The sequence below is a fragment of the Halomonas sp. DP8Y7-1 genome (assembly GCF_019801685.1).
Taxonomy (GTDB): domain Bacteria; phylum Pseudomonadota; class Gammaproteobacteria; order Pseudomonadales; family Halomonadaceae; genus Halomonas; species Halomonas litopenaei_A.
In genome coordinates this window covers 1-57,671 of the sequence record NZ_JAHVIN010000001.1, presented here as the reverse complement: position 1 = coordinate 57,671, position 57,671 = coordinate 1, and the positions used below count along the sequence as shown (strand labels likewise).

At 60.8% G+C, this 57,671-nt stretch carries 46 protein-coding genes, 2 tRNA genes and 1 rRNA gene (1 of these 49 running past the window's edge); 22 read left to right on the top strand and 27 right to left on the bottom strand.

All coding sequences use genetic code 11. The features are described from left to right. From KUV41_RS00245 to KUV41_RS00235, 3 genes are all read left to right on the top strand, one after another. A protein-coding gene (locus KUV41_RS00245; protein WP_222483610.1) for an exoribonuclease II crosses the window boundary here: on the top strand, positions 1 to 1,502 show its 3' portion. It extends 439 nt beyond the left edge of the window; only the last 1,502 of its 1,941 coding nucleotides appear in the window; its start codon lies beyond the left edge, outside the window; the stop codon is at positions 1,500 to 1,502. Between the two features lie 207 nt (positions 1,503 to 1,709). Continuing rightward, positions 1,710 to 2,825, top strand: a complete 1,116-nt coding sequence (locus KUV41_RS00240) for a glycosyltransferase (RefSeq protein WP_222483607.1) — start codon at positions 1,710 to 1,712, stop codon at positions 2,823 to 2,825. Continuing rightward, positions 2,818 to 3,900 carry a YbhN family protein gene (locus tag KUV41_RS00235; RefSeq protein ID WP_222483606.1) on the top strand — a complete coding sequence of 361 codons (1,083 nt, stop codon included), beginning with the start codon at positions 2,818 to 2,820 and terminating at the stop codon, positions 3,898 to 3,900. Before KUV41_RS00240 ends, KUV41_RS00235 begins: the two co-directional genes overlap by 8 nt. A 311-nt stretch (positions 3,901 to 4,211) precedes the next feature. Here the strand turns inward: KUV41_RS00235 and sucD are convergent, their stop codons facing one another. The 9 genes from sucD to sdhC all read right to left on the bottom strand — a co-directional run bounded on the left by sucD (position 4,212) and on the right by sdhC (position 15,860). Next, positions 4,212 to 5,084, bottom strand: coding sequence for a succinate--CoA ligase subunit alpha (sucD, locus tag KUV41_RS00230; protein ID WP_206944421.1), 873 nt, complete (start codon positions 5,082 to 5,084; stop codon positions 4,212 to 4,214). Continuing rightward, entirely contained in the window at positions 5,084 to 6,250 is a 1,167-nt protein-coding gene (gene sucC / locus KUV41_RS00225) for an ADP-forming succinate--CoA ligase subunit beta (protein ID WP_206944423.1), read from the bottom strand. The genes sucD and sucC overlap by 1 nt, the downstream gene beginning before the upstream one ends. 184 nt (positions 6,251 to 6,434) lie before the next feature. Next, positions 6,435 to 7,871: a dihydrolipoyl dehydrogenase gene (lpdA, locus tag KUV41_RS00220; RefSeq protein WP_206944425.1), complete on the bottom strand. Its 1,437-nt coding sequence runs from the start codon at positions 7,869 to 7,871 to the stop codon at positions 6,435 to 6,437. 63 nt (positions 7,872 to 7,934) lie between these two features. Further along, complete coding sequence (gene odhB, locus KUV41_RS00215) at positions 7,935 to 9,464, bottom strand: 2-oxoglutarate dehydrogenase complex dihydrolipoyllysine-residue succinyltransferase (protein ID WP_222483601.1); 1,530 nt, start codon at positions 9,462 to 9,464, stop codon at positions 7,935 to 7,937. A 39-nt stretch (positions 9,465 to 9,503) separates the two neighbouring features. Next, positions 9,504 to 12,341 (bottom strand): 2-oxoglutarate dehydrogenase E1 component, encoded by a 2,838-nt coding sequence (locus KUV41_RS00210; RefSeq protein ID WP_206944429.1) that lies wholly within the window; start codon positions 12,339 to 12,341, stop codon positions 9,504 to 9,506. A 300-nt stretch (positions 12,342 to 12,641) separates the two neighbouring features. Further along, positions 12,642 to 13,352: a succinate dehydrogenase iron-sulfur subunit gene (locus tag KUV41_RS00205; protein ID WP_206944431.1), complete on the bottom strand. Its 711-nt coding sequence runs from the start codon at positions 13,350 to 13,352 to the stop codon at positions 12,642 to 12,644. A gap of 12 nt (positions 13,353 to 13,364) precedes the next feature. Then, complete coding sequence (gene sdhA, locus KUV41_RS00200; RefSeq protein WP_222483599.1) at positions 13,365 to 15,137, bottom strand: succinate dehydrogenase flavoprotein subunit; 1,773 nt, start codon at positions 15,135 to 15,137, stop codon at positions 13,365 to 13,367. A 4-nt stretch (positions 15,138 to 15,141) separates the two neighbouring features. Continuing rightward, positions 15,142 to 15,489: a succinate dehydrogenase, hydrophobic membrane anchor protein gene (sdhD, locus tag KUV41_RS00195; protein ID WP_206944437.1), complete on the bottom strand. Its 348-nt coding sequence runs from the start codon at positions 15,487 to 15,489 to the stop codon at positions 15,142 to 15,144. Further along, positions 15,483 to 15,860 carry a succinate dehydrogenase, cytochrome b556 subunit gene (gene sdhC, locus KUV41_RS00190; protein WP_206944439.1) on the bottom strand — a complete coding sequence of 126 codons (378 nt, stop codon included), beginning with the start codon at positions 15,858 to 15,860 and terminating at the stop codon, positions 15,483 to 15,485. The genes sdhD and sdhC overlap by 7 nt, the downstream gene beginning before the upstream one ends. Before the next feature lie 477 nt (positions 15,861 to 16,337). On the opposite strand from sdhC, the gene gltA reads away from it, so the two are divergent. Continuing rightward, positions 16,338 to 17,624, top strand: coding sequence for a citrate synthase (gene gltA / locus KUV41_RS00185; RefSeq protein ID WP_206944441.1), 1,287 nt, complete (start codon positions 16,338 to 16,340; stop codon positions 17,622 to 17,624). Positions 17,625 to 17,779: 155 nt separating this feature from the next. Beyond that, positions 17,780 to 18,673: an NAD(P)-dependent oxidoreductase gene (locus KUV41_RS00180; RefSeq protein ID WP_222164258.1), complete on the top strand. Its 894-nt coding sequence runs from the start codon at positions 17,780 to 17,782 to the stop codon at positions 18,671 to 18,673. Between the two features lie 500 nt (positions 18,674 to 19,173). On the opposite strand, the gene KUV41_RS00175 is transcribed toward KUV41_RS00180, so the two are convergent. The 3 genes from KUV41_RS00175 to gltX all read right to left on the bottom strand — a co-directional run bounded on the left by KUV41_RS00175 (position 19,174) and on the right by gltX (position 21,092). Beyond that, positions 19,174 to 19,249, bottom strand: a tRNA-Glu gene (locus KUV41_RS00175). A gap of 17 nt (positions 19,250 to 19,266) precedes the next feature. Next, positions 19,267 to 19,342 (bottom strand) — tRNA-Ala (locus KUV41_RS00170). Positions 19,343 to 19,604: 262 nt separating this feature from the next. Beyond that, positions 19,605 to 21,092: a glutamate--tRNA ligase gene (gltX, locus tag KUV41_RS00165; protein WP_222483598.1), complete on the bottom strand. Its 1,488-nt coding sequence runs from the start codon at positions 21,090 to 21,092 to the stop codon at positions 19,605 to 19,607. Between the two features lie 269 nt (positions 21,093 to 21,361). Between gltX and KUV41_RS00160 the strand changes: the two genes are divergently transcribed. Both KUV41_RS00160 and KUV41_RS00155 read left to right on the top strand, forming a co-directional pair. Beyond that, positions 21,362 to 22,117 (top strand): SDR family NAD(P)-dependent oxidoreductase, encoded by a 756-nt coding sequence (locus KUV41_RS00160; RefSeq protein ID WP_222483597.1) that lies wholly within the window; start codon positions 21,362 to 21,364, stop codon positions 22,115 to 22,117. Between the two features lie 102 nt (positions 22,118 to 22,219). Further along, entirely contained in the window at positions 22,220 to 22,810 is a 591-nt protein-coding gene (locus KUV41_RS00155) for a helix-turn-helix domain-containing protein (RefSeq protein WP_206944449.1), read from the top strand. Positions 22,811 to 22,988: 178 nt separating this feature from the next. On the opposite strand, the gene KUV41_RS00150 is transcribed toward KUV41_RS00155, so the two are convergent. Beyond that, on the bottom strand, positions 22,989 to 23,612 hold the full coding sequence (locus KUV41_RS00150; RefSeq protein ID WP_224907398.1) for a hypothetical protein: 624 nt from the start codon (positions 23,610 to 23,612) through the stop codon (positions 22,989 to 22,991). 278 nt (positions 23,613 to 23,890) lie between these two features. Between KUV41_RS00150 and KUV41_RS00145 the strand changes: the two genes are divergently transcribed. From KUV41_RS00145 to KUV41_RS00135, 3 genes are all read left to right on the top strand, one after another. Continuing rightward, a complete protein-coding gene (locus KUV41_RS00145; protein ID WP_222483596.1) occupies positions 23,891 to 26,512 on the top strand; it encodes a collagen-like triple helix repeat-containing protein in 2,622 nt (873 codons plus the stop codon). Between the two features lie 281 nt (positions 26,513 to 26,793). Continuing rightward, positions 26,794 to 28,494 carry a ShlB/FhaC/HecB family hemolysin secretion/activation protein gene (locus tag KUV41_RS00140; RefSeq protein ID WP_222483595.1) on the top strand — a complete coding sequence of 567 codons (1,701 nt, stop codon included), beginning with the start codon at positions 26,794 to 26,796 and terminating at the stop codon, positions 28,492 to 28,494. A 423-nt stretch (positions 28,495 to 28,917) separates the two neighbouring features. After that, the gene (locus KUV41_RS00135) at positions 28,918 to 30,399 is read left to right on the top strand and encodes a YfcC family protein (RefSeq protein WP_222483594.1); all 1,482 of its coding nucleotides are present in this window, start codon (positions 28,918 to 28,920) and stop codon (positions 30,397 to 30,399) included. Positions 30,400 to 30,526: 127 nt separating this feature from the next. Here KUV41_RS00135 and KUV41_RS00130 read toward each other — a convergent pair whose 3' ends face one another. The 3 genes from KUV41_RS00130 to KUV41_RS00120 all read right to left on the bottom strand — a co-directional run bounded on the left by KUV41_RS00130 (position 30,527) and on the right by KUV41_RS00120 (position 32,212). Further along, positions 30,527 to 30,862: a zinc ribbon domain-containing protein YjdM gene (locus KUV41_RS00130; protein ID WP_206944459.1), complete on the bottom strand. Its 336-nt coding sequence runs from the start codon at positions 30,860 to 30,862 to the stop codon at positions 30,527 to 30,529. An 80-nt stretch (positions 30,863 to 30,942) separates the two neighbouring features. Beyond that, the gene (locus KUV41_RS00125) at positions 30,943 to 31,635 is read right to left on the bottom strand and encodes a hypothetical protein (protein WP_222483593.1); all 693 of its coding nucleotides are present in this window, start codon (positions 31,633 to 31,635) and stop codon (positions 30,943 to 30,945) included. Positions 31,636 to 31,732: 97 nt separating this feature from the next. Continuing rightward, on the bottom strand, positions 31,733 to 32,212 hold the full coding sequence (locus KUV41_RS00120) for a YbhB/YbcL family Raf kinase inhibitor-like protein (RefSeq protein WP_206944463.1): 480 nt from the start codon (positions 32,210 to 32,212) through the stop codon (positions 31,733 to 31,735). A 204-nt stretch (positions 32,213 to 32,416) separates the two neighbouring features. Between KUV41_RS00120 and KUV41_RS00115 the strand changes: the two genes are divergently transcribed. Then, the gene (locus KUV41_RS00115; RefSeq protein WP_222483592.1) at positions 32,417 to 32,878 is read left to right on the top strand and encodes a flavodoxin family protein; all 462 of its coding nucleotides are present in this window, start codon (positions 32,417 to 32,419) and stop codon (positions 32,876 to 32,878) included. A 121-nt stretch (positions 32,879 to 32,999) separates the two neighbouring features. On the opposite strand, the gene KUV41_RS00110 is transcribed toward KUV41_RS00115, so the two are convergent. Further along, on the bottom strand, positions 33,000 to 33,950 hold the full coding sequence (locus KUV41_RS00110; RefSeq protein ID WP_222483591.1) for a DMT family transporter: 951 nt from the start codon (positions 33,948 to 33,950) through the stop codon (positions 33,000 to 33,002). Positions 33,951 to 34,057: 107 nt separating this feature from the next. Here KUV41_RS00110 and KUV41_RS00105 point away from each other — a divergent pair, with 107 nt between their 5' ends. Beyond that, positions 34,058 to 34,849: an AraC family transcriptional regulator gene (locus tag KUV41_RS00105; protein WP_222483589.1), complete on the top strand. Its 792-nt coding sequence runs from the start codon at positions 34,058 to 34,060 to the stop codon at positions 34,847 to 34,849. Positions 34,850 to 35,027: 178 nt separating this feature from the next. On the opposite strand, the gene fadA is transcribed toward KUV41_RS00105, so the two are convergent. Beyond that, positions 35,028 to 36,206 carry an acetyl-CoA C-acyltransferase FadA gene (fadA, locus tag KUV41_RS00100; RefSeq protein ID WP_206944471.1) on the bottom strand — a complete coding sequence of 393 codons (1,179 nt, stop codon included), beginning with the start codon at positions 36,204 to 36,206 and terminating at the stop codon, positions 35,028 to 35,030. 23 nt (positions 36,207 to 36,229) lie between these two features. Then, entirely contained in the window at positions 36,230 to 38,383 is a 2,154-nt protein-coding gene (fadB, locus tag KUV41_RS00095; protein ID WP_222483588.1) for a fatty acid oxidation complex subunit alpha FadB, read from the bottom strand. Between the two features lie 415 nt (positions 38,384 to 38,798). On the opposite strand from fadB, the gene KUV41_RS00090 reads away from it, so the two are divergent. Both KUV41_RS00090 and slyA read left to right on the top strand, forming a co-directional pair. Further along, entirely contained in the window at positions 38,799 to 40,235 is a 1,437-nt protein-coding gene (locus tag KUV41_RS00090; RefSeq protein WP_222483587.1) for a DUF5924 family protein, read from the top strand. A 130-nt stretch (positions 40,236 to 40,365) separates the two neighbouring features. Then, the gene (gene slyA / locus KUV41_RS00085) at positions 40,366 to 40,812 is read left to right on the top strand and encodes a transcriptional regulator SlyA (protein WP_222164271.1); all 447 of its coding nucleotides are present in this window, start codon (positions 40,366 to 40,368) and stop codon (positions 40,810 to 40,812) included. 154 nt (positions 40,813 to 40,966) lie between these two features. Here slyA and KUV41_RS00080 read toward each other — a convergent pair whose 3' ends face one another. After that, complete coding sequence (locus KUV41_RS00080) at positions 40,967 to 41,497, bottom strand: preprotein translocase subunit YajC (RefSeq protein ID WP_222483586.1); 531 nt, start codon at positions 41,495 to 41,497, stop codon at positions 40,967 to 40,969. A gap of 110 nt (positions 41,498 to 41,607) precedes the next feature. Between KUV41_RS00080 and KUV41_RS00075 the strand changes: the two genes are divergently transcribed. Beyond that, positions 41,608 to 42,054 (top strand): universal stress protein, encoded by a 447-nt coding sequence (locus KUV41_RS00075; protein WP_206944481.1) that lies wholly within the window; start codon positions 41,608 to 41,610, stop codon positions 42,052 to 42,054. 93 nt (positions 42,055 to 42,147) lie between these two features. Here KUV41_RS00075 and KUV41_RS00070 read toward each other — a convergent pair whose 3' ends face one another. Then, positions 42,148 to 44,160, bottom strand: coding sequence for an ATP-binding cassette domain-containing protein (locus KUV41_RS00070; RefSeq protein WP_222483585.1), 2,013 nt, complete (start codon positions 44,158 to 44,160; stop codon positions 42,148 to 42,150). Positions 44,161 to 44,342: 182 nt separating this feature from the next. Here KUV41_RS00070 and KUV41_RS00065 point away from each other — a divergent pair, with 182 nt between their 5' ends. Together KUV41_RS00065 and KUV41_RS00060 are read left to right on the top strand one after the other, a co-directional pair. Further along, on the top strand, positions 44,343 to 45,197 hold the full coding sequence (locus KUV41_RS00065; RefSeq protein WP_224907389.1) for a TatD family hydrolase: 855 nt from the start codon (positions 44,343 to 44,345) through the stop codon (positions 45,195 to 45,197). Position 45,198: 1 nt separating this feature from the next. Then, complete coding sequence (locus tag KUV41_RS00060) at positions 45,199 to 45,687, top strand: hypothetical protein (protein ID WP_222483583.1); 489 nt, start codon at positions 45,199 to 45,201, stop codon at positions 45,685 to 45,687. 6 nt (positions 45,688 to 45,693) lie between these two features. Here the strand turns inward: KUV41_RS00060 and KUV41_RS00055 are convergent, their stop codons facing one another. Beyond that, complete coding sequence (locus KUV41_RS00055; RefSeq protein ID WP_315900519.1) at positions 45,694 to 46,254, bottom strand: elongation factor P hydroxylase; 561 nt, start codon at positions 46,252 to 46,254, stop codon at positions 45,694 to 45,696. 1,088 nt (positions 46,255 to 47,342) lie between these two features. Between KUV41_RS00055 and KUV41_RS00050 the strand changes: the two genes are divergently transcribed. From KUV41_RS00050 to KUV41_RS00035, 4 genes are all read left to right on the top strand, one after another. Next, complete coding sequence (locus KUV41_RS00050) at positions 47,343 to 48,401, top strand: GSCFA domain-containing protein (RefSeq protein WP_222483579.1); 1,059 nt, start codon at positions 47,343 to 47,345, stop codon at positions 48,399 to 48,401. Positions 48,402 to 49,676: 1,275 nt separating this feature from the next. Then, entirely contained in the window at positions 49,677 to 51,122 is a 1,446-nt protein-coding gene (locus KUV41_RS00045; protein WP_315900518.1) for an MATE family efflux transporter, read from the top strand. Continuing rightward, on the top strand, positions 51,119 to 52,159 hold the full coding sequence (locus KUV41_RS00040; protein ID WP_222483577.1) for a DUF3080 family protein: 1,041 nt from the start codon (positions 51,119 to 51,121) through the stop codon (positions 52,157 to 52,159). The genes KUV41_RS00045 and KUV41_RS00040 overlap by 4 nt, the downstream gene beginning before the upstream one ends. 101 nt (positions 52,160 to 52,260) lie before the next feature. Beyond that, on the top strand, positions 52,261 to 52,971 hold the full coding sequence (locus KUV41_RS00035; protein WP_206944495.1) for a hypothetical protein: 711 nt from the start codon (positions 52,261 to 52,263) through the stop codon (positions 52,969 to 52,971). A 77-nt stretch (positions 52,972 to 53,048) separates the two neighbouring features. Here KUV41_RS00035 and tusA read toward each other — a convergent pair whose 3' ends face one another. Next, positions 53,049 to 53,303 carry a sulfurtransferase TusA gene (gene tusA, locus KUV41_RS00030; RefSeq protein WP_206944497.1) on the bottom strand — a complete coding sequence of 85 codons (255 nt, stop codon included), beginning with the start codon at positions 53,301 to 53,303 and terminating at the stop codon, positions 53,049 to 53,051. Positions 53,304 to 53,329: 26 nt separating this feature from the next. Here tusA and KUV41_RS00025 point away from each other — a divergent pair, with 26 nt between their 5' ends. Then, positions 53,330 to 53,617 (top strand): antibiotic biosynthesis monooxygenase family protein, encoded by a 288-nt coding sequence (locus KUV41_RS00025; protein WP_206944499.1) that lies wholly within the window; start codon positions 53,330 to 53,332, stop codon positions 53,615 to 53,617. 172 nt (positions 53,618 to 53,789) lie between these two features. Here KUV41_RS00025 and rlmM read toward each other — a convergent pair whose 3' ends face one another. The 4 genes from rlmM to rrf form a co-directional block, all read right to left on the bottom strand. Beyond that, positions 53,790 to 54,851, bottom strand: a complete 1,062-nt coding sequence (gene rlmM / locus KUV41_RS00020; protein ID WP_206944501.1) for a 23S rRNA (cytidine(2498)-2'-O)-methyltransferase RlmM — start codon at positions 54,849 to 54,851, stop codon at positions 53,790 to 53,792. Then, entirely contained in the window at positions 54,841 to 55,278 is a 438-nt protein-coding gene (locus KUV41_RS00015) for a DUF2721 domain-containing protein (protein ID WP_206944502.1), read from the bottom strand. Before KUV41_RS00015 ends, rlmM begins: the two co-directional genes overlap by 11 nt. A 163-nt stretch (positions 55,279 to 55,441) precedes the next feature. Beyond that, on the bottom strand, positions 55,442 to 56,998 hold the full coding sequence (locus KUV41_RS00010) for a BCCT family transporter (protein WP_222483576.1): 1,557 nt from the start codon (positions 56,996 to 56,998) through the stop codon (positions 55,442 to 55,444). Positions 56,999 to 57,521: 523 nt separating this feature from the next. After that, positions 57,522 to 57,637: ribosomal RNA gene (gene rrf, locus KUV41_RS00005) — 5S ribosomal RNA — on the bottom strand. Positions 57,638 to 57,671 lie beyond the last annotated feature (34 nt).

The following is a 57,671-nucleotide window of genomic DNA, read 5'->3' as shown; positions in this document are numbered from 1 at the left end:
CCCAGATCGACGAACTGGTGGCCAAGACCGACGACCCCGCCGTGCCGTGGCGCGTCACCCTGGCCCGCCATGCCCTCGAGCAGGAATGCCCCGACGCCGGCACCGACTGGCCGCTACGCAACGAAGGGCTCACCCGTGAGGACCTGACCGCGGAGCCGTTCTTCACCATCGACGGCGAGAAGACCCGCGACATGGACGACGCCCTGCGCGTCGAAGTCCGCGAGGGCGGCGGCTGGCGCCTGTCGGTAGCCATCGCCGACCCCACCGCCTACGTGGAGGAAGGCCACGCCGCCGACCTCGAGGCCCGCACTCGTGCCTTCACCGTCTACCTGCCGGGCCAGAACGTCACCATGCTGCCCGAGCAGCTGGCCGATGATCTGTGCTCGCTGCACGAGGGCCAGGAACGCCCGGTGCTGGCCTGTCGCCTGGACGTCAACGCCGATGGCAGCCTCGGTGACTATCAGTTCTTCGCTGCCACCGCGCGTTCACAGGCTCGCCTGGTCTACGACAACGTCTCTGACTGGCTCGAGGGCCAGGGCGAGTGGGCACCTGAAGCGTCCATCGGCGATCAGCTCAAGGCCCTGCGTGATCTGACCGAGGCACGCACTCGCTGGCGCCAGGAGCACGCCCTGGTGTTCAAGGACCGTCCCGACTATGTCTTCGACCTGGACGAGGCCGGTAACGTGCTGGCGATCCGCACCGAAGAGCGGCGCATCGCCAACCGCATGATCGAAGAATCGATGATCGCCGCCAATGCGTGCTGCGCGGCGCTGCTTGCCGACAAGGTTGGTCATGGCATCTTCAACGTCCATCGTGCCTTCGAGGACGACAAGGCCGAGGCCGCCCAGAGCTTCCTGGAGACCCAGGACATCAGCGTCGAACGTGAGGCGCTGACCGACCTGTCCCGCTACAAGGAGCTCAAGCGCGCGCTGGAAAGTCGCGATGACGCCTGGCTGGATGCCCGCCTGCGCAAGTTCCAGGGCTTCACCGCCATGTCGGCCCAGCCGGGTCCGCACTTTGGCCTGGGACTGGCCGCCTATGCCACCTGGACCTCCCCGATCCGCAAGTACGGCGACATGGTCAACCATCGCCTGATCAAGCGCGTGCTCAAGGGTGAGCAGGCCCCCAAGGAAGCCAGCATCGAGCTGACCGAACAGCTGACCGAGCGTCGTCGTCTCAACCGCCTGGCGGAACGTGACGTCAAGGATTGGCTGTACGTGCGCTATCTGACCCCGGCGGCCAAGCAGCAAGATGTGTTCGAGGCCGAGATCATCGCGATCAACCGCGGCGGCATGCGCGTGCGCCTGACCGCCAATGGCGCGACCGCCTTCGTCCCGGCTCCGCTGATGCACGCTGACCGCGACAAGGTGGTGGTGGACGACAAGGAAGGCCGCATTCAGATCGAAGGTGAAGAGCGCTTCAAGCTCGGCGACAGCGTGCGTGTCGCCCTGACCGAAGCCAAGGAAGAAACCCGCTCGCTGGTGGCCCAGCCCAGCGTCTGAGCGGATGCGCTACCCGCCAGCGGCCAGACCGCGCCGCTAGCGGGCAGGACTATCTAGCAGGGCGTATCGTGATAGAACAAAAAAACGGCGACCTGTGGGTCGCCGTTTTTTTGTTGGGCCTCAATGCGCACCGCCTCCCCCTGTCGCAGAACTGTCGTATTTCCCTCGTAGGCTCGTGGCTACGATGTCACTGCCACGGAGGCTTCCTTGCATCTCGCCGACGTCACCATGTTCCACGCGCCGTCTAGCGGCGGTGTTCGTACTTATCTGCAGGCCAAGCACCGGGTCTTTTCACGCTTTCCCGAGTGGCGCACAAGCCTGGTGGTGCCTGGCGCAGAGCGAGACAGTCTAGGGGACCACCATCAGCTGCCCTCCTTGCGTATTCCCCTGGGACAAAGCTATCGCTTTCCGCTTCGCCGTCGCCCCTGGAAAGACGCGCTCGTGGACCTGTCCCCCGACCTGATCGAGGCCGGCGATCCCTACGTGACGGCCTGGGCCGCCCTGGACGCCGGCCAGCAGCTTGGGATACCCGTGGTCGGCTTCTATCACTCGGATCTTCCACGCCTGATGGGCGATCGTTTCGGCGCCCCAGTGCGACGGCGCCTGGAGCGCTATGTGGTCAACCTCTACCAGCGTTTCGACAGCGTGCTGGCGCCCTGCCAGGCCATGGCAGACCGGCTTGCCTCCTGGGGCGTCGATCGCGTACGCGTGCAACCCCTTGGGGTGGATCTGGCCACCTTCCATCCTGACAAACGGGATCCAGCATTGAGACTCAAGCTGGGCCTGGAGGCCGATAGCCGCTTGCTGGTCTTTGTGGGCAGGTTCTCCCAGGAGAAGAACATCGATATTCTGCTGGACACTGCCAAGCGCCTGGGCCACCCCTATCACCTGCTGTTGATGGGTCCTGGCATGCCAACCCAGGTACCGTCCAACGTCAGCGTGATCAATCGCTGCGTGGGCACCCATGAAGTCGCCAGGGCCCTGGCCTCAAGCGATGCACTGCTGCATGCGGGCACCCGCGAAACCTTCGGGCTGATCGCCCAGGAAGCGATGGCCAGCGGAATCCCGGTGGTCGGGGCACGCGCCGGGGCCTTGATCGAGAACGTTCCGCTGGGCGGCGGCATTCTGTGTCAGCCGCATTCTGTCTCGGCCATGGCCGAGGCCACCGAAGCCCTGTTCGCCAACGATCCCAAGGCCTCGGGACGCCATGCCCGGCGCTTCGTCGAACGTCAGTTCGATTGGGACAAGGTCATGCTGTCACTGCTGCACCACTATGAAGCCGTCGTCGACCCTATCGTTCCTGCCAAGCGACGCCATGGCTGAAGGGCCATCCACCGATAGCGGACTCAGGCCTGCCCAAGACGGCGCGCGTCAGTCTCCCCGACATCGCACAGGACTGCTGGTGAAGGCCGGCCTGCTGGCCCTGACCATCGTGCTCTCGCTGGTGCTGCCCTGGTGGCTGGGAGGGACTGGCACCCTGGGCGCGGTCATGGCCTTTCCCCCTGAAACGCTGTGCCTGATGGTGGCGTTGGCGATCCTCTGCTGGAACCTGAACGCGGCACGCCTGCGGCTAATGCTGAATGGCCGCGCGGGACGGCTTGGCCAGACGGGTGCCCTGGCCATCGAGATGTCGTCAAAATTCGCCCTATGCGCCACTCCGGCCGGCGGTGGCGGCGTCGCCACGCTACTGTGGCTGCTGTCGCGCCGGGGTTATCCCGCGGCTCAGGGCTCGGCGATCTTTCTGGTCGACCAGCTGGCCGACATGCTGTTCTTCAGCCTGATGCTGGGGCTGCTGGTGGCGCTGTCGCTGGGAGGAGTGGCAAGCTGGCCCCATCAGTCGCTGGTCGAGGCGGCACTGATCGGGCTCATGGCCGCACTGGCCGCTTTCACCGCCATCATCGTCTGGCTACCGCGATGGCTTCGCTATCCGCCGCGGTTGTCCGCCATCACGGCCTGGTGGCCTGCACGCCTGTCTCTCAAACCGCGAGCAAGACGCTGGGGCGTCAGGCGCTTGCTGCGCTGTCGCCACACCCTCATGAATACACTTCAACTGCCGCCACCGATACTCGCAGGCATCTTCCTGCTTTGCAGCCTGCACTGGCTGGCACGCTACAGCCTTCTTTATCTGGCGGTGCTCGGTGTCGGTGGTCAGGCCGACTGGGCCTGGACCTTTCTGGTCCAGATGCTGGCCATGGCCGCCAGCCAGCTCAGCGTGCTACCCGGCGGCGCCGGGGCTGCTGAAGTCAGCGTCGGCGCGCTGCTGCTGCCCGTCATGGCGCGGGAGCAAGCGGCCGCCGCAGTGATCATCTGGCGTCTGGTCAGCTATCACCTTTACCTGGTGGCCGGGGCCCCGGTCTTTGCAGTGCAGCTATCAAGCGTGTGGAAGCGTCGCTGCTAAGGCGTCAGGGCGGGCGTCAGGGCGGGCGTCAGAGCGTCAAGGCTCTCGCCCGCCAGCTCAGAGGCCTTTAGACCTCGCGATAGACCTGCACGTTAGACCCGCACGTTAGCCCCGCACGGTAGACTCGAACGTTAGCCCCGCACGTCAGTCCCAAACGTTAGCCCCGGACGATAGACCCGCGATCTAGCCCCGCGATCTAGCCCCGCACATTAGAGACCAGAGATTCAGGCGACATATCCGTGGAAACGCCCACAAAAAAGGCCACCCGAAGGTGGCCTTTGTGCTGACGCCTGTTGTGACGCCAGGACCGCTTACCAGCCGGTCGCTTCCTTCAGGGCATCGCCGATCTGGGCGAGGGAACGCACGGTCTTGACGCCCGCCGCTTCCAGAGCCGCGAACTTCTCGTCCGCAGTGCCCTTGCCGCCAGCGATGATGGCACCAGCGTGGCCCATGCGCTTGCCAGGAGGCGCAGTCACACCTGCAATGTAGGAGACCACCGGCTTGGTGACGTGCTCCTTGATGTAGGCAGCGGCTTCTTCCTCGGCAGTACCGCCGATTTCACCGATCATGACGATGGCTTCGGTGGCCGGATCCTTCTCGAACATCTCGAGGATGTCGATGAAGTTGGAGCCCGGGATCGGGTCGCCGCCGATACCCACACAGGTGGACTGGCCGAAACCATGGTCAGTCGTCTGCTTGACCGCTTCATAGGTCAGGGTGCCGGAACGAGACACGATACCGACCTTGCCAGGCTTGTGGATGTGGCCCGGCATGATGCCGATCTTGGTCTCGCCAGGAGTGATGACACCCGGGCAGTTCGGACCGATCAGACGCACGCCCAGCTCATCGCACTTGACCTTGACGTCCAGCATGTCGAGGGTCGGGATACCTTCGGTGATGCACACGATCAGCTTGATGCCGGCGTTGGCCGCTTCCAGGATGGAATCCTTGCAGAAGGGAGCGGGCACGTAGATCACGCTGGCTTCAGCGCCGGTCTGCTCGACGGCTTCCTTGACGGTGTTGAACACCGGCAGGCCCAGGTGTTCCTGGCCGCCCTTGCCCGGGGTCACACCGCCGACCATCTTGGTGCCGTAGGCGATGGCCTGTTCGGAGTGGAAGGTCCCCTGGCCGCCAGTGAAGCCCTGGCAGATGACCTTGGTGTTCTTGTCGATCAGGATGCTCATTACTTGCCCTCCGCTGCCTTGACAACCTGCTGAGCCGCATCGGTGAGGCTCTTGGCAGCGATGATGTTCAGACCGCTGGAGGCCAGTTTCTCGGCACCCAGCTCGGCGTTGTTACCTTCCAGACGCACGACGACCGGCACGTTCACGCCGACCTGCTCGACAGCACCGATGATACCTTCGGCGATCATGTCGCAACGCACGATGCCACCGAAGATGTTGACCAGTACCGCCTGGACGCTGTCGTCGGACAGGATGATCTTGAAGGCTTCCGCCACACGTTCCTTGGTGGCACCGCCGCCCACGTCAAGGAAGTTGGCCGGTTGGCCACCGTGGAGCTTGATGATGTCCATGGTGCCCATGGCCAGACCAGCGCCGTTGACCATGCAGCCAATGTTGCCTTCCAGGGCCACGTAGTTCAGGTCCCACTGGGCGGCGTTGGCTTCGCGCTCGTCTTCCTGAGACGGGTCACGCATTTCCTGCAGGTCCGGGTGGCGATACAGCGCGTTGCCATCCAGGTTGATCTTGGCGTCGAGGCAGTGCAGGTTGCCTTCGTCGGTGATCACCAGCGGGTTGATCTCGAGCAGCGCCAGGTCCTTGTCGTGGAACATCTTGGACAGGCCCAGGAAGATCTTGGTGAACTGCTTGACCTGGGCACCCTCGAGGCCCAGGGCGAAGGCCAGTTCACGCGCCTGGTACGGCTGCGCGCCGACCAGCGGATCGATCTCGGCCTTGAGAATCTTCTCAGGCGTCTCTTCGGCGACCTTCTCGATCTCGACACCACCTTCGGTGGATGCCATGAACACCACGCGGCGGGTGCCACGATCCACCACCGCGCCCAGGTAGAGCTCGTTGGCGATGTCGGTGCAGTTCTCGACCAGAATCTTGGCGACCGGCTGACCGTGTTCATCGGTCTGGAAGGTCACCAGGTTCTTGCCCAGCCACTGCTCGGCGAAGGCCTTGGCCTCGTCCGGGCTCTTGATCAGCTTGACGCCACCGGCCTTGCCGCGGCCGCCAGCGTGCACCTGGGCCTTGACGACCCACTGCTCGCCACCGATCTTCTTGCACGCCTCATAGGCTTCTTCCGGGGTGTCGCAGGCAAAGCCCTTGGAAACAGGCAGACCATAGTCGGCAAACAGCTGCTTGCCTTGATACTCGTGAAGGTTCATCGATTCATGCCATTGGTTGCATGTGACTCGAACGGCGCCCCACCCTGCCCCGCAGGATCAGTCGTGTGGGACGCCACCGACCGCCACCGATACATGGTCGGCGGCGATGCGTCGGCAACAAGCGCCGGCAAGCCTGCCAGAGCTGCACAGGCTTGCCGGAGTGCGCCGGACGCTTGTTGTCTTGCTAGCGCTTCTTGCGGTTGGCGACGTGGATGGCATGGCCTTCCACTGCCAGTGCGGCTTCGTGAACCGCCTCGGACAGACTCGGGTGCGCGTAGCAGGTCAACGCCAGGTCCTCGGCACTGGAGCCGAATTCCATGGCGATCACACCCTGGGCGATCAGCTCACCGGCATGCTGGCCGACGATATGCATGCCCAGCACGCGATCGGTTTCCGCATCGGCGATGATCTTGGCCTGACCGTCGGTGGCGTTGTTGGCCATGGCACGACCGCTTGCCGCAAACGGGAAGCTGCCGGTCTTGACCTTGATGCCAGCCGCCTTGGCGTCCTGCTCGTTCATGCCGACCCACGCCACCTCGGGGTGGGTGTAGATCACGCTGGGGATGGCGTCATAGTTCATCTGGGCCTTATGGCCAGCGATGACGTCAGCCACCATCACGCCCTCTTCAGAGGCCTTGTGGGCCAGCATCGGGCCACGCACGCAGTCGCCGATGGCGAAAACGCCCGGCACGCTGGTGCGGCACTGATCGTCGACGTGAATGAAACCACGCTGATCCAGCTCGACGCCCAGGCCATCAGCGACCACGCCCTTGGTGTAAGGACGACGGCCGACGCAGACAATCAGCTTGTCGAAGGTCAGTTCCTTCTCGCCTTCATTGTCTTCGTACTTGACGACCACTTCCTCGCCCTTGACCTCGGAGCCGGTCACGCGAGCATTCAGCTTGATATCCAGGCCCTGCTTCTTGAGCAGTTTCTGGGTTTCCTTGCCGATGGCGGAGTCGACCATGGGCAGGAAGCTGTCGAGCGCTTCCAGCACGGTCACGTCGGAACCCAGACGGCTCCATACGCTACCGAGCTCGAGGCCAATGACGCCGGCACCGATCACGCCAAGACGCTTGGGCACGTCCTGGAATTCGAGCGCGCCGGTGGAGTCGACGATCAGGCCTTCGGTCAGCGGTGTCGGCGGAATCTCTACCGGCACGGAGCCAGCGGCGATCACGATGTTATCCGCTTCGACGGTGCTGGTGCCGCCGTCCTTGTCAGTGACCTCGACCTTGTTCTTGGCCACGACCTTGCCGGTCCCTTCGATGGCAGTCACGCCATTGGCCTTGAACAGTCCGGAGATACCGCCGGTCAGCTGCTTAACGATCTTGTCCTTGCGGGCCATCATCTTGGACACGTCCATGGTGACGTCGCCCGCCTGGATACCCATGTCGTCGAAGTCGTGCTTGGCTTCGACGTACTTGTGTGACGCCTCGAGCAGCGCCTTGGACGGAATACAGCCCACGTTCAGGCAGGTACCGCCGTGCACTACCTTGCCTTCCTTGCCGATCCACTTCTCGACGCAGGCAGTCTTCAGACCCAGCTGGGCAGCACGGATGGCGGCCACGTAGCCCCCCGGGCCCGCGCCAATGACGATCACATCATACTTGTCGGCCATGTTGGCTCCTGTTCGTTCTGTGTGCAGAGGCTCTGCAATAAATCCCTGTCACTGCCAATCAGGTCAGATTTCCAGCAGCAGACGCGCCGGATCCTCGAGCAGCTCCTTGATGGTGACCAGGAACTGCACCGCGTCCTTGCCATCGATCATACGGTGGTCATAAGACAGCGCGAGGTACATCATCGGGCGAATCTCAACCTTGCCGTTGACCGCCATCGGGCGCTCCTGAATCTTGTGCATACCGAGGATCGCGGTCTGCGGGGGATTCAGGATCGGCGTGGACATGAGCGAGCCGAAGATGCCGCCGTTGGTGATGGTGAAGGTGCCGCCCTGCATGTCTTCAATGCCCAGCTTGCCTTCACGACCACGCTTGCCGAAGTCGACAATGCCTTTCTCGACGTCGGCGATCTTCATGCTGTCGGTGTCACGCAGCACCGGCACCACCAGTCCACGATCGGTGGATACGGCCACGCCGATATCCTGGTAGCCGTGGTAGACGATGTCATCGCCGTCGATGGACGCATTGACGTCCGGGAAGCGCTTGAGCGCCTCGGAGGCCGCCTTGACGAAGAAGCCCATGAAGCCAAGCTTGACGTCGTGGGCCTTCAGGAAGGTGTCCTTGTACTGCGAGCGCAGCTCCATCACCGCACCCATGTCCACCTCGTTGTAGGTGGTCAGCATGGCAGCGGTCTGCTGGGCCTGGACCAGACGCTTGGCAATGGTCTTGCGCAGGCGCGTCATCGGCACGCGCTTCTCAGGGCGCTCGCCCTCGACGGCAGGTGCTGCCGCACTGGCGGCGGCCTTCTTGGCCGGCGCTGCCTTCTTGGCACTGCCTTCCTTGACCGCCTTGAGCACGTCTTCCTTGAGCACGCGACCGTCCTTGCCGGTACCCGTGATCGCGCTGACATCAAGGTCGTGCTCGGCGATCAGCTTGCGCGCCGCCGGTGCCACGATCTTGTCGCCCACCTGCTCGTCGCTGCCACCGTCATCGGCACTGGCCTTCGGAGCCTGCTTGTCAGCGGTCGGAGCGGCACCACCAGCGCCGACTTCGAAGATCGCCAGCACGGCTTCCGACTCGACGGTGCCGCCTTCCTCGACCTTGATCTCGGCGAGCGCGCCATCTTCCGGTGCGACCACTTCCAGCACGACCTTGTCAGTCTCGATCTCGGCCAGCACTTCATCGCGCTTGACCGCTTCACCGACCTTCTTGGTCCAGCTCGCTACGGTGCCTTCCTGAACAGATTCAGGGAAGCTCGGCGCCTTGACGTCACGCTTCTCACCACCGCCCTTGGGAGCTTCTTGCGCGTCGCCCTTTTCAGCCGGCTTGGCCTCTGACTTCTGCTCGGCGCTGCCGCCGCCTTCACCGATGCGGCCCAGCACTTGCTCGGACTCTACCGTGTCGCCTTCTTCCACCAGCACTTCGGACAGGGTGCCAGCTTCCACCGCCACAACCTCGAGCACGACCTTGTCGGTCTCGATCTCGACGATCAGCTCGTCACGCTCGACGCTGTCACCGGGCTTCTTGTGCCAGGTGCCCACGGTGCCCTCGGCAACGGATTCCGGAAAGGATGGTGCCTTGATCTCGGTAGCCATGTCGTATCCTTAATGTTCTCTCTCTTCCCGATGGTCGCCTTAGAGATTGAAGGCGTCTTCCACCAGTTGGCGCTGCTGTTCGGTATGTACGGACATGTAGCCCGCCGCGGGTGCCGCTGACGCCGGCCGTCCAGCAAACTTCAGCTGGGAGCCCAGACCGTCCTTAAGCGAGTCGGCAACGACACGCAGGTTGTGCTGCATGGAGTACCAGGCACCCTGGTTGAGGGGCTCTTCCTGACACCAGACGATATCGGTGACGTTGGAGTACTCCTTGAGCGTTTCGATCAGCTCTTCCTTGGGGAAGGGGTAGAGCTGCTCGACGCGAACAATCGCCACGTCGTCGCGCAGGTTCTCCTCGCGCCAGTTGGCCAGGTCGTAGTAGACCTTGCCGGCACACATGATGATCCGCTCGACCTTGTCGGCATCACGCTGCCCCTGATCCGGCAGCACCATGTTGAAGCTGCCTTCGGCCAGTTCTTCCAGGCTCGAGGTCGCTTCCTTGTGGCGCAGCAGGCTCTTCGGCGACATCACCACCAGCGGCTTGCGCAGCGGGCGAATCACCTGGCGACGCAGCAGGTGGAAGATCTGGGCCGGCGTGGTCGGGACACAGACCTGCATGTTGTGCTCGGCACACAGCTGCAAGAAGCGCTCGAGACGTGCTGACGAGTGCTCAGGCCCCTGCCCTTCAAAGCCGTGAGGCAGCAGCATGGTCAGGCCACACAGACGTCCCCACTTGGTCTCGCCAGAGGAGATGAACTGGTCGACCACGACCTGGGCACCGTTGAAGAAGTCACCGAACTGAGCTTCCCAGATGACCAGCGCATTCGGCATGGTCGTCGAGTAGCCATACTCGAAGGCCAGCACCGCTTCCTCGGAGAGGAAGGAGTCGTGAATGGTGAAGCGCGGCTGACCGTCTGCCATGTGCTGAAGCGGCACATGGGTGGAGCCATCCTTCTGGTTGTGAATCACCGCGTGACGGTGAGAGAAGGTGCCACGCCCCACGTCCTGACCGGTCAGACGGATCGGATGGCCCTGATCCAGCAGCGTCGCGTAGGCCAGAGTCTCGGCAAAGCCCCAGTTCATGGCCATGCCACCGCCCTGCATCTTGCGGCGATCTTCGTAGATCTTGGCGACCTGACGCTGCACCTTCACACCGTCCGGAATCTCGCACATCTTGGCGGCGAGCTGCTTCAGTCGCTTCATGTCGAAGCTGGTATCGGCGTGCCCGGTCCACTCATGACCCAGGTACGGCTTCCAGTCGACAAACAGCGAGGTGTTGGGTTCCTGCACCAGCGCATTGGCCACGTGATTGCCGGCGACCAGATCATCGCGGTACTTCTCGACCACGGCCTTGGCGTCGTCTTCGGACAGCACGCCCTGCTTCACCAGACGGTCGGCATAGAGGGCACGAGAAGACGGATGATCCTTGATCTTCTGGTACATCATCGGCTGAGTGCCGGAGGGCTCATCCGCTTCGTTGTGCCCGCGACGACGGTAGCAGACCAGGTCGATGACCACGTCCTTCTTGAACTGCTGACGATAGTCCAGTGCCACCTGGGTCACGTGGAGCACCGCGTCGGGATCGTCACCGTTCACGTGCAGGATCGGGGCCTGCACCATCTTGGCGATATCGGTGCAGTACTCGGTGGAGCGTGCATCTTCCGGGTGGGACGTGGTGAAGCCCACCTGGTTGTTGATGACGATATGCACCGTGCCGCCAGTCTTGTAGGCGCGGGTCTGGGACATCTGGAATGTCTCCATCACCACACCCTGGCCAGCGAAGGCCGCGTCACCGTGAACGTTGATCGGCAGCACCTTGCCACCGTCCAGGTCATCACGACGATCCTGGCGAGCACGCACGGAGCCTTCCACCACTGGCGCCACGATCTCGAGGTGCGAGGGGTTGAAGGACATCGCCAGGTGAACTTCGCCACCAGGCGTCATCACGTTGGAGCTGAAGCCCTGGTGGTACTTGACGTCGCCGGAGCCGCGTTCGATCAGCTTCTTGCCGTCGAACTCGTCGATCAGCTCACCCGGGTTCTTGCCGAGAATATTGACCAGCACGTTCAGGCGGCCACGGTGGGCCATGCCGATGACGACTTCCTTGGTGCCGTAGCTTCCGGCGCGCTGGATCAGTTCGTCCATCATCGGGATGAAGGTCTCGCCACCCTCGAGGCCGAAGCGCTTGGTGCCGGGGTACTTGGAGGCCAGGTAGCTCTCCAGACCTTCGGCGGCTGTCAGACGCTCAAAGAGCTGCTTGCGGCGGTCATCACCAAAGTCGGGCGCAGAGCGCACGGACTCGAAACGCTGCTGCAGCCAGCGCTTCTCTTCCGTATCGACGATGTGCATGAACTCGCAGCCGATCGCGCGGCAATAGGTGCGATCCAAGGCATCGACGATTTCCTTGAGCGTTGCCTGCTCCTTGCCCAGGAAGAAGGACCCGGTCTGGAACTCGGTGTCGAGGTCGGCCTTCGACAGCTGGTGGAACGCAAGATCCAGATCCGGCACCGGCTTGGCATCGCGCAGCCCCAAGGGGTCGATGTCGGCCTTCTGGTGACCACGGAATCGGTAGGCGTTGATCAGCTGCAGGACCTTGACCTGCTTGCGGCTTTCTTCGCTGTCGGCAGTCGCTGCGCTGGCTACCGCGGTGCGGCGCTCGCGGCCCAGCTGATAGAACTGATCACGGATCGGTGAGAGGGGGGTCTCGTCGGACGGGGCGCCTTCCTGGCGGGACAACTCGTCGAAGTAGTCGCGCCATTCATCGGGGACGGCGCTGGGGTCGTCGAGGTACTGCTCGTAGAGCGCTTCCACGTAGTGGACGTTGCTGCCCGTCACGTGAGAGGAGCGCCACATCAACTCCATTATGCCTTGTTGCATCTCTCGGTCACCCTGCACTGATGGGGTGGTAGTGGGCTCGATGCTAATCCGTACCGCGGGCGTGCTGTCACAGGACATCTAGCGCGATGCCCTGCCCTTCATCACCCATGGCACTGACTATCAGCGAGCGCCCTGGTGGTTCTGCCGCGACCTGTCGGCCGTCGGTCTCTCTGCCTTGCGGTCTTGCTTCATGCTCAAAAGCCGGTGCCCATGGCACCGGCTCTTGACGCTGTCATCCGCGGGCGCGACATCGTGTCGCGCCCGCGAACCGGGACATGATAACAAGCCCGGCGCCACGTTTTAAGTGGCATTCGCGAGCAACATCTCGCGGATCTTGCCGATCGCCCGAGTGGGGTTAAGCCCTTTAGGGCACACCGCCACACAGTTCATGATGCCGCGGCAGCGGAACACGGAGAACGGGTCCTCGAGCTCGGACAGACGCTGCTGGGTGGCCGTATCGCGCGAGTCAGCCAGGAAGCGGTAGGACTGCAGCAGACCCGCAGGACCAACGAACTTCTCCGGGTTCCACCAGAACGACGGGCAGGAGGTCGAGCAGCAGGCGCACAGGATGCACTCGTAGAGACCGTCGAGCTTGTCGCGCTCTTCGGGGGCCTGCAGACGCTCGATCGCCGGCGCCGGCGTATCGTTCTGGAGGTACGGCTGAATCTTCTCGTACTGCTTGTAGAACAGCGCCATATCGACCACCAGGTCACGAATGACCGGCAGCCCAGGCAGCGGGCGCAGTACCAGCTTGTTGTTCTTGACCACTTCAGACAGCGGCGTGATGCAGGCCAGGCCGTTCTTGCCGTTCATGTTCATGCCGTCGCTGCCGCAGACGCCTTCACGGCAGCTGCGACGGAAGGCGACAGAGCTGTCGTCTTCCTTGATCAGCTCGAGCAGGTTCAACACCATCAGGTCACGACCCTGGGTGTCGACCTCGAACTCCTGCATGTAGGGTGCGGAGTCGGTTTCCGGATTGTAGCGGTACAGGGATACCTGAAGCTTTGACATGCTGACTCCCCCTTAGTAGGTGCGGATTTTCGGCTCGAACTTATCCATGGTCTTCGGCGCAAAGTTGACGTCGCGCTGACCGACGCGCTTGTCGCCGGGGAAGAACATGGAATGCTTGAGCCAGTTGGCGTCGTCGCGATCCGGATAGTCGTAACGCGAGTGTGCGCCGCGGCTTTCCTTACGCTCCAGGGCAGCGATGGCGGTGGCTTCAGCCACTTCCATCAAGTTGTCCAGCTCCAGCGCCTCGACACGTGCGGTATTGAACGCGTGCGACTTGTCCGCCAGGTGAGCGTTGGCAATACGGCCGCGCAGCTCCGCCAGTTTCTCCACACCCTCGACCATGTTCTTCTCTTCGCGGAAGACGCCGAAGGAGTTCTGCATGATGCTCTGCAACTCGCGCTTGAGCTCAGGCACGCTCTCACCGCCCTCGGACTCGTTCCAGCGAGTGATGCGCTTCATCGCCGTCTCGATGTCGGAGTCACGGGCATCCAGGTATTCGATACCTTCGTTCAGAGCACTCTCGATGTACATGCCCGCGGCACGCCCGAAGACCACCAGGTCCAGCAGCGAGTTGCCGCCCAGACGGTTGGCGCCGTGGACAGAAACGCAGGCAGCTTCGCCACAGGCATACAGACCGTTGATGATCTGGTCATTGCCATCAGCATCCTGAGCAATCGCCTGACCGTGCACGTTGGTCGCGATGCCGCCCATCATGTAGTGACACGTCGGCACCACCGGAATCGGCTCCTTGGCCGGGTCCACATGGGCGAAGGTCTTGGCCAGCTCGACGATCCCGGGAAGGCGCTTGGACAGCACTTCTTCGCCCAGATGGTCCAGCTTGAGGAAGACGTGATCGCCGTTTTCGCCACAGCCACGTCCTTCCAGAATCTCCATGACCATGGAGCGAGCGACCACGTCACGGCCGGCCAGGTCCTTGGCGTTCGGGGCGTAACGCTCCATGAAGCGCTCGCCGTCCTTGTTCACCAGGTAGCCACCCTCACCGCGACACCCTTCGGTCACCAGCACGCCTGCGCCGTGGATGCCGGTCGGGTGGAACTGCCACATTTCCATGTCCTGCATCGGCACGCCGGCACGCAGGGCCATGCCGATACCGTCGCCGGTATTGATCAGGGCATTGGTAGTGGAGGCATAGATACGGCCGGAACCACCGGTGGCCAGAACGGTCGCCTTGGACTTGACGTGCACCACTTCGCCCGTCTCGATGTCCATGGCGATACAACCCACCACGTCGCCGTTGGCGTTCTTCACCAGATCGACGGCGTACCACTCGTTGAGGAAGGTGGTGTTGTTTTTCAGATTGTTCTGATACAGCGTGTGCAGCAGAGCGTGTCCAGTACGGTCGGCAGCGGCACAGGTACGTGCTGCCTGGCCACCCTCGCCGAAGTTCTTGGACTGACCGCCAAACGGGCGCTGGTAGATACGACCGTTGTCAAAACGGGAGAACGGCAGGCCCATGTGCTCAAGCTCGAACACCGCCTTCGGCCCTTCGGAACACATGTACTCCGCGGCGTCCTGGTCGGTGATGTAGTCACCCCCCTTGACGGTGTCATACATGTGCCAGCGCCAATCGTCATTGGGATCGGCAGAAGCGATGGCACAGGTGATACCCCCCTGGGCGGACACGGTGTGCGAACGGGTCGGAAAGACCTTGGACAGCACCGCGGTCTTCTTGCCGGACTTGGCCAGCTCCAGTGCGGCACGCAGGCCAGCACCACCGCCACCGATGATGATGGCGTCAAAGGTCAAACTACGCATGGTTGACATGTAATCAGGCTCCCCACAGCACTTGGATGCCCCAGACCAGGAACACGAAGATGGCAATGATGATGACGGACTGGGCGCCGACACGAATGCCGGTCGGCTTGATGTAGTCGGTGGTCACGGTCCACAGACCCACCCAGGCATGGGCGGCGAGAGACACAAAGGCCAACAGCGAAAAGATACGCATCCAGGTCTGTTCGAACAGACCGCTCCAGGTGGCGTAGTCGAGCTGCGGGTGAGCCAGCAGGTAGACCACCAGGAACACCGTATAAAGGGCCATGACCACCGCACTGGCACGCTGGATGATCCAGTCTGACAGACCGCTGCGGCTGAAGCTCGTGATGTTGGTTACCATACCCAGACTCCTGCCAGAATGATCAGAACAACGCTCGCCACGATAGTGATCTGAGCCTTCTTCACTGCGCCTTCAAGAGATACGCCGATGTTGGCGTCCATGATGAAGTGCTTGCAGCCAGCGACGAAGTGGAACGCCAGGGCGGACAACAGGCCCCATGCCACCAGCTTGGCGAAGAAGTTGTGCGCCAGCGCGTCACGCACGGCTTCGAAACCGGCGGGGGAAGACAACGAAGCGTCCAGCGCCCAGAAGCCGAAGATCAATCCGACAAAGAGGATGACGCCGGTGATCCGGTGGGTAATCGACGTCAAGGCGGGAAGGGGGAAGTGGATCGTGGACAGATCCAGATTTACGGGTCGTTTGCTATTCACGGCTCTCTACACACTCTCTTGGCCCACTCTACGACAGACGGGCCAGAGGCCCGAGCGGGCGGTGGTTTTGGGAAGGGCGCTGTCGTGAACCAACCCTCGACAAGTTGGACACGACCTCCTGTTCCTGCCAGTCGCGGCCTGAATTATAGGGACATGCCCCCACCATGACAAATGGCATCGCGTCACAATTTGCTCGCTGCTTCGAAGCAAAATGCAGCAAAGCTGCATAGAAACGCCACCTCGTCAAGATGCTGCGCCGCAAAACGCCCATTTTTGATGCAAAGCATCAAATACTATACAAACACTGTACTGCTAATTGAGCATAGTACAACAGCAAGGTTTCGATGGGAGAATTGACAATATCCTGAACGCTTCTATAGTGGGCGAACCTTTTTTGCCGGGCGACCCCCTATTCGTCGGCACGTTAGTGAGAAATAACTACGTATCGCTCCATATCGAACACGAAGGAGGCCAGACATGGCTGACAGAAAAGCGACCCTGACGGTGGATGGTCTGGAGAACCCTGTCGAACTTCCCATTCACTCGGGCACTCTGGGCCCAGACGTCATCGACGTCCGCGGCCTCGGTGCAGAAGGCCTCTTTACCTTCGACCCTGGCTTCCTGGCCACCGCCTCCTGCGAATCCGGCATCACTTACATCGATGGCGAGAAAGGCGTTTTGCTGCATCGCGGCTACCCGATCGAGCAGCTGGCCAAGAACTCCAACTTCGTCGAGCTCTGCTACACCCTGCTGTTCGGTGAACTGCCCAACGACGAGCAGTACAAGGATTTCGAGCATCGTGTGCGCAACCACACCATGGTGCACGAGCAGATCGCGAACTTCTTCAAGGGCTTCCGCCGCGACGCCCACCCGATGTCGATTCTGTGTGGCGTGGTCGGCGGCCTGGCGGCGTTCTACCACGACCACCTGGACATCACTCAGACCCAGGACCGCGAGATCAGCGCCATCCGCCTGATCGCCAAGATGCCCACCATCGCGGCCATGTCTTACAAGTACAACATCGGTCAACCGTTCAACTATCCGCGCAACGATCTGAACTACGCAGAGAACTTCCTCTACATGATGTTCAGCAATCCGTGCGAGCCCTACGAGATCAACCCGGTCTACGCCAAGGCGATGGATCGTATCTTCATGCTGCACGCCGACCACGAGCAGAACGCCTCGACGTCGACGGTACGCCTGGCAGGCTCCACCGGCGCCAACCCGTTCGCCTGCATCAGCGCCGGCATCGCCGCCCTGTGGGGCCCCGCCCATGGCGGCGCAAATGAAGCGGTCCTGAACATGCTCGACGAAATCGGTGACGATTCCGAAGAGAACATTCAGCGCTTCATCGACAAGGCCAAGGACAAGGAAGATCCGTTCAAGCTGATGGGCTTTGGCCACCGCGTCTACCGCAACTTCGATCCCCGCGCCAAGGTCATGAAAGAGACCTGCGACGAAGTCCTGGCGGAACTCGGCAAGGCAGACGACCCCCAGCTCAAGATCGCCAAGCGTCTGGAGCAGATTGCCCTGGAAGACGAATACTTCGTGGAGCGCCAGCTCTACCCGAACGTCGACTTCTACTCTGGCATCATCCTCAAGGCGATGGGCATCCCGACCAACATGTTCACGGTCATCTTCGCCGTGTCCCGTACCATTGGCTGGATTTCCCACTGGCACGAAATGCTCAGCGACAGCTACAAGATCAGCCGTCCTCGCCAGCTCTACACTGGCCACACCCAACGCGACTACCCGACGAAGTAAGCGTCATCGCTTCGACACTGAGCATCAGCAAGGGCCGCCCACCAGGGCGGCCCTTGTCGTTAATAGGGTTCAAGGATGAATCAGCGGCACCACAAGCGCTATGCTGACCCTTCACGCCTTATCCAACAGCCACAAAATGACGAAGGAGCCTCTTGATGAGCCAGCAGATTTCCACGGTCGCTTTTATCGGCCTTGGCGTCATGGGATACCCCATGGCCGGACACCTTGCCCAGGCAGGGCTGGATGTGCGCGTCTACAACCGCACCTCGGCAAAGGCCCAGCAATGGACCGAGCAGTTCGGCGGCAGTCACCACCCGACCCCGGCAGAAGCCGCCAAGGGGGCGGATCTGGTACTGGTCTGTGTCGGCAATGACAACGATGTCCGCGACGTGGTCACCGGCGCCGATGGCGCCCTGCAAGGACTGGCAGCAGGAGCACTGCTGGTCGACCACACCACCGCCTCGTCCAGCCTCGCCGAAGAGCTCGGCAAGGCCTGCGCAGAGCGTGAGGTGGGCTTCATTGACGCCCCCGTCTCCGGCGGCCAGCAAGGGGCCGAGAAGGGTGCATTGACCATCATGTGCGGCGCACAGGAAGACAGCTTCGAACGTGCCCGCCCCACCCTGCTTCACTATGGAAGAGCCGTGACGCGCATGGGCGACATTGGCGCCGGCCAGTTGACCAAGATGGTCAACCAGATCTGCATTGCCGGCCTTGTCCAGGGCCTCGCCGAGGGCATGCACTTTGCAGAAAAGGCTGGCCTCGACCAACACCGGGTGATCGAGGTCATCAGCCAGGGGGCCGCCGGCTCCTGGCAAATGGAAAACCGGCACGACACGATGATCAAGGATGAATACGATCACGGCTTCGCGGTGGACTGGATGCGCAAGGATCTCGACATCTGCCTGAGCCAGGCGCGCCAACTCGATGCACGACTGCCCGTCACTGCTCTTGTCGATCAATTCTACGCAGAGGTCCAGGCCCTGGGCGGTGGACGCTGGGACACGTCGTCCCTACTGAGACGCCTTAAGGCCACGGATCGCAAAGACTGACTTTTCACATACCAGCAGGGGCAGCAACATCACGCTGCCCCCAGCCTGCCCTCTCGCGACTCCATCTGGAAAGCCAACCTCCTCCCCCTGATACCCCCAGGCTCTCGTTTTCCACACTTTCTGTGGATAACCCTGTTCACAACCTATCGAAACCGCCCCTCAATCGCCATGAAATGGGCCTCGACCTTAAATTGGTCAATTTTTGACCTTAAGTAAGCTGTTGAAATACAAGGAAAAAAATAAAAAACGCGTAACCACGGGCACTATCCCCGAAGCGAGAGCTGACCGGGGCAGGTTGAGCAGTGGTGGTGGACAAACACCCTTTGCTGTCAAGCCGACAATGACAACAAATGGCAATAATCCACAGGCCAATTTGGCATCAACATCTGTTGACAGATGTAGCTAGGCAGAATGCTACGCAGACCAAGAAACCCTCAGCCTAATGCTTTTGCATTAAGCCAAGTGACAAGGCATATAGATAAGCGGCATCAAAAGAAGAGTGGCGTCCCATAGGGGGTTCGAACCCCTGTTCCCGCCGTGAAAGGGCGGTGTCCTAGACCACTAGACGAATGGGACGCAGCCTGAAACGAGGATGGTGGAGCCTAGCGGGATCGAACCGCTGACCTCGACACTGCCAGTGTCGCGCTCTCCCAGCTGAGCTAAGGCCCCGTCTCGTTAAGACGATGCGTATAGTACTGATTCCACTTGTTTCGGTCAAGCCATCCTGGCAGAAATTTGAAGGCCCGAGCGCCTGTGGCCGTCCTGTCGACGCCGCTGGCTGCTCACGGAGACTCGGCCACTGCCGACATCAAGGACTCAAAGTAAAGAGGGCGCCAGCGACGTTGCGCTGGCGCCCTCTCTTGCTAGCGCTCTTCAGCCTGTTGCCACCGCCCCTTACAGGCGGCGGTGCTAGCTTACCGGCAGCTCACGGCTATTCCGCCGGCAGCTCGCGGTACTCTTTCTCGAAACGCTTGGCCTGCTTCTTCGACACGCCGCCCAGAACACCAATGGCATGGCGCAAGCGGGCTCGGGTCATGTCGGAGCCAATGATCGCCATGGCATCCATGACGGAGGTGCTGGACGAAGAGCCGGTGATCGCGATGAACACGGGAGCCAACAGTGCCTTCATCTTGAGATCAAAGTGAGCCCCCAGGAGCTTGACCTCCTCCAGCAGCGACGCCTTGTCCCAACGGGTCACATTCTCGAAACGCCACACCAGGAACTGCAGCAGCTTGAGCAGGTCTTCCCGCTCGAGCTTGATATCGCTGAAGCTTGCTTCACTGATATTCGGCAGTCCGGAGAAAAAATGGCCCGCCAAGGGCGCGACATCCGACAGGGTATCCACGCGTGTGCGCACCTGAGGGAGAATCTCGGACACGTACTCTTCGTTGAAGGCCCATTTCATCAGCGCTTCGAGAAAGCCACGATCATCCAGGTCTTCACGCAGGTAGACACCGTTGAGCCAGGTCAGCTTTTCAAGGTCGAATACCGGCCCGCCAAGCGACACACGCTGAATATCGAAGTGCTCCATCATCTCGGACAGCGAGAACTTCTCCCGGTCGTCAGGCATGGACCAACCCATGCGACCAAGGTAGTTGGTCACTGCCTGGGGCAGGAAGCCCATGCGACGGTAGTAATTGATGGACGTCGGATTCTTGCGCTTCGACAGCTTGGACTTGTCAGGGTTACGCAGCAGCGGCATATGACAGAGAGACGGCATCTCCCAACCAAAGTACTTATACAGGAGCTGGTGCTTGGGTGCCGAGTTGATCCACTCCTCACCGCGCAGCACATGCGTGATGCCCATCAGGTGATCGTCGACCACGTTGGCCAGGTGGTACGTCGGCATACCGTCCGACTTGAGCAGGATCTGCGCATCTACTTGCGCCCAGTCCACTTCGATCTCACCGCGCAACATGTCCTGCACCACACAGGGGCCACTGGCGGGTACGTTCATGCGCACCACGTAAGGCATGCCCTCACGCTCACGGCGTGCCTGCTCTTCCGGCTCCAACGCCAGATCAGCAGGCTTCAGGGCAAGATGCAGCCCCTCGGCCTTGCGCGCTTCACGCAGTTCATCCAGCTCTTCGCTGGTGCGATAGCACTTGAAAGCATGTCCGGCATCCAGCAACGTCTGCGCGTGCTGGGCATAGATCTCACCACGTTCGCTCTGGCGGTAGGGTCCATGGGGACCGCCCACATCAGGACCTTCATCCCAGTCGAGGCCGAGCCAGCGCAGCGAGTCGAGAATCATCTGCTCCGACTCCGCGGTAGAGCGGACTCGATCCGTATCTTCGATACGCAGGATGAACTCTCCGCCGTGCTGGCGAGCAAAGCACAGGTTGAACAAGGCAATGTAGGCAGTACCTACGTGAGGGTCCCCCGTGGGCGACGGGGCGATACGCGTGCGAACAGTCATAACGTCCTGCATCCTGAATAGGTTGAAGCCAAGCTGGTAGCGTGGGCGCATTATACGCACCGTGGACGCAATTGCGCAGGGGCCAGCGCCGCTGACCATCGCCCCACTCTATGCAGAGCGCATGGCAGGCCCAGCCTGACGTCGAGTCAACCCAGAGCACGCGCGGTGGCTCGCACAACGGAGCGACGGAACAGCGAAACCAACGGAACGACATAACGAACGTCACGAACGGCCGCCACATACAAACGCAACAACAGAGGAGTGAGATCATGTCGCAGTCATCCCCCAGGTTACCCGAGGACTACTGTGCCATCGTCGTGGGCAGTGGCGGTGGCATTGGTCGTGCGGTGCTGGAGCGGTTGCTGACCGATCCGCGTCTCGGTCGGCTTATCAGTGTCAGTCGTCGACCCACGGATCAGCTGGATCCCCGGCACGAGCCCATCGCCGCCGATATCACCGCGGCAGATGGCCGAGAGGCGCTGTCCCAGGCACTGCATGAGCAGGCAGGCGCGGTTCATCTGGTGGTCAATGCCGTCGGCCTGCTGCACGATGATGCTCGCGGCGTCCAGCCCGAGAAACGCCTTGAGGAGCTTGACGAAGCCGCCCTGCTCGCTCTCTACCAGATCAACGCCATTACGCCCGCCCTGCTTTTAAAGACGCTGCTCCCGCATTTCAAAGGCCAGCACCCTGCGACCTTTCTCAGCCTTTCCGCTCGCGTCGGGTCGATCGGCGACAACGGCCTGGGCGGCTGGTACGGATACCGGGCCAGCAAGGCCGCCCACAATATGCTGATGAAGACGGCAGCCATCGAACTCAAGCGTTTAAATCCACAGTCTTGCGTGCTGAGCTTTCATCCAGGCACGACCGACACCGAGCTCTCTCGCCCGTTCCAGGCACGAGTACCTGAAGGCAAGCTGTTCAGTCCCGAGTTCGTTGCCGACGCTATCCTTCAGGTAGTGGAACAGCATGGCCCCGATGATAGTGGAGGCTTCTACGACTGGGCAAATACCTCTATTGACTGGTAGTTATCCCAGCACCCTAGGTATATCGTTGACTCCTGATATTGCATATGGAGACCTTATGAATGAGTATTCTAAGTTCTCTTATTGTGTCGACAGGGTGGTTCCATGGACGCGCTGGGTCCGCGCATCAAGTCTTTACGAATGGCAGCCGGCCTGAACAAGGCAGCACTGGCACGCCAGGTGGGGGTCTCGGACGTTACCATTTCCTATTGGGAGTCCGGCACGATCAAGCAAATTGGACATGAGCGCCTCGTGGCATTGTCCCAGGCGCTCAACTGCCCGCTCAGCCACCTGCTGGAGGGTGAGCCAAGCCGCCCCTCTCCTCTCTATCTACGGTCATCACTACCACTGCCTTGGCAGGAAGTGGCACACAAGGGTATCGACCTTCCGCTGGAGCTGATTCCCGACCAGCGCTGGGACGGCGACTGCCATCTCGTGACACCGGCCCCACAGGAACACTTCGACTTTCTAGGCCCCCTGGACCTGGCAGCCGTCGCCCCGACGGATATCTTTCGCCAGCCAGGCCTTTACTTGATCGCGGAAGAACAGCAGCTCTATATACGCCGTGTGGCTCAGGACGCCAATGGTCAACTGACCTTCCAGCGCCAAGGACAAACAGCGACCACCCCTTATCACAGCGGCATGCGCCTCAAGGCGAAGCTCGTCGCCGTGTGGAGAAACGACAGCTCGGCGTGATCAACCAAAGGGCGAGCGGCAACGGAGCTGCCCTTGCCGCCGCCCACACGACAACGCTCAACGCCTATTTAGCGTATTCCGCCTTCAACACTCTTCTGCGCCAGATCTTCTCATTCCCCATCATTTGCCACGGCCTTCTAGCGGCTCTCGGCACACAGGCACTGACTGGCCCTCGCGGCTAGCGTTGCTGCTGGACCTCGACATCATCCAAGGTGCGTCGCACCTCCTGCCCCACCAGGAACCGCTCGCTGGCCTCCACCAGCTTGCCCAGGCCGTGCTCGGATTCAACCACCAGCGGCCCCGACAGATATCTGCCTCGCTCGCCAATGCTGGCCTTTACCGCCGCTGGCTGAACGTCCGCAGGCGCCGTCGCGAATTCAATTCGATAGTACCCGTCCGGCAGACCGCTGCCAGGCCCATACGGCCCGGCGCTGACAGCGCCATCGGTCACCTGGGTGCGTGACTGCCAACGAACGTTGCTGGCCTCCCGCACCACCCGAAGCTGAACCCGCGTACCCGCCGGCAGATTCGTTGTGGCCGTGACGTACATGCGCCGGTCAGGCCCTAGCTGACTGTCCAAGGCAACGGCCACCGGCTCGGCAAGACGCTCATCAATGGGAGATGCGTCCTCAGCCTCCTGGGGAGGAGACTCTTGTGGCAATTCCCTTGCCGCCATGGGCTGGCGTGCCTCAGTGGCGCGCTCCTGCTCGGAGGCCACATTGACGCCAGACGACTTGCCGTCGTCGTCACAGGCAACAAGTGCCACGGATATCAGTAACCATCCAATTCGCCATGCGGACATAGCCTTCCCCCTTGTCTACTCCAAAAGACTAACACGCGAGTGCAGGGGTGTACCTGTTAAGCGTCAGCGCAACTTTAACCAAAACACTAGCTCACCAATTACTTACATTTCTTAATGCATTAATACCAATTAAAACCCACAAAAGCTTAGTAAAAAGGAACTATGCCGTAAGAAGCATCTAATCTAAACCATAACAACAACAGGATGTGACGCTTGTAAAAAGCGCCAACCCGATGACCCCAATAAGCACTACTGCGGCATAGGCGAGGTACCGACCGATGACTCTACAAAAGAAACTTCTTGTGATCGCACTGGCCAGTGCCATGGCGACCCTGACCGCCTGCTCTGGCGACTCTAGCAACTCTCGCACGCTGGCAAGCAATAGCCAGGACCCGATCACCAGTGATGATGATTCTACCGGAGGCGGCGGCGATGGAAGCGGTGGCGGCAATGGAAGCGGCGGCGGCAATGGAAGCGGCGGCGGAAATGGAAACGGCGGCGGCGATGGAAACGGCGGCGGCGACGGAAACGGCGGCGGCGATGGAAACGGCGGCGGCGATGGAAACGGCGGCGGCGACGGAAACGGCGGCGGCGATGGAGACGGCGGCGGCGATGGAGACGGCGGCGGCGATGGAGACGGTGGCGATGGTATTGCCCGCAGCTCGCTGGAAAACCTCAGCATTGCGACAGCCGACACGGCCGGCGGTATCGATCAGACCCTGACAGATATCGGCACAGGTATCTCCCAACAGCAGGCCGTTCCTCAGCTTTCAAGCGTCACACAGCCGGCTGGCACCATCGTCAGCGAGGGCGGGGACGTGGTCGGGGATGTCTCGACCGGCGTTCGTAGCGGACTTGGCGATATCAGTAACAATGACAACTATCTCGGCACCACCGCTGCAGGCATCACCAATGGTGCCGGCGAAGCGGGGCAGATGGTGTCGGCCACCGGAGCCACGGTGGAAGCCCTCGCCACCCTCCCGGTCGTCATGGAATTGAACGCCAGAACAGGTCTCGTCACCAAGCTTGGCACCACTGTCCAGGGACTCGGCGGGAAGGTAGAGCGGGTCGGAGATGCCCTCAGCGTCAACCTGGAGGACTCGGACCAGGTGCTGGGTGGGCTCACGACCAAGCTCAGCACGAGTCTGCGCCCAGTGCTGCTGGGAACCGATGGCAAGGTGACCCGCGTGGCCCAGGCGCTGGTACTGCCCGCCCAGGCTGGCAACCTTTTGCTGCGCAGCGGCGAAACCTTGGGCGAACTCGGTCAGCGAATCGGGCAGCGTTACACCTTGCTGGGCGGGGCAGGTAACAGCGTCACCGGCACCGGTGGGATCGTCATCGCCACAGGGGAACTGCTCGGAGGAGGCAGTGCCAACGATGGTAGCGGCCTGGGTGACCTGCTTACTGGCGACACCACGGCACCCAACGATGGTCGAACTGACCTTGAGCGCACAGTGGCCAGTGCGGGCCAGGCCGGTACTGGCGTCGGCAACGCCGTGACTTCCCTGGGTAACGGCATCTCTCAGCAGAGCCTCGCTGGTCAGGGTGAATTCATTACCGATGGCCTGGGCAATGTCGTGATCAACTCGGGCGAGGCCGTATCGGGGGTCACTGGTGGCCTCAGCAACGGTGTCGGTAATATCTCCAACAACCCCAATGCCTTGGGTACCAGCCTGGCGGGAGGTGGCGTCGCGGTATCTGAGACCGGTGAAGTGGTCTCAAGTCTCGGTGCCACCGTGGGCGATCTGCGCCAGCTCCCGCTGGTCATGCAGCTGGATACCCGCACCGGCGCCATTTCTCAACTCGGCAGCAGCCTGGCCCAACTGGGAGGCGGCGTGACCCAGGCCGGCAACACCCTGGCCCTGAGTTTCAATGATCAGACATCCCACCTTGGTGGGCTGACCAGTGAAATCACCGCCGTTGTTCGCCCTGTGGTGATCCATACCGACAGCGGAGTGACGCAGCTCAGTCAGGCGCTGGTGGTCGGGCCTGAAGCCGGCAACTTGCTGATTCGTGCGGGAGTGGCCGTGGATGGACTGGGTGGACGCATCGGCGGCAATGGGGCACTCGCCTCAGGTCTTGGCAGCACGGTCAGCGGTGTCGGTGGCGTTGTCGCCAACACCGGCCGACTGCTGGGAGGTGACGAAGCGCGCCTTATCGCAAGCCTTGATGGGCAAGGCCTCAGCAAGCTCGAATCTGCTGGCCTGCTGGGTGACGGCGCACTGCTCTCGGGACTTGGCGGTAGCCAGGACGGCAATAGCCTCACCGGCGGCCTGGACAGTCAGCTGGGAGGAGACAGTAACCTGATCGCTGGCCTCAACGACAGCCTTGGCGGCGATCTGACCCAAGGCTTGAACGGAGCTCTGGGAGGCGATAGCTCAGGCGGCCTCACATCCGGGCTGGGCTCGACCCTGGGTGGCGGCGACAGCGGTGGCGGCCTGGTCTCCGGCGTCAACGACACCCTGACCAACACTCTGGGAGGCGATAGCAGCGGTGGCGGCCTGGTCTCCGGCGTCAATGACACCCTGACCAACACCCTGGGAGGCGGTAGCAGCGGTGGCGGCCTGGTCTCCGGCGTCAACGACACCCTGTCCAACACCCTAGGAGGCGGTAGCAGCGGTGGCGGCCTGGTCTCCGGCGTCAATGACACCCTGTCCAACACCCTGGGAGGCGATAGCAGCGGTGGCGGTGGCACAGGCGTCACGTCAGGTATCAGCAACGCCCTGGTGGGCTCAGAGGGTGATGGTGGCCTGGTCGGCGGCACCCTGGATACCGTCGGCGGCGTCACCGATAAGCTGACGGGAGGGCTTACCGGCAGCGAGGGCTCCGGCTCTGAAGGGGGGGCCAAGACAGGTGGCCTGACCGGCATCGTGGGAGGTCTGCTTGGCGGCAACAAATAAGCTGCGGCTGAGATGATCTGAAGGCCCGGCACCCTGACGGGTGTCGGGCCTTTGTTCTCTCTGCCTTCTCTTTGTGCTCGGCCTTTGTGTACGACCTCTATGCTCAGCCTCAACCCTTACGCTCAGCGCGCTCATGACTCTCAGCGCTCTTGATCATTCTCGACACGAGAGCCAAGTGACAAGGCTCCTTTTAACAAGACCCATAACGATAAACGAGGCCTCGCCTGCTGCGACGCGCCTTGAGCGCCATACCCCACTGGGAACGACAAGGATATCAACGAATGCGCAGGACTTTTTCTCCTCTGGCAGCCACTGGCTGTCTTCTCCTGGCGTCTGCGGCCATGGCCCAGGAAACTCTGGACACCGTCGACGATATCATCGAGAACCAGCGACTCCTTCCCCCCGAGCGTGATGTGCAGACCGAAGTGGATCTGCCCGATGACGCCAACCCAGGCGTCCCTGACAGTGTCACAGTACGCCATGTGCGCTTTATCGGTGACAGCGTGCTCGACCTGAGTGCGCTATCCAGCGGACTACAGGCCATGGTCGGGCAGACGGTATCCCGCGAGGCCGTGGAGGCCGAGGTCAAGACCATCACCGACGCCTACCAGTCCTCGGGTTACCCCTTGTCATTCGCCTACCTGCCGACCAACAACTTTATCGACGGCAATGTGCGTATCGTGCTGGTGGAGGGTCACATCGCACGTACCGAAATCGTCGTAGACGACGACCCCGTGGCCCGCCGCGTCGAGCGACTGGTCATGCCGTTGCTGGATGAGCGCCCCCTGACACGGGCAACCTTCGAGCGCGTCAGCGGCCTGATCGAGCAAATCCCCGGCGCCAGCTTGACCCTCAAGGCCCCTGTCCCGCGCACCCCCAATGGCGCCACCACCCTGCGAGTGGAAGAACGCCGCATCGACCATTTCGACTATGCCGGCAGTGTTAGCGGGGGGGATGAGGAAGACGCCGTGTTCATCAACCGGGTGTCGACACAAAGCCTCACCTCCTGGGGGGAGAGCCTGGGCTTTTCCTGGCTATGGCCCATCGACAATGACAATGAACTGTACGCGCTGGACTTCCGCACCGGCATTGGCAGCGATGGCCTGACACTATCGGCGTCTGCCGACACCTACCGCGGCAGCGATGATGAAGATCTTATCTACCTGCTCAACGGACAGCGCTTCGACCTCAGCCAGGATCAGGACACCGATCGCGAGCGCTATCGCCTGGGTCTGTCCTATCCGGTGCTGCTGACACGTTCTTCAAGCCTGACGCTGGGGGGCGCCCTGCGCCATCACGACGAAACCAAGACCACGACCCTACGCTTCGAGGATCGCACGCTCAACCAGCTGGTCGATGACTATGAATATTCCGCAGCGGACCTGGACCTGAGCTATCGCACCCAAGCCAACCGGTCACTGTGGCAGGCCTCGGCGGCCGTCCGTCAGGGTGTCGACCTAGGCGGCAACGAACAGCGGAGCCGTTTGAATGGCACTCCTCTGGAGACCACCAGCGACCTTCACTTCACCCGCTGGCAGCTGGAGACTCAGTACCGACACCTGTTAGGAGAGCGCTGGCGGCTGACCGCGGCTGCCAACGGCTTCTACTCCGACGACGAGCTGCCCGAACCCGAGCGCGGCAACTACGGTGGCCAGCGTTTCGGGCGCGGCTACGATGCGGGTCAAGCCGAAGGGGACTATGGCTACGCGGGCTCACTCGAGCTGCGCTACCTGCATACGCTCGATAGTGACTGGCTCAGTAACGTGGAGCCCTTCCTGGTCGTCGACGGTGCACGCACCGAGTTCCAGAACCGTGATGTGGATAGCCATCTGGCATCTGCCGCAGCGGGCGTTCGGCTAGCCAAAGGACGATGGTACGGACTGACGCTGGAGTACGCAGAGCCCATCGGCGACCGCGACCCGGACACCGACAGCCGTGACGGGCGTATCAATGCTCGGCTGGTGTGGAACTTCGAAGGCTAAGCGACTCGAGGTATCCACCGCCGACGGCATTCTTCGCTGAAGGCAGCACGGCCAGGACCCCAGACCCTGGCCGTTTTCATGTCCGCCCCGCCGCTTCACGCCACAGACGGCCATCAACCCTGCATCGATCTTCCCCCCTGTTCTGCGACGAGGTCGTCGCGCGACGGCTACTGCAGAATGCCCTCGCCCCATTCCTTGAGCCAGGCCAGCATAATTCCCGCTCCATCACCGCAGATCGTCCCGCTCCTTGCAGCGGGTCAAGACTTGCACCGAGGACCGCCCAACTGACGGCTTGACCCTCGTAGACTCAAACGGTGGGCGCCACTCTCTCGGCGCCTGCTGGAGCACACCAAACACAACAGAGCCCACTCCATGACCTGATGATCCGGCCCATGAACCGACTACTGAACCGAGGAACACGAGATGGAAACGCAATCGATCTCTTCCCGTAAACGCAGCCGCCTACGTATGCCGACGGTGTACACCCTGCTGTTCCTGATCACCATCATGGTCGCCCTGCTGACGTGGGTGATGCCCGCCGGCAAGTACGACTATCGCGTCGAAGGCACCGATACCGTCATCCCCGCCACCGAAGTCCTCGACTACGAAGGCGATGAGCGCCTGCTGCCGATTCCTGGCACCTATCAAGTACTGGAAAGCTCGCCCCAGGGGCCCATGGACGTCTTGATTGCCCCCATCAAGGGGTTTCACAAGGCCGTTGATGTTGCCTTGTTTGTCCTGGTGATTGGAGGTTTTCTGGCGGTCACCATGCACTCGGGCGCCCTCGATGCAGGGATCGGCGCGGTGGTGGCCCGCTTCCAGGGAAGGGAACACTTTTTGATCCCGGTCTTGATGATCCTGTTTGCACTGGGGGGCTCCACCTACGGCATGGCGGAAGAGACCGTCGCCTTCTGGGCCATTATCCTGCCGGTCATCACCGCCGCGGGTTACGACCGTATGGTGGCGGCAGGTATCGTCCTGCTCGGCTCGGGCACTGGGGTACTCGCCTCCACCGTCAATCCCTTCGCCACCGGTATCGCCTCGGGATTTGCGGGACTGCCGATCGGCGCCGGTATTACCCTCCGACTGGTCCAGTTCGTGATTCTGGTATCACTGGCCATCTGGTTCGTGATGCGCTACGCCGCCCGCGTCAAGCGCGACCCGCAGCGCTCCGTCCTGGCTGACCTGAGTGCAACACCAGCAAGCGCCAGCGCCCCCGTCACCAGCGGTGCCTACACCCTGCGCCATAAGCTGACCATGACGGTCTTCTTCCTGACATTTGGCATCATGGTGTACGGCGTAGTGCCCTGGGAAGACATGGGGATCACCCTGTTCCCGACCCTGTGGTGGTGGTTCGACGAGCTGTCTACCCTGTTCTTGACCTCTGCGATCCTGATCGCGGTCATCAATCGGCAGCCAGAATCCAGCTTCATTGCCAGCTTCCTGGATGGCGCTCGGGACCTGATCGGGGTTGCCCTGGTCGTGGCGGTGGCGAGGGGGATCTATGTCGTGATGGACAATGGCGTGATCATCGACACCATCCTCAACTGGGCGGAAGGTGCGGTGCAGGGACTATCGACCGGCATGTTCGTCGTCGTCTCCTACGTGGTCCATATCGTGCTCAGCTTCTTCATTCCTTCCACGTCGGGCCTTGCCACCGTGTCGATGCCACTGATGGCACCTTTGGCAGACTTCTCTGGCGTCGAGCGCGAGCTGGTCGTCACCGCTTTCCAATCCGCCAGCGGTTGGATCAACATGTTTGCTCCGACGGCGGCCCACCTGGTGGCGGGCCTGGCGCTGGCGAAGATTCCCTACGAGCGCTTCGTCAAGTGGGCCATGCCCTTCATCCTGCTGACCTTCGGCGTCAGCGCGGTGACCCTGTTCGTCGGCGCCAGTCTGGTCTGAACACGGCGACGCGCGCACACGACTCAGGCACCGATAACCGTCACCGTCCACCCATCTGCCTCATCCAGCCCCAGCGCTCCTTGCGAGCGCTGGCGGCGTTGCCGAGACCCTGCCAGCTTCCGCCAACTCACGCCTTCTTGACGTACATCGACTTGAGCTTCATGGCACCGAACCCATCGATCTTGCAGTCAATATCGTGATCTCCGTCGACCAGGCGAATGTTCTTCACCTTGGTACCGACCTTGACCACCGACGACGATCCCTTGACTTTGAGATCCTTGATCACGGTGACGGTATCGCCATCGTTGAGCGGGTTTCCGTGGGCATCGCGAATACCAGGTTCTGCGTCGCTCTCTGCTGTCTCCAGGGACCACTCATGACCGCACTCGGGGCAGATCAGCGAAGGGCCGTCCTGATAGGTATAAGGTGACTGACAGGCGGGACAGGCGGGCAAATCGCTCATGACGCTCTCTCTCATTGAAGGAAGGCGCTGACGGTACTCCCCCACCGCGCGAAAAGCCAGTCACCCGCCTGGCCAGGTCATCAGTCGCCTTGCTCCCTTTCCGGCTCTTCACCCTCGCCCTGGGCCTGACGCTCGTGAATCCGCTTGATATCGCGCTTGAGCTCCCTGCGCTGCCTGCGGGTGCTGAACTGCAGGGTGTCCCAGGTCTCTGGCACCAGCGTGCAGCTATCGTCGGTTTGGTGAAAGACAAAGCGGCGCTCGGCGCCAATCGGCAGGTTTTCCGAGCAATAGGTGCCAATCACCCGAACACACATCGCCTTGAGCACCAGGTCATCCTTCGTTCCCTCTTTGTCGTCCAGACCAGCGATATCGATGATCCGCTGCTTCAAGGCGTTGAAGGAGCCGATATGGACGAAACCACCACTGTCCAGCGGTCCCTGATGGGTGCAGCGACCGTCTGGCGTTCGCTCTTGGTCACTGTGGTCGTCTTCCAGGTCCGCCTCATGGTCGCTGACGTCCAGTGTCCAGTCGCCCTTGGAGGTCTCCAGGGTCATCATGATGTGCTGAAGATAGATAGGTTCGGCACTCATGTTGCTGATGACACAGAGAGCATCGAGGTTCTTGCGCTTGCCGCGGTTGATGATCAAGCGCGGACGGCGCTGACGGCGAAAGCCGAAGTACAGCAGCTGAGCATAGATCAGCCAGATGAGAAAGGAGCCCACGCTTGCCAGCGTCTGCAGAATGTCCTTGTGAGCTGAAATCCAATCGAACATGAGCGTCATCCTTGATCACTCGCCATGCGGCCGAAACGGCACACATGCGTTGAGGAAGTAAAAAAGCCCGCCCTGGAGGCGGGCTGTCAGCCTGTTCTCAGGCCTCGCGCTGATAGGTGCCCACCAGGCGATTGATACCCAACAGGTGCGGTTCGACCTGTTCGAGCAACTCGCTCATGCTGAGACCTTCGGGCAACTGGGTCGCGGTATCCAGCGCCAGCACCCAGAAGTAGTACCGATGCAGCCCATGGCCCTCGGGCGGCAGGGGTCCGTTGTAGCCGAGATTACCCGCATCATTGCTCCCCTGAGTCCCCTGCTGGGTGCCTTCCTCAAGGGACGTCAGCGACGCAGGCAGGTTATACAGTACCCAATGCACAAAACCGTAGCTGCCATGTTGCACCAGCGGCGCATCCGGGTCGTGACAGATGACCGCAATCCCTTTAGTGCCTTCTGGCAGGTATTGCCAGGCCAGCGCCGGTGAAATGTCCTCGCCTTCCTGGGTATGACGTGCGGGAATACCAGCGTCATTGTCGAAAGCCGGGCTAGTGACGCTTAATGAAGATAGCGCGAAAGGCATGGGGGTTTCCTCCCTGGAACGGTGGTCTTTGGTGCATCAAGTGAGCTCTTGGGCACAAGCCAATAGCCAGCCCAAGGCGCCACATGCACCTTAATCACCCTTCCTAGGGTCGACAAGCCGCCACCCGCTGTCAAACGCGCAAGTTATTGACACGAAGAACCCTTCACTGTCGCCATTGCCCACATGCCCATTGCGGAGCCACGCATGAAACGTCTATTGGTCGTCGCCCACGCGCCCTCCCCCAATACCCTGAGACTGCGGGAGGCCACTTGCCGCGCCAGCTGCCACCCGGATATCGAGAACGTGGACATCGTGGTGCTGGCCCCCCTGGAGGCAGGCCCCGAGGACGTGCGTCAGGCAGATGCCATCCTGCTTGGCACTACCGAAAACCTCGGATACATGAGTGGCGCCCTGAAGGATTTCTTTGATCGCAGCTATTACCCACTGCTGGATCACACTCAAGGCCTTCCCTGCGCCCTGTATATCCGCGCCGGCCATGACGGCACCGGCACCATGCGAGCGGTCGAGTCGATTGTCAGCGGACTGCGCTGGCGCTGGGTTCAGCCCCCGCTGATATTGAAAGGCACATGGCAGGACGACTTCGTCGACCAGGTGGAAGCGCTGTCCCAGGCCATGGCCGCTGGACTGGACGCGGGTATTCTCTGACACCTTCGTCTGCTGGGCACGACGTATGAGACAGACGCGTCCTTGGAGAAAGACGCGCCCTAGGGGAAAGACGCGCCCTGGAGGAAAAGCGCGCCTATGCCTGTGAGGGTTGTCCTGCTGCCTACTTGCCGAACATCGCCGCTTGCCTACGGCGGGAGGCGAGCCACTGACGGATCCACCCTTCACCGCTGACCAGGGTGATCCCCGCCACCACCATGACCGCACCGATCATGAAGCCAGGCTCTATGGGTTCGTCCAGCAGCCAGGCGCCAAACCCGACCCCAAATAGCGGGGTCAGAAATGACAGCACCCCAATCCTCGACGCCTGGTAGTGTCGGATCAGCCAAAACCAGACCAGAAACCCGGCAAAGGAGACGATCACAGACTGGAAGGCAAGGCTGGTCAACGCCAGAGGCGTAGGGTCAATGGTCAACTGTCCCAGCACCGCGGCGCTGGCCAACAGCACCACGAACGCAGCCACCAGCTGGTATATCAAGGTCTGCTCTGGCGCCAGCGAGGAGAGTCGCGTGGTTCGCACCAGCACCGTCGTGGCGCCCCACGCCACGCCGGCCAGCAATGCCAGCAGATCGCCCCACAGCGATGCTTGCCCAGCGGCCTCCACATCGCCCCCCGCAGGCAGCAGAAAGGCCACTCCTATGCCCACAAACGCCAGGCTGATCCCCAGCCACTGCATCGCTGCCATGCGCTCGTCGCGGACTAGAAAATGCAGCAATAGCGCAGTGAAGATGGGAGCGGTGTAGAGAAACACCACCGCATGGGAGGCGGTGGTAAAACGCAGCGCTTCTCCCAGCAGCACGTACTCCAGTGAGAACAAGCCGCCCACGATCAGACCTGGCTTCCAGCTCCCATCCCCCAGAGACATCCGCTGTCCCCGCGCCAGCATGTAGCAGGCAATCAGCGCGGCCCCCAGGCCAGAGCGCAGGGCGATCTGTAAAACCGGTGAAATATCGTCGCCGGTCGCCTTCAGGGCAACCTGCTGCATACCCAGCGTCAGGCAAAAGACCAGCATCAGGCCCACGGCGTGTGCGTCTAGCGTCCTACGATCCCCCATGACCTTCTCCCATCGCTACTGTCGGCCATGAAGTATGCGATTGTCGCATTCACCGTATATAGCTAAGATCAGACAAGCCATGCCTTCCCTCGGACAGGGTGCCGATCATGCCCCACACACCCAAGCATTTGCTGTTTCCGCCCTTTCACGATGCGCTGCCCGCGCCGGTCGTCTTTCGTACCGGCTATATGCCAGCAGATGCCGCCTATCCCCGTCATCGCCACAGCTGGGGAGAGTTCGTCTATTCCTACAGCGGGGTGGTCCAAGTCGATGTGGGGCAAAGGCGCTATCTGACACCGTCGCACTACGGGTTGTGGCTACCCCCCGGGGTAGAGCACCAGGGCCTTAATCGTCAGGCCGCCTGTCATTGTTCGCTGTACATCGCCACGCCTCAGGCCAGTGCACTACCTGATATCACCTGTGCATTGACCGTTGGGCCCTTGACCCGGGCCTTGCTCGAACACCTACGCCACCACCCCGCAGAAGCGCCCTACCCCGACGACCTGACGCGCCTGCTCGACGTGCTGGTGGACCAGTTGGCGGTCGCCGAATGCGCGGGAAGCTACCTCCCTACCTCCGCAGACCCTCAACTGCGCCGAGCCCTGCAACGGCTTGAGGACGACCCGACCGCCACTGCCAGCGTGGGAGAGCTGGCCAAGGCGGTGCACGTCACCGAGCGTACCCTGCTGCGCCGCGCTCAGCGCGACCTGGGGATGACGCTTACCGAATGGCGCCAGCGCCTCAAGGTCGTCAAGGCCATGCCGATGCTCGAATCCGGTGCCAAGGTCGAAGCCATCGCCATGGACCTTGGCTATGCCAGCGCGTCTGCCTTTATTGCCATGTTCCGGCGGCTGACAGGACAGACACCGGACGAATACCGGCGTGGGCAGGAGCGATAGCACCTCAGCACGGACAGCACAGCCTTCGCCCAGGAGCACTCGGCGACAGCGCGACAGCTCCCGGCAGCAACATCGTTCGGCCTGGTGTTGGGTGCACAAAAAACGCCGGCGCTGCTAGGCAGCGCCGGCGAGATCAGAACAACGGCTCAAGGCCGACTTGGCGAATTACTTCAAGGGATCAATTCAGGCGTTCGAACACGGTAGCAACGCCCTGGCCCATGCCGATGCACATGGTCGCAAGGCCAAGGCGCGTGTCCTGGCGCCGCATGACCGTGAGCAGGCTGTTGCTGATTCGGGTCCCGGAGCAGCCCAGCGGGTGCCCCAGGGCGATGGCCCCTCCGTGCAGGTTGACCTTCTCGTCCATCACGTCGAGCAGCCCCAGATCCTTGAGCACCGGCAGCGCCTGGGCAGCGAAAGCCTCGTTGAGCTCCACGGTCTCAATGTCATCGATCGTAAGACCCGCCGCCTTCAAGGCTTTCTGAGAGGCAGGAACCGGTCCATAGCCCATGATGGAGGCATCACAGCCGGACACCCCGGTAGACAGCACGCGAGCGATCGGCGTGAGGCCGAGGGCCTGGGCGCGCTCGTAGCTCATCACGACCATCCCACTCGCCCCAACGGAAAGCGCCGAGGATGTGCCCGCCGTGACGGTACCGCCACGAGGATCAAACACCGGCCTGAGTCCTGCCATGCTCTCCAGGTTGGCTTCCGGGCGAATGACCTCGTCGCGCTGGACCAGGATCCGACGCCCGTCGGCGTCATGCCCCTCGACACCGATGATCTCGCTATCAAAGGCGCCGCTCTGCTGCGCCTCATAGGCGCGCTGGTGAGAGCGCACGCCGAAGTTGTCCTGCTGTTCGCGGGAAATGCTATGCAGCTTGCCAAGCAGTTCGGCGGTCATGCCCATCATCATCGCCGCCTTGGCGGCATGCTTGCTGGCACTGGGGTTGACGTCGACACCGTAGGTCAGCGGGATATGCTCCATGTGCTCTACCCCACCCACCAGGTAGACGTCGCCCATTCCGGCCTTGATATTGGCGGTCGCGATATGCAGGGCGCTCATGGAGGAACCGCACAGCCGGTTGACCGTCTGGGCCGGCACACTGCGCGGCATAGCGGTCATGATCTGGGCGTTACGGGCGACGTTGAAGCCTTGCTCCAGGGTCTGGTTGACGCAGCCCCAGATGACATCATCCACCTCGGCAGGGTCAAGCTGCGGCACTCGCTGCAGCAGAGCGTTCATCACTGCCGCAGACAGGTCCTCGGCACGCACGTGGCGAAAGCCACCGTTCTTGGCCTTGGCCATGGCGGTACGGGCACCATCGACCACCACGACGTCTCTCGGGTTCAAGCTCATCTGTCTTCTCCTGTCTCGTGGGGTCACTTGGTGTAAAAGGTCTTGCCCGCGTTGGCCATCTCGCGCAGGCCATCCGTGGGGGCATACAGCGGGCCGAGCTCAGCCGCCAGGCTATCCGCCAGGGCGACAAACTCTGCCACTCCCATGGCGTCGATGTAGCGCAGCGCACCGCCACGGAAGGGAGGGAAGCCAATGCCATAGATCAACGCCATATCGGCCTCTGCGGGCGTGCCAACGATGTTGTCCTCAAGGCAGCGCACGGTTTCCATGCACAGCGGCACCATCATTCGCGCGACAATCTCCTCATCAGAGAATTCGCGGTTTTCCGTCACGACCTGACTCACCAGCTCGACCGCGCTCTCGTCGCGCACCTTCTTCGGCTTGCCCTTGCGATCCTCTTCATAGGCGTAAAAGCCCTTGGCGTTCTTCTGGCCGAGACGATCGTTGTCGAACATGACCTGAATCGCCGTCTTGCCTTCGCGGGCCATCCGATCAGGGAAGCCTTCCGCCATCACCTCATTGGCATGGACGGCCGTATCCATTCCCACCACATCCAGCAGGTAGGCAGGTCCCATGGGCCAACCGAACTTCTCCATGACCTTGTCGACTCGCTGGAAGTCGGCGCCTTTCTCCACCAGCAGGCTGAAGCCACCGAAGTAGGGGAAGAGCACCCGGTTGACCAGGAAGCCAGGGCAGTCGTTGACCACGATCGGGGTCTTGCCCATTGCCTTGGCGTAGGCCACCGTCGCCGCCACGGCGGCATCGCCGGTCTTCTCGCCGCGAATGACCTCGACCAAGGGCATGCGGTGCACCGGGTTGAAGAAGTGCATGCCGCAGAAGTTTTCCGGGCGCTTGAGGTTCTGCGCCAACCGGGTGATGGAGATCGTCGAGGTGTTCGATGCCAGGACGGTGTTCTCGCTGACCTGTGCTTCGACCTCGGTCAGCACCGCATCCTTGACCTTCGGGTTCTCGACCACGGCTTCGACGACCAGATCGACCGTGCCAAAGTCACCATAGGACAAGGTAGGACGAATATTGGTGAGCTTCTCCGCTGCTGCCTCAGGTGACAGCTTGCCCCGAGCCGCCTGCTTGCCAAACAGCTTGCGTGCCTCCTTCAGCCCCAGCTCGATGGCATCCTCCTTGATGTCCTTCATCAAGATCGGAGTGCCCTTCGAGGCGCTCTGATAGGCGATTCCACCGCCCATGATCCCGGCCCCCAAGACGGCAGCCTGACGCACGGGCTGAGCCTGCTTGGCGTACTGCCCGCCCTTTTTCTTGACGACCTGATCGTTCATGAACAGGCCGACCAGGTTGTAGCAGACATCGGTCTTGGCCATCTTGCAGAATGCCTTGGCCTCGATGGCCTGCGCGCGTGCCCGCGTCTCGCCGGCGCCCTTCTGGATCACCTTGATGGCTTCCACTGGCGCCGGATAATGTGGACCCGCCTTGCCTGCCACATAGCCCTTTGACGTTTCAAACACCATCATCTGCTCGATGGGGTTCAGGTTGAGCGGGCTGTTCTTCTCTTCTCGACGTGCCTTGACGTCAAGCTCTCCGGCGTTGGCCCGGGCCAGGATATCCAGCGCCGCCGCCTCGAGGTCTTCTCGGGGCACCACGGCGTCAACCGCTCCCACCTTGAGGCATGCATCGGCGCGGTTCTCGGTGCCTCCGGCAATCCATTCGATGGCGTTATCGGCGCCGATGACCCGCGGCAGGCGAACACAGCCGCCCCAGCCCGGCACGATGCCCAGCTTGGTCTCCGGCAGGCCAATCTTGGCTTGCGGGCTCATCACACGGAAATCCGTTGAGAGCACCACCTCACAGCCGCCCCCCAGGGCCAGGCCGTTGATCGCGCTGACCGTCGGGAACGGCATGTCTTCCAGGCCATTGAAGATGCCGTGAACCTGCTCGAGCATGGCCTGAATCTCCGCCTCGTCCTTGTCGAACATGGCGTGAAACTCAGTAATGTCGGCGCCCACAATGAAGGCTTCCTTGGCGCTCTTCAGCAGCAGCCCCTTGAGCCCCTGATCACCGCGCACCGCCTCGAGGGCTTCACCGAGCTCCTTGATCACGGCGCCGGAGAGCTTGTTGACCGATTCATCCTTCAAGTCGAAGGTCAGGATGGCGATATCGTCGCCATTGCGAGCCACCGAAATAGCGTTGCCTTGATAGATCATCCACGCATCTCCACTGAAGTCATCCCGTGTTACCCGGACAGTGGCCTGTGTCCCTGTCCAGGTGAGCGGTATTCATACGGCCGTTTGATTTTGCCAGCTTGGTGCAAAGATTCACTTCCGTCAACCCCTACCATTACCTTAGAGGGATTACACGACGTTGAAGCAGGTAAAGGCACCCTGGCAGCGTTTAAGCATACTGTTAACAGAGCGCTGGAGAGGTGTCGTGGGAGCTGGCAGGGCCACCGCCGCTATCCCCTTGCGAAGGCCAGGTCGGGAGCGCAGCTTGCCTATGGTTAAATGGCGGCCCTGCGCTACACCCGCTGTCGCTTGAGCGGCTGCGCATGACCTTGACCACGACCCTGCGTTCAGCGCTTTGTCGCAGTGCCGACTGTCTTTCATCGTTACGGATTCTCCTATGTCTACGCCGCCCGCCCAGCGCACCACGCTGAATGCCCTCCAGCGCACCATCGAAACCTGGGTTGCCCGCCTGCGTCCCTGGCACTGGGTCTGGCCACCGCTGGCCTTTGCCGCGGGCGTTGCCAGTTTCTTTCTGGTGGAGCGACAGCAATGGTTGGGTGTCCTGCTCGCCACTGGCATGCTGCTGGCCTGGATTCTGCTGCTGTCAGAGAGCCTGATCGGGAGAATCATGGTGCGGCGGGGCTACCCGTCCCTGCCCCGCGGCGTGACCACCTTTATTGCCCAGATGATTCACCAGGAAACCTTGTTCTTCACGCTTCCCTTCCTGGTCGCCACCACCGTCTGGACCAGCGGTCAGGCCCTGTTCACCTTGTTCATGCTGGCCATGGCTATCCTGTCGATTGTCGATCCCCTGTACTACCGTCTGGCCGCCCGCAAGCGCTGGCTGTATTTCGTCTTCCATGCCCAGTGCGTGTTTCTCGTCGTGCTGGTCACGCTGCCGCTGGTGCTGCACCTGAGTACCGGACAAAGCATGCTGGCGGCAGTGGTCGCCATGCTGCTGTTCAGCCTGCCAAGTCTGTTGCATCTCCTGCGGCCACTCAGCCCAAGCCGGTGGCTGGCCATGTTCGCCTTGCTGCCGGTGTTGGCGGGGGCGGCCTGGCTCGGGCGTGTGTGGGTCCCGCCCGCCACGCTTTGGCTGTCTGGAAGCGCGCTTTCCCCCGCCTTCGACGAGGCCAGCCGCACACCTCAGGGCAACATGGCGCTGACCCCGGAGGCACTGACGTCTCGCGGTCTGTATGCCTATACCGCGATTCACGCGCCGCGAGGACTCAAGGAAGAGGTCGTGCACGAGTGGCGTCATGAGGGGCAGCTGGTCGACCGCATCGCGCTGGAAATATACGGAGGCCGTGCAGAGGGGTATCGCGCCTGGACCCGCAAGCAGAACTTCCCTGACAACGTGACCGGCAGCTGGCGGATCGACGTCATGACCGCCGGGGGACAGCGCATCGGCGTCCTCAGGTTCGAGGTCGCGGATGATCCTGACCAGGCCACCAGGGCAGACGCTACTATCGACACTCAGGTCGGCATGCCAGGGCTGCGCTTGCGGTGGCTGACGGCCGGCCCTGAGGGCCAAGAGGCAGACCGGGAAGAGGAAAAAGAAGACGCTGGTACAGCTCCCGGATTGACGGAAGACCACTCAGGCCGCAGCGAAAGCAGCGAAAGCAGCGAAAGCAGCGAAAGCAGCGAAAGCAGCGAAAGCAGCGAAAGCAGCGAAAGCAGCGAAAGCAGCGAAAGCAGCGAAAGCAGCGAAAGCAGCGAAAGCAGCGAAAGCAGCGAAAGCAGCGAAAGCAGCGAAAGCAGCGAGGATAGTGAAAACACCGCAACCAGTGCGCAAGCCCCCAGCGAGGCCGTGCCACAGTCGACAGCGCAGTAACAGGATCGGTGGATACCTCAATCGGACGATCGAGAAGGTGCATCAGAGGGCAAACCAGGGTGGTGGCTTGCATTCCCGCGCCAGCGTTCGGACAATCGAATCATTTGCAGCCTTGCGATTCTAGGTCGATATGAACGAGAACATTGGATTCCAACTCTCCCGTGCACCGCGCATATGGCGGGCGGTGCTTGATCAACGTCTGGCTCCGCTGGGGCTCACCCAGACCCGTTGGGTGACGCTCTATCATCTCTGGCGCATGCCAGAAGGCCAGCCACAATGCGACCTGGCTCGCGCTATCGGTGTCGAGGCGCCTTCACTGGTACGAACCCTTGACCAACTCTGCGAGCAGGGCCTGGTGGAGCGCTGCCCCTGCGATCAGGACCGCCGCACCAAGCGCGTCCATCTCACGGAGCAGGCAACCCCACTGCTGGAGAAGATCGACGCCATCGTGCGTGAAGCCAGGGAAGAAATGCTGAAGGGCCTGGATGATGATGAGCAGGAACGCTTGAGTGACATGCTCAATCGTATCGAAGCCAATGGCCAGGCACTGTTAAGCCCGGAAGACTGCCAAGGCTAAGTGGCGCTGGCTTGGCTTGATCTGGTCTGGTCTGGTCTGGCCTAGTCTGACTCAGCATCGGCGGCGCGTATCCGCAGCATCGCAAAAGCGCGCCCTCCACAGCAGAGCGTTATACCTGTAGCAGAGCGTATTACTTTCTCCCGTCCCGCGGAGCCTAAGGCGGCGAGGCCGGGACGCTGCCGGCGGGACGATCAGGACGCCCCTGCAGCGCATCTCGGAGTGCCGCTGCTGGCGCCGAGATAGCGCCAAACTCTGGCGCCTCGAGAGACTCCTCCCACCAAAGTGTCAAGGCTTTGTCACTGGATTCCACCACCCAGGCGTCGTCCGGCAGCTGTGACAGCAGCCTCGACAGGCGTGCGCTGATGACAGAGGGCAATGGCTCCAGCGGCTGTACCCTCCAGCGCCAGCCTTCATCGTATTTAAAGTGCTTCAACGACTCGCTGGCCCGAGCCTTGCGCACCAGCACAAAATGCGGTCCCGGGCGCTGAGTAGGATAGGCCCAACGATAGGCCGCCATCTTGTCGACCTCACCATGCAACGGGGGTGTATCCAGCTTGACGCTGGCACCTGCTTCAATGGCAACCTGACGCAGCTGGCCCTGCCGACGCTCCCTGGCGGTGGGCCTGAGCCACATCGCTGGTGCGAAGACCATCCCTACGACACCCAGTATCAGTAGCCACAACATACGGTTTCCTTTGCAAAAACGTTGATCGTCGGCATTGTTTTGACTGCCACGGCGTCCTAGAGTGACATTACGATACCTCTTTTACTTGACCGCCGAGGAGGCGTAGTCCCGTGAGCAATGAATATCGTCATGTGCTGGTGGCAGTGGACCTCACCAAGGACTCTCACAAGATCCTCGAACGAGCCTTGCAGGTCGCTGACCGCAACCACGCCAAGCTATCGATCATGCACACCCTGGAGCCACTGGGCTTTGCCTATGGCGGTGACATTCCCATGGATCTCACCAGCATTCAGGATCAGCTGGATGACCATGCCAAGCAACGTCTGGCGGAGATCGCCGATGCCACGGTCGCCCGGGAAGACCAGCATGTGGTGGTGGGCATGCCGGATACCGAAATTCACCGTTTTGCCGATGAAAACGGCGTAGACCTTATCGTGGTTGGCTCACACGGTCGCCATGGTTTCGCTCTGTTGCTCGGCTCCACCTCTACCGGGGTACTCCATGGAGCCCAGTGCGATGTGCTGGCCGTGCGAGTCGGCAAGGAAAGCGAAGAGTAAGCACACCACCCACCACCCTATCGGGTGCCATGCATCTCCAACGTTGGCGCCGGCTTCATGCCGGCGCCAACGCCTGCCTTGGCCACAGCTGGGTTACTCCCCGGACGCCATGGCCTCGAGTTCCATCCAGCGTTCCATGGTCGCGTCCAAAGCATCCTGGGTCTGCTGCAGCAACGCCAGTCGCTCGGCCACCACGCCGGAGGGCTGCTGGTAGAAGTCTGGGCGCCCTGCCTCGCTTTCCAACTCGGCCACCTGGTCTTCCAGCCGCTCAATCTCGGCGGGCAGGCCATCCAGCTCACGCTGCAGCTTGTAGGACAACTTGACCGGCTTGGCCTTGCCTTGCCCGGTCGGGCTGGAGCTACCCGCTGACAGCGTTCCCCCCGCTGAAGGCTCTTTATCAGCTGAAGGCTCTTTATCAGCTGAAGGCTCTTTATCCGCTGAAGGCTCTTTACCGGCTGAAGGCTCCGTATCCGCTGACGGCTCCACCCGCTGACGCGCGGCCCCCTCCCAAGGTGCAGGCGGCAGTTTACCGCCCTGACGCACCCAGTCGGTGTAGCCACCCACATATTCACGCACCTGACCACGCCCCTCGAAGGCCAGTACGCTGGTCACCACATTGTCCATGAAGGCGCGGTCGTGGGACACCAGCAACAAGGTTCCATCGAAGCCCAGCAGCAGTTCTTCCAGCAGCTCCAGGGTCTCGACATCCAGGTCGTTGGTCGGCTCGTCCAGTACCAGCACATTGGCTGGCTGAGTGAACAGCTTGGCCAACAGCAGTCGATTCGACTCGCCACCCGACAAGGCCTTGACCGGCTGGCGGGCGCGCTCAGGCGAAAACAGGAAATCCTGAAGGTAACTCATCACGTGGCGATCGCGGCCGCCCACCGTGACACGATCACTTCCCTGGGCCACGTTGTCGTAGACGGTACGCTCCGGCTCGAGCCCGGCTCGCAGTTGGTCGAAATAGGCAACTTGAAGCTTGGTGCCAACCCGCACATTGCCCTCGCTGGGGGTCAGCTCGCCCAGCAGGATCTTCAGTAGCGTGGTCTTTCCCGCGCCATTACGGCCGATCAAGCCGATGCGGTCACCCCGTTGAATCTCGATGCTGAGATCACGGATGACCGTCGCTTCCTCGAAGTGCTGGGTGACGTTCTCCAGTTCGACCACGCGCTTTCCGCTGCGCTCACCGGAGTCGACGGTCAGGTTGGCATTGCCTTGACGCTCCCGTCGCTGACTACGTTCACGGCGCAGCTGCTCAAGGGCCCGCACGCGCCCTTCGTTGCGGGTACGACGAGCCTTGATACCCTGACGAATCCAGGCCTCTTCCTGGGCCAGCTTCTTGTCGAACTCGGCATTCTCGCGCGCCTCGATCTCGAGCTCGTGCTGCTTCTGTGCCTGGTAGGTAGCGTAGTCGCCGGGGTAGCGGCCCAGCTTGCCACGGTCCAGCTCAAGAATGCCGGTGGCAAGCCGCGACAGGAAAGCCCGGTCGTGGGTGATAAACAGCACCGCCCCGGCAAACGCCGCCAGCTGCTCTTCCAGCCAGGCAATCGTATCCAGATCCAGGTGGTTGGTCGGCTCATCCAGCAGCAGCAGGTCGGGCTCCGCCACCAGGGCTCGCGCCAGCGCTACCCGCCGCCGCCAACCGCCAGACAGCGACGACATGGCAGCATCTTCGGGCAGGCCAAGACGTGTCAGCACGACGTCGATGCGCTGGTGAAACGACCAGCCATCGATGGCTTCCAGACGGGTCTGCAGCTGCGCCATGCGGCGCATGTCCGGGTCTTCCGACTGCACCAGGTGGTGGTATTCCGACAACAGCCCGCCTGCCTCCGGCAGACCTTGTGCCACAACGTCAAAAATCGTCTCTCCGCTGGCCTCGGGAAGGTCCTGCTCGAGGACACCAATCTTCAAGCCCGGCGCACGCCACACCACACCGCCGTCGGCCTGGTTTTCCCCCGACACCAGGCGCAGCAAGGTCGACTTGCCAGTACCATTGCGGCCTACCAGCGCCAGCCGTTCACCCCGCTCCAGGGTCAGGTCCGCACCATCAAGCAACACATGGTGGCCATAGGCCAGTTGCAATTGCTCCAGTCGTAGCAGGGTCACGCTTCACCTCATCGCTTGATCATCGTCATAGTGTACCTCAAGCCCCTGGCTCTCTGGCATGGGCAGCGTCTGCCAAGCACTCTCGACCAGGCCGAGGTCCGAGCCACTGGGCGCCAATGGTGGTCACGCCTCGTGGCAGGTACAATGCGCCCCCTGCTTCATTCCCCGCCAAGGAGCCCGCCTTGTCAGCCTGCGATGACACTCAGGATGATCTGCTACCTGAAGCCCTGCGCTTTCGTTCTCCAACGCCACTGGTCGACATTGGCGCCAACCTCACTCATGAGAGCTTCGCCAAGGACCTCGACGCGACCCTGACAAGAGCCCGCCGTGCCGGCGTCGAGACGATGGTGCTGACAGGTACCGACCTGGCTCACGCACACCAGGCTGCGGAGCTGGCAAAGCACCATCCGGGCCTATATGCGACGGCAGGGGTGCACCCCCACCACGCGAGCGAGTGGTCTACTGAGTTGGAAGCCGCCATGCGCGCTCTTCACCGCCTACCCGAGGTCGTCGCCGTAGGTGAGTGCGGGCTCGACTTCCATCGCAACTTCTCCACGCCTGCACAGCAGGAGGCTGCCTTCGAGGCGCAGCTAGCATTGTCGGTGGAATCAGGCCTCCCACTCTTTATCCATGAGCGAGACGCGGGTGAGCGGATGCGTGACATCCTGCGGGCATGGCGAGATGATATTCCACGGGCCGTGGTGCACTGCTTTACGGCCGATCGGGACACGCTGCACGGCTACCTCGATCTTGATCTGCATATCGGCCTGACCGGATGGCTGTGCGATGAGCGCCGTGGCCACCACTTGCGCGACATGGTAGGCGACATTCCCGCCAATCGGCTGATGGTAGAGACAGACTGCCCCTACCTGCTGCCCCGTAACCTGCCAGCCAAGCTCAAGGGACGCCGCCATGAGCCGGCGCTGCTGCCATGGATCGTCCGTGAAATCGCTCATTGGCGTGGCGAAGATGAGGCCACCCTGGCAGCCAGCAGCACCGCTACGGCGAGAACGTTCTTTGACCTCAAGGAGTCCTGACATGGGCGACATGCCTGCCTTTATCGCCGTAGAAACCGGCGGCGACGGTGACCTGCCCCTGGCGATCGCCTGGAGCCTGGATGACGGACGCATCAAGCACACCCTGATTCAGCCCGACGAGGACTGGCTGGATGCGGAGACCGTCTCGCTGGGCGACTACAGTCGTGAGGAGCTGGCCAGCATCGGCGTCAGCCCCCTCGACGTCATCCGGGAACTCGAGACCGATCACTTCAACGCGACCTTGCTTACGGCGGGCGTATTTGATGACGAGGCGGCCATTTCTCGCCTGTTCGACACCTACGGGCTGGACCCCTTCGTGGAGCTGGCTCCGGCGGAGACCCTGTATCCTGACCTGGACCCCGGTGAGTGGGCGAGAGCGCGCAATGAGCTGTTCGGTGAACTTGGCCTGGAGCCCATGCGCCCGGAGCAAGAGGTCGAAGTCATGCTGCACCTGCATCGCCGTCTCAGCGGCAGCGTCGAAGACGAATAAGGCGACTCAGCTGATCACTGGCTCAGGTACAAGCCGCTTGCGGCCACAGCGAATCGCCTCTGCCAGCCCCCTGCCCTCGAGATAGAACGCCTTCAGAGCCGCTTCAAATGCCGCGGCTCTGAGCGGCAACCCGTCACGGCAATAGCCCTCGGCGCGGGCAGCCACCCGCCGAGAAAAGGCTTCCCGATCAACCTCGACCTCTCCCAGGTTGTCGACGCTGACATGGAAGCTCAGTCCTGCCGCACGGCAGAACAAGCTTTCAAGGGCCTGAGGCGCCACCTCGACCTGTTCAAAGGCCTGTTGCTGGTGCTGGTCGCGCCCATCTGGCTCATACCAGTAGCCATAATCCTCGAGCTGTCGCCGCCGGGCCCCGGCGATGCACCAGTGGCTGACTTCATGCAGTACGCTGGCAAAAAAGCCGCGGGCAAAGATCACTCTGTGCCAAGGGGTCTGCTCATCGGCAGGCAGATACAGGGGCTCATCTCCACCGCGTTCAAGGCGGGTCTGGAAAGACTCTGAAAACAGGCCATCGAACAGAGCGATGACATCTTCAAGGCGGTGCTCCACTGGGGCTCCTTGCAAAGGCGGTGATAGAAGGCTCGTCATGAACGTCCGGCGCTGCACCGGGTGACGGCAATGCCGCCAGGCGTGCAAGAATAACAAGACCCGGGAGAACGCCAAACCCGCAGGCTACGGCGATGCTGTGCCACTCCAGCAGCTCGCTTCCACCCAGCTCAACCGTGGAGCGCGGTGCAGACCTTTCACGCCATGCTGACGTCCTCTCGGCCAGCACTATGATCGAGTTCACTAAGGCGACGAAAACCTTCACGTTGTACCAGCTGTTGTATGCCTATTTAGGTTGTACAAATTGCAACTAAGAGGCGCGCATTCACTTTGACAGCAACGTCAAATTGCCATGCCACCGACACCCTCCCCCCGCCATCGCCGTTTCTGTCACCATGGCCGGGAGCCGCCCGGATCTGAGTACGGACTTCTGGCTACGCTGCCCCTTATTACCATGTCTGAAACCAGCAACAAGACCACTGAACACACCGGCGTAACACTCATCAGACGCTCAACTCAGCCACTATCTGCTCAACCGAACATTCGAGACGCAGTAAGCAGGAAGAATCTTACAACTCCATGTCGTTATTAACTACAGTTCTTGATGATACTGTCTCTTCTCCTACAACTCTCTCCGGATTGACTTAGCGCACATCTAAACACTCTGTTAGCATGATCTAAGAGATAGTCCATGTATCATCTATCTCAAAGCGCCCAGTCACTAAACTCGCAATCACTGAGATCGATCTCTGATATACCTCGCCACCTGGGGTTCTTGATAAAGGCAACGATAGTGATTTCACCGTCGCTTTCATTTTCATGAATGGATGTTTTTAATAGCTTATCTAACACGGATATTGACAGAAACACCCAAATGAGTTCGTGACATGGCGGAGGTCCTCACGCTAGACACGTATTGACACCTCTGAATGATAGCGTGGGAGACTCATATTTGAGTCATAGCTTTAATAGTTACAGGACAACAATAAAAACCATCCTAACAACGTATTGAGAAGGGATATGAAATTTAAATTCACCTTAACATCCATCCTGTCCCATAACAAATCCTCTATCGCTACTGGAGTAGTGTGATGAATCCATACGAAAATTTACCAGACAAAGCCTTCTGGAAGAAAATGGTAGCCGAGAGGTCAATGTTTGACTTATCTGATTTATGGTCACCAAAATTCAAAGTTTCTCGACAACACAGGGTAGTGACCTTTGGCTCCTGCTTTGCACAACATATCGGGAGAGCTCTGAAGAGCCGAGGTTACCATTGGGTTTCGGCTGAGACCCCACCGAAAAGTCTTTCGGATGAAAGTGCAAGAAAGTACAACTACAACATCTTTTCAGCGAGAACCGGAAATATTTACACCACCTCACTACTCAAGCAATGGGTCGAGTGGGCGTTAGAAAAAAAAGGCGTGCCAGAAGAAATCTGGGAGAAAGACGGCCGCTTCTATGATCCCTTTCGACCAGCCATCGAGCCGCAGGGATTCTGTAGTGAAGAAGAGTTAAGGCAATCCCGGAATCAGACCATAAGTTCATTCAGGGAATGCATTAAGACGTCGGATTTTTTTGTTTTTACACTGGGATTGACCGAAAGATGGCTCAATTCAAAGCATGGCTACGAGTATCCGATGTGTCCAGGTACCTCTGCAGGAATGTATCAAGAAGATGTCCACGCCTTTAGCAATCAAATATTCCATGAAGGAATCAAAAGCATGACCAAGTCGATGGAAATGATGCGTCAGGTCAATCCATCACTAAAATTCATATTAACCGTTTCTCCTGTTCCACTGGTAGCAACAAACTCGAGTAACAATGTGCTGGTTGCAACGATGGAGTCCAAATCGATACTTCGTGCCGTGGCAGGACAGCTGGCCCGACAACGTCCCTATGTCGATTACTTCCCTTCTTATGAAATCATCAATAGCCCTGTGTTCAGAGGCGTCTTTTTCGAACCCAACCAGCGAAGTGTAAACCCGGCAGGGGTGCAATTCGTCATGAATCAATTCTTTCAATGCCAGCAGAAAAAATTTGGTAGTGAACTGTCCGTGACAGACAGAAGCCAGCAAAGCGATGACATGGAACGCAGTGAACTGGTTTGTGAGGAAGAAATACTCGAAGCCTTTGGAGGCGAAGGATGAAAAGGAAGGTCTGCATTATAGGTAACAGCCACGCCGGCGCCTTGAAAAGAGCTTGGGACCTGATGCCTGAATGGCATAGCGCTAACGAACTCACCTTTTTTGCTGCGCGAGCCAACGGGATGAGGCACCTTCACCTTAAGGGGCATACCCTTACTCCTCGTTCAAGGATGCTTAAGGAGTCCATCAGATTTACATCGGGTGGGCTAGACTCTATTAACGTTTCCGACTATGACACCTTCTTAATCTACGGACTTCAAATGGAGGCTTTTTTCATTGAGCCGGATTCTTTTTTCTCGGCGGCCGTGATCAGACAGTCTTTGCTTGACAGTGTCGACAGCACTCTTTCCTTTAACATCTTGAAAATGATAAGAAGCGTAACGGACAAGAGTATATATATAGGGCATAGTCCTTTACTCACGATGAATAGCGATGAAGATTGTACTTATTCTTCAGAGGACTATCTTTCCGGGGTACGATTAATGAATGATGGAGTACTTTCCTCGTACTGCGCGACATTGATCGCTCAGCCCTCTGCGACCATCGTCAACGGCATCTTTACCAAGTCAGAATTTTTGAAGGGAAGTAAAAGGCTGTCTGTGGGGGACAATCGTGATGATCAGGTACATCCAGATCACGATGATCGGCACATGAACGACACATTTGGCAGAGAATGGCTGTCACATTTTTTCGAGCAGGTCTCAGCAGGAACATCCTATCGATCACAGGGACGGAGTGCGAAAAGCTCCTCGCACCGGCCAGCTGGGTAGATCCTGCTCTATCTGTCTGCGGATGGCACACTACACCGAGCCCGCGGAAAAGCGTCATCAGGGCGTGGCCCCCAGCCGGAGCGCTGGCAATTGAAGGCTGCGTTGCCACCTCAGCCTTCAATCGCCGCGATAGCTGGCCGTTCAGAGAGGCTCCGCTAGAGGCGGATACCCGTGCGGCTATCTGTCATCTAGTCGACACTGTCGAGGACCTGGACGGCTGGCGTGCGGCTGCCTGTACGCCGCCTTCGGCTCGCACCGAGGTTTGGCCAGCTGATAATGGCCGATATTTGATACCTGCTAAATGAACGAGCACCTGCCACGTAAGGCTGCGCTGAGAAATGGTGCAGAGGCATACCGTCTTTTCCATTGATGTTCACAGCCAACGCCGCTGACAGGCGCCAGACTGGTGCATCGCTGATACACTCACACCATCTCCCATCGGCCGACAGCGCAGGATGCGGATAGCCAGGGCATGACGCCCGTTACCCTTTGCATGGAGCCTTAGATCGTGCGCCCTTTCCCCACTGGCCTTGGCGCCACGAGCCGGCGAGAAAGCTGGCCGCTTATTCGTCTTGCCCTTCCCATCTGCGGTGCTCAGCTGGCCCAGGCCGGAATGAGCGTGGTCGATATCATGATGACCGGCCGCCAGAGTGCTACCGACCTGGCGGCGGTGTCGGTGGGCGCCAGCCTGTGGATGCCACTGATGCTGTTCATGACAGGCACCCTGATGGGGCTGACGCCGATCGTCGCGCAGCTGATGGGAGGAGGACGTCAGGGCGGTATCCGGGCCAACGTTCATCAGGCCATGTGGGTAGGGCTGGGCCTTGGACTGATCTCGGCGTTGCTGCTGAACCTGGCAGTGGCGCCCGTGTTCCATTGGATGGCAGTGCCTCCTGCGGTTGCCGAACGCGCCGCTGACTACGTCGGAGCCGTGGCATACGGTATGCCCGCCGTGGCCATCTTTCTGGCCCTCCGGGCCTTTTCAGACGGAATGAACCATACCCGACCCGCACTGTGGATCAGCCTGATTGGATTGGCCGTCAATATTCCCAGCAACTATGTGTTGATCTACGGCGGAGAAGGCCTGGTGCAGCTGTTGGGTCCGGCAACGCCAGACTGGCTAGCGACCTTGCCTGCTCTCGGTGCTCATGGTTGCGGCATTGCCACTGCCATTGCCATGTGGGTCATGACGCTGGCCATGGTTCGCTATACCCAGAAAAGTCGGGCCTATGGCAATGTTGAGCTGTGGCGCCAGCCAAGCCGGCCAGACCTGAAGTCGATGGCTGAGCTGCTTTATGTTGGGGTGCCCATTGGGGTCGCGATCTTTGTCGAGGTAACGCTTTTCACGCTGATTGCCTTGTTCGTCGCAAGCCTTGGAGAAATCGTGGTGGCGGCCCACCAGGTGGCGCTCAACTTCACTTCACTGCTGTTCATGCTGCCGCTTTCGCTGGGAATGGCGCTGACCGTTCGTGTCGGCAATGCCCTGGGAAGCGGCGATGCCCGCCTGGCCCGACTGGTCGCCTGGAATGGCATCCTGATCGCCTTGCTGGTGGCGCTGTTCAACAGTGCCGTCCTGTGGCTGTCCGCCGATCTGGTGGTCGGCCTGTATACCCACAACACCCAAGTACAGGCCCTGACGCTGTCACTGGTGGGCCTGGCCATGCTGTACCAGGTATCCGACTCGCTGCAGGTTGCCCTGGCCGGTGCCTTGCGAGGCTACAAGGACACCAGAGTCATCATGTTCATCACCTTGCTGGCATACTGGCTGGTCGGGCTGGGCGGTGGCCACCTGCTCGGCCGCTACGGTCTAGGAACCTGGCTGCCCCCCCTGGGCGTCCATGGATACTGGATCGGATTGATTGCCGGATTGACCGTGGCGGCGTTGCTGCTAGGGGAACGTTTTCGCGTTAAGGCCAGACAGGTGGCCCGCGCCAATATCGACATCGCCCCATGAAGGCATGCCGCCTGTTCGCCCTGCTGGCGGGGCTCGCTGTGTTGCTCTGTGGTTGCGGGCCGTCCCCCCTGGAGCGTGAGCTCATCGCCTATCAGCACGAGCTTGCCGACGCCACAGGGCTATCACCGCCAGAAACCAGCGATGTGCCGAATATCGGTGATTTCCCCGAGCGCCGGTCACTGACGCTGGAGATTCCAGAGGTCCGCGAAGGCCTGCTGGACGTTTTCGCCTTGCGTGGCTGTCATATCGCCAACCTGGTGGCCCAGCGCAACAACCAGCTTGGCAAGACCGCAGCACCAAGCCAGCACTGGCTCTACGAATTGCAGCTGTGGCGACGGCTTGACCATTGCATGAATAACCCTGCCGTCGACTCGCTCAGCCCGGAAGATCGCGAGCGCCTGGCCAGGCTGACCGAGACCAAGACCCGCCAGCTTCCCTTGGCCAGCTACAACGCCTTGGTCGCCTCTTCAGAGTGGGCAGGCAGTTTTTCACGCGCCAGTGCTGTACTGGACATTGACGAACTGACCGCCGTGGATGCTCAGCTACCCGCCTTGACCTACCTGACCCAGGCCGTAGATCGACAGTTCGACCATCAGTGGCAGCCTGACTCAGGCAAACTCGAGCAGGCGCTGAAAGTGCTCCGCGATCGTCCACTCAGCGCCGAACTCTTGCGCACACTCCAGCTCGCCACGCTGCGGCTGAAAGAGGCCAACGGCCTGCTGGTAAGCGCGCTGGCCAACACCAGTCTGCCGCCCCAGGCGAGCTGTCCGCTGGCTGAGAAGTCGCCCTCGGCGGATCTCCTGCTTCGTCAGATGGAGCGTCTGCTACGTCAATCGCGACGCTGGTTTAGCGCCATGGACCAGCTCCTGGATGCCCACCTAGAGGGCGCAGCCGAACTCCAGCGCTACCGCAGCCAGTGGCTCTCGCCCAGCGGCGCTGACACTCCGCTGGTGCGTTTCCGCGAGGTCTTGGACCACCACAGGCTACTGCGCCAGCAATGGGATCAACGCTGTGTGGGCGACAGGGACTTACGCTAGTCGATCAGTCTGTGCTATTGATGAGAACAGGGACGTAGAGCGCAGCGTCCGGCCTTCGCCGAGATGCACAGCCGTTAGCAAGCAGCCGCTGGAGGGAGATCATGGGCATTCCACTATCACCCCGCCCCGCTCGGGTCATCGACCTGGAAAGCATGCGCCAACGCCAACAGGCGCGTCGACGCCTGGTCAGGCTGGCGCCGGAGCTAGACGGTCTGGAAATGGTGTATCGGCTCGATGCACATCCTGACACCCTCTATGGCATGCCTATCCTCGCTTGGGGAATGCGAGAGAACGGCGACATTGTGGGCCTGGTACCCTGGATGGAGTCACTGACTCCCTGCGAACAGCTTGATGATCCAGACCATGGACACTTCGTCGGTTACCGGGATCCCGAAACGGAAGAGCTGTTCGATCAGCCACCGGAACACAAGGAGATGGAGCTTGCTCACGCGGCTGCCTACTTCGAATACGAAGACACCAGCGACACCACGCTCATCCAAACGCTACCTGACCACCAGGGAACCCATGCGCTGTGCATGGACGATGAGGGCGAGCCTTGGCAGCTCAAGCAGGTCTTTGGCTGGCGCCTGTACAGTGACGGCACCATTGAAGCCTTGCTGGCTGACGAAGAACTGATTGAATCCGTACCCGTTCTGCCGGGCGACGCCTGCCTGTATCCCGGCCATAGCCGCCACAAGGTGGTCTACTTCTTCCAGCGCCAGATTGCCAACCGCATCCGTCAGGAAGACCCGGCAACGCTCGAGGCTCTGGCCATGATGGTCATGCCGGACGACGAGGATGACGTCGAATAAAGGCCCCATGCCCAGCACGGGGCGTCACCGTCGACGCCCCCTTCAAACAAGCGCGATGTCACAGGCCGGCGGAGCTGTCACCCAAGGCGAATAAAGTACCAGTGAGTGCCATCTTCCAGCGTGTGATGCTGCTGCAGATCGTGACCGAGAAACTGGCAAAACTTGGGCACATCACGCGTGGTGGCAGGATCCGTCGCAATCACCTTGAGCACCTCGCCGGTCGTCATGTCACGCACCGCATTGTGCATCATCATGATGGGTTCGGGGCAAAACAGACCACTAGTATCCAGCTCCTTGTCGCTGGCGGGCAGGGCATCTACAGAATCCACCATCACTACCTCTGGGTTGGAGTAAAAGCATGATCAAGATCATCATCGAGCGACGTGTCATGCCGGGGTTGGAAGAAGAGTACGAACAAGCCGCCCGAGAAGCCATGCGCCAGTCACTTGGCGCCGATGGTTTCTTTGGGGGCGAAAGCCTCGTCGAACAAGGACGCTCGGACCGCCGACTGATGATTACCAAGTGGCGCGACCTGCGCGCCTGGAAAGCATGGTACACCAGCGAAGCCAGAGAACGCGTCATGCAACAGGTACACCCCCTGCTCACCGAGGCCGAGACCGTCAGAATCTTCGAGCCTGCCTACTAATCTTTATCGAGTTGACCTTCACAGACCAGGCCGGAAAAGACCAGGCCTTCCTGTTCCAAGCCTTCACAGCACTGGCCTGCATGGACGACCGGCGTCGCCGCGGTATCGACGAGGCATTCAAGCGGCGCGCCACCAAGAGCTACGTCTACGCAGGTATCTCAGCCGTACTGTTCTAAGCGATACGAACGTAGACCGTGACTTCTTCCCTGTCATGGTAGAGGTGGCGGCAACGTATCTCGGCCTTCACACCGGTCTCGTCAAGCTGATCGGCCAGGGTCGCCAGGCACAGCGATACCTCCTCCCAACGTTTTTTCATTGGCAGCTTGAGGTTGAAGACAGCTTCTCGACACCAGCGGTTTACAAGCCAGCGTTGCACCATGGCAATGACGCGGGTCGGCTTGTCGACGATGTCGCATACCAGCCAATCCAGGCGCATCGGCGGCTGCCACACGAAGCCGTCCTCTCGTAGATGCTCGACCATCCCAGACGCCATCAGTGTGTTATCCATCGGGCCATTGTCGATGGCATACACCTGCATCCCACGCTGTACGAGTTGCCAGGTCCAGCCACCGGGCGCCGCACCGAGATCAGCAGCCTGCATCCCCTCCCCCAGACGCTCATCCCACTCATCTCTTGGGACAAATTCGTGCCACGCTTCCTCGAGCTTCAAGGTCGAGCGGCTCGGAGCAGCATGAGGAAAACGTAGCCTTCGAATGCCTCCAGGGAACTCGCTTCGATTACCCGGAAAACTCATGGCCAGCTGCACGCGGTCACCGTCTCTCCAGACCAGGTGGAGGCGCCGCCCCCCCGCCTTGCGCCTCAGAGCACCACGCTTCTTCAAGCGCATCGTCAGGGGCCGCTCAAGCGCCTTGAGCAGGCTACTCAGTGCCTTGGCTTCATTGGTATCAGGCGTCTCCTGCCAGATGGACTCGAAACTCCAACCACAGGCTTTCAACTGCTCGAGGATGGCCGTCAGCCGGTCATCCCTGGACAATCTCAGCTCCGGCAACGCCAACAGCGACTGCCTGGCAAACACCAGCTCATCAAACCGCAGCGACCGATGCAGGTCATTGGCCGGGTATCCGTCCGCCATGACGACCCTGACAAGCCCCTCCTCCATCAATGGCTCGACGCTTGCCACCGTGGCATCGCGCCCGAGTCGGTCAGTCAGTTCGGCACACAGGTCAGGTTCAAAGCCTGGACGGCAGAAAAGCAGTATTTGGTCAGGCGTCATGAGTAAAGGTTCTCTTTCTCCAGGCAAGATCCGCCCGCCCCTTGGCGGACAGCTCGATATCCTTGAGCTGCACATTCAGCGCATTGGTGGAAATCACGACTTCCCACAGGGAAAACACCAGCGAAATCGATAGCGACACAAGGCTAATGCCGAACAGCAGCATTCCCAGCGGTGTCCAGCTGAGAAACAAGGCAAACATGGACAGGGTGCACAGCAGAAAGCTGAACACACCAGCTATCTGCATGCGCTTGGTCAACGAGATGCGCCGGCGCAACAGGCGAATCTGCGTGATGTGATCATCTTCACCGTCCTTCACCTGTTCCGCCAGCTTGCGTATCAATCCCGCCAGGGTCAAAAAGCGGTTGGTATACGCCAGCAGCAAGAGAGATATCGCAGGAAACAACAAGGCCGGCGTGGTCAGGTTCACGGTGAGCTCCAGAGCGTCGACGAAAGTCGATTATGGTAGCAGTCGGCACGCCCAACGACGAGCCATCTTGCACGTTCCACGCCCCCTGATACATGGCCAAACGAAACGGCCCCCGACTCACGTCGAGGGCCGTTTCCGGATACCACAAGTAGCGTCAGGCGACTTACCGAATACCTTGCTCTCGGGCCATTTCCAGCGCAGCACGCGGCGCCGTCCACAGGGTCGGCAGGAGTACCAGCGAGACGGGAATGGCAGTGATCACGATAAACTGCTGCAGGGCACTGATCTGACCGGCTCCCATGCGCAGAAGAATCGCTGCCATCAGCGCCATGGCGATACCCCAGAAGGCACGGACCATGGGGTTTGGCTCGTCATGACCGGCTCCCACGACCGAGATGGCGTAACTCATAGAGTCACCAGTGGTCGCAACGAAGATAGTGGTCAACAGCAGGATCGCCAGCGCCATTAGCGTGCCACCCGGCAGTGCCTGAGCCACGGTCAGCGTCGCGACATCGAACTGAAAGTTGTTCAGCGCCTCGGTCAGGTCAATCGCTCCAGACAGCTGGTAGTAGATCCCGGAGCCGCCCAGCAGGGTGAACCACACCATGGTAGCCACCGGAGCCATGACCGCCACGGCCAGAATCATCTGCCGAATCGTCCTACCGCGGGAGATCCGTGCGACGAAGATCGCCATCAAGGGCCCGTAGCCGATAAACCAGGCAAAGAAGAACACCGTCCACCACTGCATCCACCAGTCAGGGGCGGTTTGGGTGGTCATCGTGGCCATCTCGAAGAAGGATCCCAGATAGCGACCCAACCCCTGAGTGAAAGCATCGGTCAGGAACAGCGTCGGCCCGAACAGGAAGATCGCCACTGCTATCGCCAGCGCCAGGAAGACGTTGAACCGGCTCAGCACCTGGATACCCTTGTGAATCCCGGTAACCGCCGATGTCACATAGACTGCCCCCAGGCCTGCCAGCACCATCAGCTGGGTGCCATAACCTTCACTGAAGCCGAACAGCTCGTGCAGGCCGAAGCTGACCTGAGTCGCGAGGAAGCCGATGGGGCCTACCGTGCCGGCAACCACCGCAATCACACAGAGTGCGTCAACCAGACCACCCAGGGGCCCCTGCATGGCTCGTTCGCCCAGGACTGGCGTCAACAGCGTTCGTGGCTGAAGGGGTAGTCCCTTGACGTAGTGGGCATGGGCCAGCACGACGGATGCCAGCGTGCCCAGCACTGCCCACGCCAGCAGCCCCCAGTGCATGAAAGACTGGGCGAGCGCACCTGCAATAGCGTCGACAGTTCCTGCTTCAGTATCGAAGGCCGGCGGTGTCACAACAAAGTGATAGACCGGCTCGCCGGCAGCAAAAAACACACCGCCCCCAGCCAGCAACGTGCACATGATCATCGACAGCCACTTGAAGGTGCTGATCTCAGGTGCATCCAGGTTGCCGATCCGCGCCTTTGCGCTCGGACTGACCGCAATGCCGATGGCAATGAAGAATGTCGCCAGCAGGAGCAGCTGGAAGTAACTGCCCAGGGTCTTGGCTGTCCAAGCAAAGCCCGTCGAGATGCCATTGGCGACCATCTCAATGTCGTACAGCGACAAGGCAACGAAGCCCAAGATAAATCCCACACTTAGGATGAGAACGATGGGGTCGCCCGGCCGGGCGCTTAAAGACTTCCGCGTATCTGTGCTAGCGGTGGAATGACTCATGTCGTAGGTAGCGACAGACGACGAGGCGTCGGGCTGTCGGACTCTCCTTTCGGGAAAGATGAATGGCGCCCTGATGGGCATGAAGGAAGCACGGAGGATTCCGCGATTTCATGGCAGCTCTGTGGCTGAAGGGAAAGGATTCACCGCGCCTCATGCGCGGATCACATCCGGCGACACACCTGTAACGAGGTTCCAAGCGTGTCGTAAAAAGCATGACAATGTCGACGTCGCATGACCACCCTCTGAAAAGCGCGATGGTTCAACGCTTGAGTCTTTCTCCGGTCATGCCAGCATGCCACTGGCGGGGGATACGAACTCCGGGCGTCACATAAACAACAGCGCCCTTGCACGGAGATGAGTCACCCTGGAGCTTTTTGCAAGGGGTGGCGAACGCCACGAGCCCGCCCTTCAGGAGAGCCAGGCCGGACCGCACGCAATGCGGCCCCACACATAAAAAGTGGGGTCGACCCATGCGTACGAAAAAGCCCAACTCCTTTCGGAATTGGGCTTCTTCTGAATAAATGCCTGACGATGACCTACTCTCGCATGGGGAAACCCCACACTACCATCGGCGCTGAGCGGTTTCACTTCTGAGTTCGGCAAGGGATCAGGTGGTTCCCACTCGCTATGGTCGTCAGGCGAAAAAAGGCAATGTATATCAATGCTGGCAAAG

What these genes read in the sequence shown, in the direction of transcription:
- KUV41_RS00105 (WP_222483589.1), top strand. Translation starts at nt 34,058, where the DNA reads ATGCCCCACACACCCAAGCATTTGCTGTTTCCGCCCTTTCACGATGCG.
- tusA (WP_206944497.1), bottom strand. Translation starts at nt 53,303, where the DNA reads ATGGTGGATTCTGTAGATGCCCTGCCCGCCAGCGACAAGGAGCTGGAT.
- KUV41_RS00150 (WP_224907398.1), bottom strand. Translation starts at nt 23,612, where the DNA reads ATGTCCGCATGGCGAATTGGATGGTTACTGATATCCGTGGCACTTGTT.
- KUV41_RS00115 (WP_222483592.1), top strand. Translation starts at nt 32,417, where the DNA reads ATGAAACGTCTATTGGTCGTCGCCCACGCGCCCTCCCCCAATACCCTG.
- KUV41_RS00205 (WP_206944431.1), bottom strand. Translation starts at nt 13,352, where the DNA reads ATGTCAAAGCTTCAGGTATCCCTGTACCGCTACAATCCGGAAACCGAC.
- KUV41_RS00080 (WP_222483586.1), bottom strand. Translation starts at nt 41,497, where the DNA reads ATGTTGTGGCTACTGATACTGGGTGTCGTAGGGATGGTCTTCGCACCA.
- KUV41_RS00210 (WP_206944429.1), bottom strand. Translation starts at nt 12,341, where the DNA reads ATGCAACAAGGCATAATGGAGTTGATGTGGCGCTCCTCTCACGTGACG.
- fadB (WP_222483588.1), bottom strand. Translation starts at nt 38,383, where the DNA reads ATGATCTATCAAGGCAACGCTATTTCGGTGGCTCGCAATGGCGACGAT.
- KUV41_RS00010 (WP_222483576.1), bottom strand. Translation starts at nt 56,998, where the DNA reads ATGAGTCATTCCACCGCTAGCACAGATACGCGGAAGTCTTTAAGCGCC.
- slyA (WP_222164271.1), top strand. Translation starts at nt 40,366, where the DNA reads ATGAACGAGAACATTGGATTCCAACTCTCCCGTGCACCGCGCATATGG.
- KUV41_RS00135 (WP_222483594.1), top strand. Translation starts at nt 28,918, where the DNA reads ATGGAAACGCAATCGATCTCTTCCCGTAAACGCAGCCGCCTACGTATG.
- KUV41_RS00160 (WP_222483597.1), top strand. Translation starts at nt 21,362, where the DNA reads ATGTCGCAGTCATCCCCCAGGTTACCCGAGGACTACTGTGCCATCGTC.
- sdhA (WP_222483599.1), bottom strand. Translation starts at nt 15,137, where the DNA reads ATGTCAACCATGCGTAGTTTGACCTTTGACGCCATCATCATCGGTGGC.
- gltX (WP_222483598.1), bottom strand. Translation starts at nt 21,092, where the DNA reads ATGACTGTTCGCACGCGTATCGCCCCGTCGCCCACGGGGGACCCTCAC.
- KUV41_RS00145 (WP_222483596.1), top strand. Translation starts at nt 23,891, where the DNA reads ATGACTCTACAAAAGAAACTTCTTGTGATCGCACTGGCCAGTGCCATG.
- sucD (WP_206944421.1), bottom strand. Translation starts at nt 5,084, where the DNA reads ATGAGCATCCTGATCGACAAGAACACCAAGGTCATCTGCCAGGGCTTC.
- KUV41_RS00040 (WP_222483577.1), top strand. Translation starts at nt 51,119, where the DNA reads ATGAAGGCATGCCGCCTGTTCGCCCTGCTGGCGGGGCTCGCTGTGTTG.
- KUV41_RS00025 (WP_206944499.1), top strand. Translation starts at nt 53,330, where the DNA reads ATGATCAAGATCATCATCGAGCGACGTGTCATGCCGGGGTTGGAAGAA.
- lpdA (WP_206944425.1), bottom strand. Translation starts at nt 7,871, where the DNA reads ATGGCCGACAAGTATGATGTGATCGTCATTGGCGCGGGCCCGGGGGGC.
- KUV41_RS00235 (WP_222483606.1), top strand. Translation starts at nt 2,818, where the DNA reads ATGGCTGAAGGGCCATCCACCGATAGCGGACTCAGGCCTGCCCAAGAC.
- KUV41_RS00155 (WP_206944449.1), top strand. Translation starts at nt 22,220, where the DNA reads ATGGACGCGCTGGGTCCGCGCATCAAGTCTTTACGAATGGCAGCCGGC.
- KUV41_RS00140 (WP_222483595.1), top strand. Translation starts at nt 26,794, where the DNA reads ATGCGCAGGACTTTTTCTCCTCTGGCAGCCACTGGCTGTCTTCTCCTG.
- KUV41_RS00060 (WP_222483583.1), top strand. Translation starts at nt 45,199, where the DNA reads ATGGGCGACATGCCTGCCTTTATCGCCGTAGAAACCGGCGGCGACGGT.
- KUV41_RS00090 (WP_222483587.1), top strand. Translation starts at nt 38,799, where the DNA reads ATGTCTACGCCGCCCGCCCAGCGCACCACGCTGAATGCCCTCCAGCGC.
- KUV41_RS00130 (WP_206944459.1), bottom strand. Translation starts at nt 30,862, where the DNA reads ATGAGCGATTTGCCCGCCTGTCCCGCCTGTCAGTCACCTTATACCTAT.
- KUV41_RS00125 (WP_222483593.1), bottom strand. Translation starts at nt 31,635, where the DNA reads ATGTTCGATTGGATTTCAGCTCACAAGGACATTCTGCAGACGCTGGCA.
- sucC (WP_206944423.1), bottom strand. Translation starts at nt 6,250, where the DNA reads ATGAACCTTCACGAGTATCAAGGCAAGCAGCTGTTTGCCGACTATGGT.
- KUV41_RS00180 (WP_222164258.1), top strand. Translation starts at nt 17,780, where the DNA reads ATGAGCCAGCAGATTTCCACGGTCGCTTTTATCGGCCTTGGCGTCATG.
- KUV41_RS00035 (WP_206944495.1), top strand. Translation starts at nt 52,261, where the DNA reads ATGGGCATTCCACTATCACCCCGCCCCGCTCGGGTCATCGACCTGGAA.
- KUV41_RS00050 (WP_222483579.1), top strand. Translation starts at nt 47,343, where the DNA reads ATGAATCCATACGAAAATTTACCAGACAAAGCCTTCTGGAAGAAAATG.
- sdhD (WP_206944437.1), bottom strand. Translation starts at nt 15,489, where the DNA reads ATGGTAACCAACATCACGAGCTTCAGCCGCAGCGGTCTGTCAGACTGG.
- KUV41_RS00110 (WP_222483591.1), bottom strand. Translation starts at nt 33,950, where the DNA reads ATGGGGGATCGTAGGACGCTAGACGCACACGCCGTGGGCCTGATGCTG.
- fadA (WP_206944471.1), bottom strand. Translation starts at nt 36,206, where the DNA reads ATGAGCTTGAACCCGAGAGACGTCGTGGTGGTCGATGGTGCCCGTACC.
- odhB (WP_222483601.1), bottom strand. Translation starts at nt 9,464, where the DNA reads ATGGCTACCGAGATCAAGGCACCATCCTTTCCGGAATCCGTTGCCGAG.
- KUV41_RS00120 (WP_206944463.1), bottom strand. Translation starts at nt 32,212, where the DNA reads ATGCCTTTCGCGCTATCTTCATTAAGCGTCACTAGCCCGGCTTTCGAC.
- rlmM (WP_206944501.1), bottom strand. Translation starts at nt 54,851, where the DNA reads ATGACGCCTGACCAAATACTGCTTTTCTGCCGTCCAGGCTTTGAACCT.
- gltA (WP_206944441.1), top strand. Translation starts at nt 16,338, where the DNA reads ATGGCTGACAGAAAAGCGACCCTGACGGTGGATGGTCTGGAGAACCCT.